Origin of the sequence: Hydrogenophaga pseudoflava NBRC 102511, assembly GCF_001592285.1 — a bacterium.
Classification (GTDB): domain Bacteria; phylum Pseudomonadota; class Gammaproteobacteria; order Burkholderiales; family Burkholderiaceae_C; genus Hydrogenophaga; species Hydrogenophaga pseudoflava.
In genome coordinates this window covers 109549-163910 of the sequence record NZ_BCWQ01000011.1, presented here as the reverse complement: position 1 = coordinate 163910, position 54362 = coordinate 109549, and the positions used below count along the sequence as shown (strand labels likewise).

The 54362-nt window shown below is 68.5% G+C and carries 56 protein-coding genes and 1 tRNA gene (2 of these 57 only partly in view); 22 read left to right on the top strand and 35 right to left on the bottom strand.

What is annotated here, in order from left to right:
- The 3 genes from atpD to HPS01S_RS14760 all read left to right on the top strand — a co-directional run.
- Positions 1 to 290: the 3' portion of a F0F1 ATP synthase subunit beta gene (gene atpD, locus HPS01S_RS14770; RefSeq protein WP_066157619.1), read on the top strand. Its footprint begins 1117 nt before the window's first position; only the last 290 of its 1407 coding nucleotides appear in the window; its start codon lies off the left edge, out of view; its stop codon occupies positions 288 to 290.
- 67 nt (positions 291 to 357) lie between these two features.
- The gene (locus HPS01S_RS14765; protein WP_066157615.1) at positions 358 to 774 is read left to right on the top strand and encodes a F0F1 ATP synthase subunit epsilon; all 417 of its coding nucleotides are present in this window, start codon (positions 358 to 360) and stop codon (positions 772 to 774) included.
- Positions 775 to 894: 120 nt separating this feature from the next.
- On the top strand, positions 895 to 1473 hold the full coding sequence (locus tag HPS01S_RS14760) for a Crp/Fnr family transcriptional regulator (RefSeq protein WP_066157769.1): 579 nt from the start codon (positions 895 to 897) through the stop codon (positions 1471 to 1473).
- A 3-nt stretch (positions 1474 to 1476) separates the two neighbouring features.
- Here HPS01S_RS14760 and HPS01S_RS14755 read toward each other — a convergent pair whose 3' ends face one another.
- Genes HPS01S_RS14755 through HPS01S_RS14745 form a run of 3 tightly spaced genes read right to left on the bottom strand, consistent with a single transcriptional unit; the run spans position 1477 to position 3511 of the window.
- A complete protein-coding gene (locus HPS01S_RS14755) occupies positions 1477 to 2004 on the bottom strand; it encodes a TPM domain-containing protein (protein ID WP_066157610.1) in 528 nt (175 codons plus the stop codon).
- Between the two features lie 5 nt (positions 2005 to 2009).
- A complete protein-coding gene (locus HPS01S_RS14750; RefSeq protein ID WP_066157606.1) occupies positions 2010 to 2915 on the bottom strand; it encodes a TPM domain-containing protein in 906 nt (301 codons plus the stop codon).
- Entirely contained in the window at positions 2912 to 3511 is a 600-nt protein-coding gene (locus HPS01S_RS14745; RefSeq protein ID WP_066157602.1) for a LemA family protein, read from the bottom strand. Before HPS01S_RS14745 ends, HPS01S_RS14750 begins: the two co-directional genes overlap by 4 nt.
- A gap of 72 nt (positions 3512 to 3583) precedes the next feature.
- Here HPS01S_RS14745 and HPS01S_RS14740 point away from each other — a divergent pair, with 72 nt between their 5' ends.
- The 3 genes from HPS01S_RS14740 to HPS01S_RS14730 are packed head-to-tail and all read left to right on the top strand — an operon-like array spanning position 3584 to position 5598.
- Positions 3584 to 4021: a YybH family protein gene (locus HPS01S_RS14740; RefSeq protein ID WP_066157599.1), complete on the top strand. Its 438-nt coding sequence runs from the start codon at positions 3584 to 3586 to the stop codon at positions 4019 to 4021.
- 2 nt (positions 4022 to 4023) lie between these two features.
- Positions 4024 to 5022, top strand: a complete 999-nt coding sequence (locus tag HPS01S_RS14735; RefSeq protein WP_066157597.1) for a YheT family hydrolase — start codon at positions 4024 to 4026, stop codon at positions 5020 to 5022.
- Between the two features lie 9 nt (positions 5023 to 5031).
- A complete protein-coding gene (locus HPS01S_RS14730) occupies positions 5032 to 5598 on the top strand; it encodes a DUF2946 family protein (protein ID WP_066157593.1) in 567 nt (188 codons plus the stop codon).
- Positions 5599 to 5659: 61 nt separating this feature from the next.
- Here the strand turns inward: HPS01S_RS14730 and HPS01S_RS14725 are convergent, their stop codons facing one another.
- The 10 genes from HPS01S_RS14725 to HPS01S_RS14680 all read right to left on the bottom strand — a co-directional run bounded on the left by HPS01S_RS14725 (position 5660) and on the right by HPS01S_RS14680 (position 18401).
- Complete coding sequence (locus HPS01S_RS14725) at positions 5660 to 6496, bottom strand: c-type cytochrome (RefSeq protein ID WP_066157590.1); 837 nt, start codon at positions 6494 to 6496, stop codon at positions 5660 to 5662.
- Between the two features lie 122 nt (positions 6497 to 6618).
- On the bottom strand, positions 6619 to 8340 hold the full coding sequence (locus HPS01S_RS14720; protein ID WP_066157587.1) for an alpha-D-glucose phosphate-specific phosphoglucomutase: 1722 nt from the start codon (positions 8338 to 8340) through the stop codon (positions 6619 to 6621).
- Between the two features lie 92 nt (positions 8341 to 8432).
- A complete protein-coding gene (locus HPS01S_RS14715) occupies positions 8433 to 10079 on the bottom strand; it encodes an alpha-glucosidase family protein (RefSeq protein WP_066157584.1) in 1647 nt (548 codons plus the stop codon).
- Positions 10076 to 11425 (bottom strand): GH1 family beta-glucosidase, encoded by a 1350-nt coding sequence (locus tag HPS01S_RS14710; protein ID WP_066157581.1) that lies wholly within the window; start codon positions 11423 to 11425, stop codon positions 10076 to 10078. The genes HPS01S_RS14715 and HPS01S_RS14710 overlap by 4 nt, the downstream gene beginning before the upstream one ends.
- A gap of 3 nt (positions 11426 to 11428) precedes the next feature.
- Positions 11429 to 12601: a carbohydrate ABC transporter permease gene (locus HPS01S_RS14705; protein WP_066157578.1), complete on the bottom strand. Its 1173-nt coding sequence runs from the start codon at positions 12599 to 12601 to the stop codon at positions 11429 to 11431.
- A complete protein-coding gene (locus HPS01S_RS14700; RefSeq protein WP_066157576.1) occupies positions 12598 to 13602 on the bottom strand; it encodes a carbohydrate ABC transporter permease in 1005 nt (334 codons plus the stop codon). Before HPS01S_RS14700 ends, HPS01S_RS14705 begins: the two co-directional genes overlap by 4 nt.
- A 33-nt stretch (positions 13603 to 13635) precedes the next feature.
- On the bottom strand, positions 13636 to 14937 hold the full coding sequence (locus HPS01S_RS14695; protein WP_066157574.1) for an ABC transporter substrate-binding protein: 1302 nt from the start codon (positions 14935 to 14937) through the stop codon (positions 13636 to 13638).
- A 65-nt stretch (positions 14938 to 15002) separates the two neighbouring features.
- Positions 15003 to 16004 (bottom strand): ABC transporter ATP-binding protein, encoded by a 1002-nt coding sequence (locus HPS01S_RS14690; RefSeq protein ID WP_066157570.1) that lies wholly within the window; start codon positions 16002 to 16004, stop codon positions 15003 to 15005.
- A gap of 269 nt (positions 16005 to 16273) precedes the next feature.
- Positions 16274 to 17341 carry a LacI family DNA-binding transcriptional regulator gene (locus HPS01S_RS14685; RefSeq protein WP_243721664.1) on the bottom strand — a complete coding sequence of 356 codons (1068 nt, stop codon included), beginning with the start codon at positions 17339 to 17341 and terminating at the stop codon, positions 16274 to 16276.
- 154 nt (positions 17342 to 17495) lie between these two features.
- A complete protein-coding gene (locus tag HPS01S_RS14680) occupies positions 17496 to 18401 on the bottom strand; it encodes a carbohydrate porin (RefSeq protein WP_066157567.1) in 906 nt (301 codons plus the stop codon).
- A gap of 351 nt (positions 18402 to 18752) precedes the next feature.
- Between HPS01S_RS14680 and HPS01S_RS14675 the strand changes: the two genes are divergently transcribed.
- Both HPS01S_RS14675 and HPS01S_RS14670 read left to right on the top strand, forming a co-directional pair.
- Positions 18753 to 18828, top strand: a tRNA-Arg gene (locus tag HPS01S_RS14675).
- 57 nt (positions 18829 to 18885) lie between these two features.
- Positions 18886 to 19887, top strand: coding sequence for a 3'-5' exonuclease (locus tag HPS01S_RS14670; protein ID WP_084397396.1), 1002 nt, complete (start codon positions 18886 to 18888; stop codon positions 19885 to 19887).
- A 48-nt stretch (positions 19888 to 19935) separates the two neighbouring features.
- Here HPS01S_RS14670 and ytfE read toward each other — a convergent pair whose 3' ends face one another.
- Together ytfE and ccoG are read right to left on the bottom strand one after the other, a co-directional pair.
- Positions 19936 to 20604 (bottom strand): iron-sulfur cluster repair protein YtfE, encoded by a 669-nt coding sequence (gene ytfE, locus HPS01S_RS14665; RefSeq protein ID WP_066157564.1) that lies wholly within the window; start codon positions 20602 to 20604, stop codon positions 19936 to 19938.
- 115 nt (positions 20605 to 20719) lie between these two features.
- On the bottom strand, positions 20720 to 22147 hold the full coding sequence (ccoG, locus tag HPS01S_RS14660; protein ID WP_066157561.1) for a cytochrome c oxidase accessory protein CcoG: 1428 nt from the start codon (positions 22145 to 22147) through the stop codon (positions 20720 to 20722).
- A 105-nt stretch (positions 22148 to 22252) separates the two neighbouring features.
- On the opposite strand from ccoG, the gene HPS01S_RS14655 reads away from it, so the two are divergent.
- Positions 22253 to 24178 carry a type IV pili methyl-accepting chemotaxis transducer N-terminal domain-containing protein gene (locus HPS01S_RS14655; RefSeq protein ID WP_066157558.1) on the top strand — a complete coding sequence of 642 codons (1926 nt, stop codon included), beginning with the start codon at positions 22253 to 22255 and terminating at the stop codon, positions 24176 to 24178.
- Complete coding sequence (locus HPS01S_RS14650) at positions 24175 to 24885, top strand: response regulator (protein ID WP_066157555.1); 711 nt, start codon at positions 24175 to 24177, stop codon at positions 24883 to 24885. Before HPS01S_RS14655 ends, HPS01S_RS14650 begins: the two co-directional genes overlap by 4 nt.
- 3 nt (positions 24886 to 24888) lie before the next feature.
- Here HPS01S_RS14650 and HPS01S_RS14645 read toward each other — a convergent pair whose 3' ends face one another.
- The 5 genes from HPS01S_RS14645 to HPS01S_RS14625 are packed head-to-tail and all read right to left on the bottom strand — an operon-like array spanning position 24889 to position 29062.
- Complete coding sequence (locus tag HPS01S_RS14645; RefSeq protein WP_066157548.1) at positions 24889 to 25275, bottom strand: hypothetical protein; 387 nt, start codon at positions 25273 to 25275, stop codon at positions 24889 to 24891.
- Between the two features lie 14 nt (positions 25276 to 25289).
- A complete protein-coding gene (locus tag HPS01S_RS14640) occupies positions 25290 to 26033 on the bottom strand; it encodes an ABC transporter ATP-binding protein (protein ID WP_066157545.1) in 744 nt (247 codons plus the stop codon).
- 4 nt (positions 26034 to 26037) lie between these two features.
- Positions 26038 to 27228 (bottom strand): ABC transporter permease, encoded by a 1191-nt coding sequence (locus HPS01S_RS14635; protein ID WP_066157542.1) that lies wholly within the window; start codon positions 27226 to 27228, stop codon positions 26038 to 26040.
- Entirely contained in the window at positions 27225 to 28421 is a 1197-nt protein-coding gene (locus tag HPS01S_RS14630; RefSeq protein ID WP_066157538.1) for an efflux RND transporter periplasmic adaptor subunit, read from the bottom strand. Before HPS01S_RS14630 ends, HPS01S_RS14635 begins: the two co-directional genes overlap by 4 nt.
- Complete coding sequence (locus tag HPS01S_RS14625) at positions 28418 to 29062, bottom strand: TetR/AcrR family transcriptional regulator (RefSeq protein WP_066157760.1); 645 nt, start codon at positions 29060 to 29062, stop codon at positions 28418 to 28420. Before HPS01S_RS14625 ends, HPS01S_RS14630 begins: the two co-directional genes overlap by 4 nt.
- Positions 29063 to 29305: 243 nt before the next feature.
- On the opposite strand from HPS01S_RS14625, the gene HPS01S_RS14620 reads away from it, so the two are divergent.
- From HPS01S_RS14620 to HPS01S_RS14580, 9 genes are read left to right on the top strand one after another with little or no spacing between them, the layout of a single operon-like run.
- The gene (locus tag HPS01S_RS14620; RefSeq protein ID WP_066157534.1) at positions 29306 to 30574 is read left to right on the top strand and encodes an MFS transporter; all 1269 of its coding nucleotides are present in this window, start codon (positions 29306 to 29308) and stop codon (positions 30572 to 30574) included.
- 18 nt (positions 30575 to 30592) lie between these two features.
- Entirely contained in the window at positions 30593 to 32245 is a 1653-nt protein-coding gene (locus tag HPS01S_RS14615) for an MFS transporter (protein ID WP_066157531.1), read from the top strand.
- A gap of 37 nt (positions 32246 to 32282) precedes the next feature.
- A complete protein-coding gene (locus HPS01S_RS14610) occupies positions 32283 to 36077 on the top strand; it encodes a nitrate reductase subunit alpha (RefSeq protein WP_066157528.1) in 3795 nt (1264 codons plus the stop codon).
- 20 nt (positions 36078 to 36097) lie between these two features.
- On the top strand, positions 36098 to 37630 hold the full coding sequence (narH, locus tag HPS01S_RS14605) for a nitrate reductase subunit beta (RefSeq protein WP_066157525.1): 1533 nt from the start codon (positions 36098 to 36100) through the stop codon (positions 37628 to 37630).
- An 11-nt stretch (positions 37631 to 37641) separates the two neighbouring features.
- Positions 37642 to 38322 (top strand): nitrate reductase molybdenum cofactor assembly chaperone, encoded by a 681-nt coding sequence (gene narJ / locus HPS01S_RS14600; RefSeq protein ID WP_066157522.1) that lies wholly within the window; start codon positions 37642 to 37644, stop codon positions 38320 to 38322.
- Positions 38319 to 39044: a respiratory nitrate reductase subunit gamma gene (gene narI / locus HPS01S_RS14595; protein WP_066157520.1), complete on the top strand. Its 726-nt coding sequence runs from the start codon at positions 38319 to 38321 to the stop codon at positions 39042 to 39044. The genes narJ and narI overlap by 4 nt, the downstream gene beginning before the upstream one ends.
- Before the next feature lie 20 nt (positions 39045 to 39064).
- Positions 39065 to 39898, top strand: a complete 834-nt coding sequence (locus HPS01S_RS14590; protein ID WP_243721665.1) for a peptidylprolyl isomerase — start codon at positions 39065 to 39067, stop codon at positions 39896 to 39898.
- Between the two features lie 21 nt (positions 39899 to 39919).
- Entirely contained in the window at positions 39920 to 40591 is a 672-nt protein-coding gene (locus HPS01S_RS14585; RefSeq protein WP_066157514.1) for a carbonic anhydrase, read from the top strand.
- Entirely contained in the window at positions 40588 to 41184 is a 597-nt protein-coding gene (locus HPS01S_RS14580) for a nitroreductase family protein (protein WP_066157511.1), read from the top strand. The genes HPS01S_RS14585 and HPS01S_RS14580 overlap by 4 nt, the downstream gene beginning before the upstream one ends.
- Before the next feature lie 76 nt (positions 41185 to 41260).
- Here the strand turns inward: HPS01S_RS14580 and HPS01S_RS14575 are convergent, their stop codons facing one another.
- From HPS01S_RS14575 to HPS01S_RS14565, 3 genes are all read right to left on the bottom strand, one after another.
- Positions 41261 to 41494, bottom strand: coding sequence for a hypothetical protein (locus HPS01S_RS14575; protein WP_066157509.1), 234 nt, complete (start codon positions 41492 to 41494; stop codon positions 41261 to 41263).
- Positions 41495 to 41505: 11 nt separating this feature from the next.
- Positions 41506 to 41709, bottom strand: a complete 204-nt coding sequence (locus HPS01S_RS14570; protein WP_066157506.1) for a hypothetical protein — start codon at positions 41707 to 41709, stop codon at positions 41506 to 41508.
- Positions 41710 to 41985: 276 nt separating this feature from the next.
- On the bottom strand, positions 41986 to 42381 hold the full coding sequence (locus HPS01S_RS14565) for a RidA family protein (RefSeq protein WP_066157503.1): 396 nt from the start codon (positions 42379 to 42381) through the stop codon (positions 41986 to 41988).
- Positions 42382 to 42511: 130 nt separating this feature from the next.
- Here HPS01S_RS14565 and HPS01S_RS14560 point away from each other — a divergent pair, with 130 nt between their 5' ends.
- Complete coding sequence (locus tag HPS01S_RS14560; protein ID WP_066157500.1) at positions 42512 to 43510, top strand: LysR family transcriptional regulator; 999 nt, start codon at positions 42512 to 42514, stop codon at positions 43508 to 43510.
- Here the strand turns inward: HPS01S_RS14560 and HPS01S_RS14555 are convergent.
- From HPS01S_RS14555 to HPS01S_RS14540, 4 genes are all read right to left on the bottom strand, one after another.
- Positions 43438 to 44253, bottom strand: a complete 816-nt coding sequence (locus HPS01S_RS14555; protein WP_066157497.1) for a DODA-type extradiol aromatic ring-opening family dioxygenase — start codon at positions 44251 to 44253, stop codon at positions 43438 to 43440. The genes HPS01S_RS14560 and HPS01S_RS14555 overlap by 73 nt on opposite strands.
- A 76-nt stretch (positions 44254 to 44329) precedes the next feature.
- The gene (locus tag HPS01S_RS14550) at positions 44330 to 45655 is read right to left on the bottom strand and encodes a sulfatase family protein (RefSeq protein ID WP_066157757.1); all 1326 of its coding nucleotides are present in this window, start codon (positions 45653 to 45655) and stop codon (positions 44330 to 44332) included.
- Positions 45656 to 45746: 91 nt separating this feature from the next.
- Positions 45747 to 46721: a Bug family tripartite tricarboxylate transporter substrate binding protein gene (locus tag HPS01S_RS14545; protein ID WP_066157492.1), complete on the bottom strand. Its 975-nt coding sequence runs from the start codon at positions 46719 to 46721 to the stop codon at positions 45747 to 45749.
- A gap of 27 nt (positions 46722 to 46748) precedes the next feature.
- Positions 46749 to 47714, bottom strand: coding sequence for a Bug family tripartite tricarboxylate transporter substrate binding protein (locus tag HPS01S_RS14540; RefSeq protein WP_066157487.1), 966 nt, complete (start codon positions 47712 to 47714; stop codon positions 46749 to 46751).
- 132 nt (positions 47715 to 47846) lie between these two features.
- On the opposite strand from HPS01S_RS14540, the gene HPS01S_RS14535 reads away from it, so the two are divergent.
- On the top strand, positions 47847 to 48350 hold the full coding sequence (locus HPS01S_RS14535) for a MarR family winged helix-turn-helix transcriptional regulator (protein WP_164868421.1): 504 nt from the start codon (positions 47847 to 47849) through the stop codon (positions 48348 to 48350).
- 11 nt (positions 48351 to 48361) lie between these two features.
- Here HPS01S_RS14535 and HPS01S_RS14530 read toward each other — a convergent pair whose 3' ends face one another.
- The gene (locus HPS01S_RS14530) at positions 48362 to 48940 is read right to left on the bottom strand and encodes a glutathione peroxidase (RefSeq protein WP_066157485.1); all 579 of its coding nucleotides are present in this window, start codon (positions 48938 to 48940) and stop codon (positions 48362 to 48364) included.
- A 53-nt stretch (positions 48941 to 48993) separates the two neighbouring features.
- Positions 48994 to 49953, bottom strand: coding sequence for a bifunctional Delta(1)-pyrroline-2-carboxylate/Delta(1)-piperideine-2-carboxylate reductase (gene lhpI / locus HPS01S_RS14525; protein ID WP_066157482.1), 960 nt, complete (start codon positions 49951 to 49953; stop codon positions 48994 to 48996).
- A gap of 89 nt (positions 49954 to 50042) precedes the next feature.
- On the opposite strand from lhpI, the gene HPS01S_RS14520 reads away from it, so the two are divergent.
- Positions 50043 to 50627, top strand: a complete 585-nt coding sequence (locus HPS01S_RS14520; protein ID WP_066157479.1) for an MORN repeat-containing protein — start codon at positions 50043 to 50045, stop codon at positions 50625 to 50627.
- Here the strand turns inward: HPS01S_RS14520 and HPS01S_RS14515 are convergent.
- The 6 genes from HPS01S_RS14515 to HPS01S_RS14490 all read right to left on the bottom strand — a co-directional run.
- Positions 50585 to 51793 (bottom strand): MFS transporter, encoded by a 1209-nt coding sequence (locus HPS01S_RS14515; RefSeq protein WP_066157477.1) that lies wholly within the window; start codon positions 51791 to 51793, stop codon positions 50585 to 50587. The genes HPS01S_RS14520 and HPS01S_RS14515 overlap by 43 nt on opposite strands.
- Before the next feature lie 19 nt (positions 51794 to 51812).
- Positions 51813 to 52130, bottom strand: a complete 318-nt coding sequence (locus HPS01S_RS14510) for a YnfA family protein (RefSeq protein WP_066157475.1) — start codon at positions 52128 to 52130, stop codon at positions 51813 to 51815.
- 28 nt (positions 52131 to 52158) lie between these two features.
- The gene (locus tag HPS01S_RS14505) at positions 52159 to 52440 is read right to left on the bottom strand and encodes a hypothetical protein (RefSeq protein WP_066157473.1); all 282 of its coding nucleotides are present in this window, start codon (positions 52438 to 52440) and stop codon (positions 52159 to 52161) included.
- Positions 52441 to 52456: 16 nt separating this feature from the next.
- Positions 52457 to 52888 carry a hypothetical protein gene (locus tag HPS01S_RS14500; protein ID WP_133155665.1) on the bottom strand — a complete coding sequence of 144 codons (432 nt, stop codon included), beginning with the start codon at positions 52886 to 52888 and terminating at the stop codon, positions 52457 to 52459.
- Complete coding sequence (locus HPS01S_RS14495) at positions 52885 to 54207, bottom strand: hemolysin family protein (RefSeq protein ID WP_066157465.1); 1323 nt, start codon at positions 54205 to 54207, stop codon at positions 52885 to 52887. The genes HPS01S_RS14500 and HPS01S_RS14495 overlap by 4 nt, the downstream gene beginning before the upstream one ends.
- Before the next feature lie 152 nt (positions 54208 to 54359).
- A protein-coding gene (locus HPS01S_RS14490) for a hypothetical protein (protein WP_066157462.1) crosses the window boundary here: on the bottom strand, positions 54360 to 54362 show its 3' end. Its footprint extends 309 nt past the window's final position; only the last 3 of its 312 coding nucleotides appear in the window; its start codon lies beyond the right edge, outside the window; its stop codon occupies positions 54360 to 54362.

Sequence of the window (54362 nt, the reverse complement as noted above, 5' to 3'; positions counted from 1 at the left end):
AGCGCTACAAGGAACTGCGCGACATCATCGCCATTCTGGGCATGGACGAACTGGCGCCGGAAGACAAGCTGGCCGTGGCCCGCGCCCGCAAGATCCAGCGTTTCCTGTCGCAGCCGTTCCACGTCGCTGAGGTGTTCACCGGCTCGCCCGGCAAGTACGTGCCGCTGTCCGAAACCATCCGCGGCTTCAAGATGATCACCGCCGGTGAGTGCGACCACCTGCCCGAGCAGGCCTTCTACATGGTCGGCACCATCGACGAGGCCTTCGAGAAGGCGAAGAAGGTCGCCTGATGGCGCAGGGCGCCGTCCGCCGGCGCCCGCCCACCGAGCCACCTTTTCCCTTTTCACAGGAGTCAATATGAGCACCATCCACGTCGATGTGGTCAGCGCCGAAGAGTCCATCTTCTCCGGCGAGGCCAAGTTCGTGGCCCTGCCGGGTGAGGCGGGTGAACTGGGCATCCTGCCCGGCCACATTCCGCTGATCACGCGCATCAAGCCCGGTGCCGTGCGCATCGAAAAAGCCGACGGCGGCGAAGAGTTCGTGTTCGTGGCCGGCGGCATTCTGGAAGTGCAGCCCAACTGCGTGACCGTGCTGTCGGACACCGCCATCCGCGGCCACGACCTGGACGAGGCCAAGGCGAGCGAGGCCCGCAAGGCCGCCGAAGAGGCTGTCAAGAACGCCAAGAGCGACATTGATCTGGCCAAAGCCACCTCGGAGCTCGCGGTCATGGCGGCGCAGATCGCGGCGCTGCGCAAGTACCGTCAGAAAAAGTGATCTGCCCCGCGGACGCCTCATGAAGAAAACCGGCATCAGCCGGTTTTTTTTTGTCGCCCTGTGGCCTGTCGGGGATGCTGGTGAAATCATCTCCACTCTGAATTCCGGACGCCCATGCCCATGTCCTCGATTTCCGAACGACCGGACCTGCCGCCTCAAGAGGTGGCCGCCCGCCTGCTCGTCACGCCTTCGGCCCTGGATGACCTGAAGCTGGCCGATGCCAAGCGGGTGGTGGGTTACATGAAACCGCAGCTGATTTCCGCGGGGACGGTCTTCATCCACGAGGGGGAGCTGCGCGGCAACGACTACATGATGCTGATCCTGGAAGGCGACATTTCGGTCGAGAGCGAGATGCCCGGCGCCGATGGCAGCATGGTGGTCAACGTGATCGGTCCGGGGCATCTCATCGGTGAAATGGGGGTGCTGGACGGCTCGCCACGGTCGGCCACCTGCGCAGCCATCACCGATGTGGCGGCCGCCGTGCTGTCCCGGGCTGCATTGCGGCGCCTGCTCAAGGCCGACCCGGCGGTCGGGGCCCGCCTCTTGCTCGCGATCTCCAAACGCATGGCCGACCGCCTGCGCGAGACCACGCGCAAGCTGCGCACCTTCGCTCAGATGAACAAGGCCCTGCAGCAGGAGCTGCAGGTGGTGATGAACAGCCGCACCGGTCGCGGTGGCCGCAGTTCCGGGGAAGGCTGAGTCTCAGGCCCGAACCACCAGATCGGGCAGTTCGTTGGGGTTGGGCCCACCGGCCTGGGCCGGAAAAAACTCCACCAGCAGCGCCGACACTTCCTCCAGGGCCTGGGTCAGGCCGTCTTCGAAGGCCCCCTGGTGCAGCCGACCGGCCAGCCGGTCCACCATGGCCTGCCAGCGCGCCTGGTCGACCCGTGCACTCAGACCGCGGTCGGCCACCAGTTCGATCGACCGTTCGGCCAGCAGCAGGTAGATCAGCACGCCGTTGTTGTCCTGCGTGTCCCAGACGCCCAGCCGGCCGAACCAGCTCACGGCCCGTTCCCGCGCCAGCACGCGAACGGAGGTCTCGTTCCCGAGCCGCCAGAGGTAGGACAGCGGCAGGGCGGCCTCGACGCACAGGCGGATCTCGCCACTGTGGCGCGCCTCGCTGGCGGTGATGCGTCGGGACAGCCGATGCGCCATGTCGTCGGGAATCAGTCGGCGCGAATCGCGGCTGTCCAGCCAGCGGTGCCGGAGGATCCGAAACAGCTTGTTCATGGCCGTCACCAGCTGCCGGAGGCGCCGCCGCCACCGAAGTTGCCACCACCGCCCGAGCTGAAGCCTCCGCCGCCGCTCCATCCTCCACCATGGCTGCCCCCGCCGAAACCGCCGCCGCCCCAGTCGCCACCGCGTCGCCCGCGCCCTGACGATGGCATGGACGGCAGCATCTGGAGGAACAGCGCGGCGAGCATGGCGAGCAGGCCGGCGCCCACGGCGATCCAGACCACCGCAGTGAGCACCCAGGCGATGGCGCCCGCGCCCGCGCCGGTGAGCAGGGTGCCCAGCTTGTTGCCGAACAGGCTGCGCAGCACGGCCGAGAACATCGGCACTGCAAAGACCAGGAAGATCAGCAGGTCCATGGGCGCGAAGCCCGTCTCTTCAGCGCCACCCCCGGCCTCGGGCAGGGGCAGGTTCTCGCCGGACAGGCGGACCATGATCTGGTCGATGCCGGCTTCGATGCCGCCCGCGAAGTCGTTGCGGCGGAAGGCGGGCGTGACCGCCTGGTCGATGATGCGGCGGGCCACCAGGTCGGGAATCGCCCCCTCCAGCGTCTTGCTGGTGGCGATGCGCACCCGCCGGTCGTTCTTGGCCACCACGAACAGTACGCCGTCGCCCACGTCCTGTCGCCCGAGCTTCCAGGCATCGCCCAGCCGCTGGGTGTAGTCGGCGATGTCTTCGGGCTGCGTGGTGGGCACCAGCACCACCACGATCTGGGTGCCGCGCTGGGTCTCGAAAGTGGCCAGCCGGGACTCAAGCGCGGTCTGCTGGGCGGGGTCAAGCGTACCGGTCTGGTCGATCACGCGGCTGCGCAGCTCGGGCACGGGCAGCACGGCCTGTGCCCAGGCCAGCGCCCCCCACATTAGCCAGAGCACGCCCAGGCCGAGCGCGCGGACCCGGCGCAGCGTCATGGCTTGTTGAAGTCGACCTTGGGCGGCGCGCTGATGGCGGCCTCGTTCTCGACCTGGAAGCCCTCCTTGGTCTTGTAGCCAAAGACCATGGCGGTGAGGTTGGTCGGGAAGCTGCGGGTCAGCACGTTGTAGGACTGGACCGCTTCGATGTAGCGGTTGCGCGCCACGGTGATGCGGTTCTCCGTGCCTTCGAGCTGCACGCGCAGATCGGAAAAGCCCTGGTTGGCCTTGAGGTTGGGGTACTGCTCGACCACCACCATCAGGCGGCTGAGCGCGCTGCCCAGTTCACCCTGCGCGGCCTGGAACTTCGCCATGGCCTCGGGGTCGCTGAGCATCTCGGGCGTGACCTGGATCGACGTGGCCTTGGCGCGCGCCTCGACCACCTTGGTCAGCGTCTCCTGCTCGAAGTTCGCCTCGCCCTTGACGGTGGCGACGATGTTGGGAATGAGGTCGGCGCGGCGCTGGTACTGGTTGAGCACCTCGGCCCAGGCCGACTTGCTCTGTTCGTCCAGGCTCTGGAACTCGTTGTATCCGCAGCCGGACAGTGCGAGGGTGGCGGCGAGCACGAGGGAGGCGAGGGACAGACGGCGCTTCATGGTCACTCCTGCGGGGCAAAGACCTATCATAGTGCCCGCATTTGAGTCTCTGACCACGTCCCTGCACCCTCCATGCCCCGCCCCAAGTTCTCCCCCGGCACCGCGGACGACACCGAAGCCGCTTTCTACGAGGCCCTGCACCAGGGCGACCTGGAGCGCCTGATGGCCTGCTGGGCCGATGAAGAGGACATCGTCTGCGTGCACCCGGGCGGACAGCGCCTGGTCGGCCACTCTGCCGTCCGGGCGGCGTTCGAGGCCCTGCTGGCCAATGGCGGCGTGCGCGTGCAACCCGAGCGGGCGCGCCGCATCGACGCCGGTGGCTGCAGCGTGCACAGCGTGATCGAACGCATCGAGGTGATGAGCGACGACGGACCGGCACACGCCTGGGTGCTGGCCACCAACGTGTATGCCAAGACCGTGCACGGCTGGCGCATGGTGGCCCACCACGCCAGCCCGGGCAGTCGCAACGAGCCGGCGGACGCCCTGAGCACGCCGCCGGTGCTGCACTGAGCATGGCGGCCCCAGCTTTCGACTACACGGCTCCCTGGTGGCTGCCGGGTGGCAACGCCCAGACCCTGTGGGCAGCGCTGTTTGCGCGGCGCCATGCGGGTGCCGCCCCGCAATGGCGGCGGGAACGCTGGCAGACCCCCGACGGCGACTTCGTCGACGTGGACACCACCACCCACGCGGCGTCGCCGGATGCGCCTCTGCTGGTGCTGTTCCACGGGCTGGAGGGCTCCTCGGCCAGCCAGTACGCGGTGGCCTTTGCCGACTTCGCAGCCCGCGAAGGCCTGGTGCTGGCCGTGCCGCACTTCCGGGGCTGCTCGGGCGAGCTGAACCTGGCACCGCGCGCCTACCACTCGGGCGATTTCCAGGAAATCGACTGGATGCTCCGCCGCTTCGCCACCACACACCCGGGGCGCCCGCTGCTGGCGGCCGGGGTGTCCCTGGGGGGCAACGCGCTGCTGCGCTGGGCCGGCGAGATGGGCACCGAGGCCGGGCGCACGGTGCGGGCGGTGGCCGCCGTCTGTTCGCCGCTGGATCTGGCCGCGGGCGGTCACGCCATCGGGCGCGGCTTCAACCGGCTGGTCTACACCCGCATGTTCCTCTCCACCATGGTGCCCAAGGCGCTGAAGAAGCTGGAGCAGCACCCGGGCCTGTTCGACCGCGAGGCGCTGCTGGCCGCGAGCGACCTCTACCAGTTCGACAACCTCTTCACCGCACCGCTGCACGGCTTTCGCGACACCGACGACTACTGGGCCCGCGCGTCGGCCAAGCCGGTGCTCAGCGACATCCGCGTGCCGGCGCTGGCGCTCAATGCGCTCAACGACCCTTTCGTGCCCGCCGACTCCCTGCCCACACCGCGCCAGGCCGGTCCCCAGGTCACGCTCTGGCAGCCGGCGCAGGGCGGGCACGTGGGATTTCCCGTGTCCCTGCCGCCCCTGGGCCTGCCCGGCCACGTGATGGCCATGCCGGCGGCGGTCGGTCACTGGCTGCTGGCCCACCGCTGAGGACACCCCGTGGACGACATCGTCAAGGCCGCGCTCGCCAAATGGCCCAACGTGCCCGACTGCCATGGCTGGCTGGGGCTGGACGCGCGTGGCGACTGGTACATGCGCGACGACCGCTGCCAGCGCGCCGGCCCCTTCGCCGCTGAACCAAGCGAAGGCGTGGCGCCGGTCAAGGGCTCGCGCCTGCTGCACGACAAGCTGATCGCCTTCATCGGCCGCAACTACATGCCCGACGAACAGGGCCGGTGGTTTTTCCAGAACGGACCGCAGCGGGTCTATGTGGAACTCGAAGCCACACCCTGGATCTGGCGCCTGCAGCCCGACGGCTCGGTGCTGGCCCACACCGGTGCGCCGGCCGGCGCCGTGGAGCGCGCCCTGCTGGACGAGGCCGGGCGCCTGTACCTCGTGACCGCCCTCGGCCTGGGCCTCGTGCACACCAGCGACATGGCGCAGGCCGCCGACCAGGTGGAGCAGGGTCTCTGGCAGCCCGAGCCGGTGGCGGCGGACAGCATGCCGCAGCGCTGGGCGTTCGTGAGGAGCCCGCAGCGCGCCCTGGGGCCGGGCCCCTGGGCCTGAGCACGGCGCGGGCAACAAAAAAGCCGGTCAAGTGACCGGCTTGTTCGTGGGGCGCTGCGTCTTACTTGACAGCGGCCAGCATGTACTCGACGGCGGCCTTGATGTCGGCGTCGGAGGCGGTGGAACCGCCCTTGGGCGGCATGGCGTTCTTGCCCTTGATGGCGCTGGTGGTCAGACCGTCCAGACCCAGGCCGACGCGGGCCGACCAGGCGGCCTTGTCGCCGAACTTGGGCGCACCGGCCACACCGGCGGCGTGGCAGACCGAGCAAGCCTGCTTGTACAGAGCCTCGCCAGCACCGGCGACAGGCACGGCCGCAGCAGCGGGCGCGGCGGCCACCGGGGCGGCAGCGGGCGCAGCCGTGGGAGCGGCTTCAGCGGCCGGAGCAGCCGCGGCGTCGGCTGCTGCCGGGGCCTGCGGCTCGGCGAACTTGCCGCCGGCGGCATTCGCCAGGTGGACCACGGCGCGACCGATCTCGACGTCGCTGAACGCGCCACCACCCTGGGCACCCATGGCATTCTTGCCCTTGAGGGCCGAGTTCAGCAGGGCCTCATAACCGGTGGCGATGCGGGGGGCCCAGGCGGCGGCGTCGCCGAACTTGGGAGCACCGGCGGCGCCGGTGGCATGGCAGGCCGAGCACTGGGCGGTGTAGACCGCTTCGCCAGTGGCCAGCGGACGGTTGGCGTCGCGCAGCTCGACCGAGCCGATCTTCTGGATGCGCATGGCCGTGGCCAGCTCGGGGTCGACCGCGCCGGCGGCCGGCTTGGTGTCCGAGGTGACGTAGTACACCAGGCCGATGATGACGAAAACGGGTGCCACGAAGAAAAAGAACGACGTCCAGAGCAACTGGGCGGGGGTTTTGATCGGGCCGGTGTGGGAGTCGTGCGCGTGGTCGCTCATGGGTTCCTCGGATGGCGAGTCGGTCTGTTGGGGGTGGGGCCCCTGCACAGGGCAAATAGCCGCGAATTATAGCCAGCCGACCCTGACGGCCCGCTGCCTGGCGGCCCCGCTGGGGCAGGGGATCAGGTCATGACGGTGGGTTGCGCCATGCCGGTGTGGTGTTCGATGCGGGCCAGGGTGCGGGCGAGTGCGACCAGCGGCGCCAGCGCCTCCTGCGCGGGCACGTCGTGGCGCGACGCGTCGGGTTCGTGGCGTTCCAGGTAGACGCGCAGCGTCGCGCCTTCGGTGCCGGTGCCCGAGAGGCGGAACACGACGCGCGAGGAGTCTTCCAGCACCACGCGCACGCCCTGTTTCTGGCTGACCGAGCCGTCCACCGGGTCGGTGTAGGCGAAGTCGTCGGCCCACGAAATGGTCACCCCCACGCTCCCCGCTTCGCGAGGTTCGCTGCCCCCCGAGGGGGCGCCGTCTGTCTTGGGGCGGCCCGGCGACAGACGATGCCCATCGAAGGTCTGGCCGGCCAGCGTCGGCAGCTGCGCGCGCAGTTCGGCCATCAGCGCGTTGGCCTGTTCGGTGGGGATGCCGTCGTAGTCGTGCCGCGAGTAGACGCAGCGGCCGTGTTCGGTCCACAGCCCGCGCACCAGCTGCTCGACCGACTGGCCGGTGGTCGCCACCAGGTTGAGCCAGAACAGCACCGCCCAGAGGCCGTCCTTCTCGCGCACGTGGTTGGAGCCGGTGCCGTAGCTCTCTTCACCGCAGAGCGTGGCCTTGCCGGCGTCCAGCAGGTTGCCGAAGAACTTCCAGCCCGTGGGCGTTTCGTAGCAGGCGATGCCCAGCGCCTTCGCCACCCGGTCGGCGGCGGTGGAGGTAGGCATGGAACGCGCCACGCCGGCAAGGCCGCTGGCGTAGCCCGGCACCTTGGTGGCGTACGCGGTGAGCACGGCCAGGCTGTCCGACGGTGAGACGATGAAGCCGCGGCCGAGGATCATGTTGCGATCGGCGTCGCCGTCGGAGGCCGCCCCCATGTCGGGCGCGTCGGGCGCCATCAGGTGGGCGATCAGGTCGTCGGCGTAGGCCGGGTTGGGGTCGGGGTGCAAACCGCCGAAATCCTCCTTCGGTTCGGCGTTGACCACGGTGCCGGCCGGGGCGCCGAGCTCGCCCTCGATGATGGCCTTGGCATACGGCCCGCCGACCGCCCACATGGCGTCGTAGCGCAGGCGGAAACCGCTGGCAAACAGGCGGCGGATGGCGCCGAAATCGAACAGCTCCCGCTGCACCGCGGCGTAGTCGGCGACGGGGTCGATCACCTCGATCGCCATGCCTTCCATCATGTGCGTGCCCAGGGCGTCGAGCGGGATGTCGGGGGCGTCGCTCAGGCGGTACTGACCGAGCGTCTGCGTGCGTTCGTAGATCGCCTGGGTCAGCTTCTCGGGCGCTGGGCCGCCGTTGGTGGCGTTGTATTTGATGCCGAAGTCGCCGTCGGGGCCGCCGGGGTTGTGGCTGGCCGAGAGGATGATGCCGCCGCTGGCGCCCCGGCGGCGGATGACGGCGCTGGTGGCCGGCGTGGACAGGATGCCGCCCTGGCCGACCAGCACCCGGCCGTAGCCGCGCGCGGCCGCCATCTTCAGGATGGTCTGCACCGCCGCCCGGTTGTGGAAACGCCCGTCGCCGCCGAGCACCAGGGTCTGGCCCGCGGCCGGCGCGTCGCCGTGCAGCACGTCGAACAGGGCCTGGACGAAGTTCTCCAGGTAGTGCGGCTGCTGGAACACGGTGACCTTCTTGCGCAGGCCGGAGGTGCCCGGCAGCTGGCCGGCAAACGGGGTGGTGGCGACAGTCTGGATGCTCATGGGGGCTCCTGAGGGGATGGCAATGGCGTTCCGGCCGGTGATGGCCGGCCACAGCCGCCAGTGTCGCCCAACTCGGGAGCCTGTCCCGCGGGTCAGGTGCGGTGCAGGAACAGGCCCCCGTAGGGTTCGCAGCGCACGCAGTCGCCTTCCAGCCGGGCGCCCGGCAGGCCGCTGCCGTCGAGCACCGTGGCGCTGCGCCAGTCCTCGGGCAGCGCCAGCTTGGCCACCTGATCGCTGAAGTTGAAGACGCACAGCAGCGTCTGGGTGTCGTGTTGCCGGATGAAGGCCAGCACCTGCGGATGCGCGGGCAGCAGGGTGAGGCGGCCTTCGCGCAGGGCGACCTGCTGGCGGCGCCAGTGCAGCAGGTGGGTGAAGAACGAGAGCATCGAGTCCGGCGCGCCGGCCTGGCGGTCCACCGCCAGCGCGCGATGCGCCTCGGCCACGGGCAGCCAGGGCCTGTCGCCGGTGGTGAAGCCGGCATGCGGCGCGTCGCCGGACCACGGCATGGGCGTGCGGCAGCCGTCGCGGCCCTTGAACTCGGGCCACATGGTGATGCCGTAGGGGTCCTGCAGGTCCTCGTAGCGCAGCTCGGCCTCTGGCAGGCCCAACTCTTCACCCTGGTAGAGGCAGACCGTGCCGCGCAGGCTGGCCTGGAAGGCGGCGGCCAGGCGCAGCAGGCGCGGGTCGGGGTTCGGTCCGCCCCAGCGCGTGGCCGAGCGCACCACGTCGTGGTTGGACAGCGCCCAGCAGGGCCAGCCGTCGCCCACGATGGTGTTGAAGCGGGTCAGGAAGCCGTGCAGGAAGGGCGCGTCGTGCGCCTCGCCCAGCAGGTCGAAGCAGTAGGCCATGTGCAGCTTGTCGCCGCCGGCGGTGTACTCGGCCACGCGGGCCAGGCCGTCGTCGTCGCCGATCTCGCCCACCATGGTGGTGTCGGGGTACTGGTCGAGCAGGGCGCGCAGGCGCTGCAGGAAGGGCAGGTTCTCCGGCCGGCTCTTGTCGTAGACGTGGCGCTGCCAGCCGTAGGGGTTGAAGGGGTTGACCGCCGGGTCGGGGTTGCTGCGGTCCGGTGCGCCGCGGCCGGGGTTGTCGCGCAGCTGGGCGTCGTGGAAGAAGAAGTTGACCGTGTCCAGCCGGTAGCCATCCACGCCCAGGTCGAGCCAGAACTTCACTGTGTCCAGCAGCGCGTCCTGCACGGCGGGGTGGTGGAAGTTCAGGTCGGGCTGGCTGGTCAGGAAGTTGTGCAGGTAGTACTGGCAGCGGCGCGTGTCCCACTGCCAGGCGCTGCCGCCGAAGATCGAGAGCCAGTTGTTGGGCGGGTTGCCGTCGTCCCTGGGGTCGGCCCAGACGAACCAGTCGGCCTTGGGGTTGTCGCGGCTGCTGCGGCTTTCCACGAACCAAGGGTGCTGGTCGCTGCAGTGCGAGAGCACCTGGTCGATCATGACCTTCAGGCCGAGCGCGTGGGCGCGCGCCACCAGCGCGCGGAAGTCGTCCAGCGTGCCGAACATCGGGTCGACGTCGTTGTAGTCGCTGACGTCGTAGCCGAAGTCCTTCATCGGGCTCTTGAAGAAGGGCGAGATCCAGATGCCGTCGGCGCCCAGTGCCGCGATGTGGTCCAGCCGCTGCGTGATGCCCGGCAGGTCGCCGATGCCGTCGCCGTTGGAGTCCTGGAAGCTGCGCGGGTAGATCTGGTAGATGACGCCGCCGCGCCACCAGCCGTTGTTGGGTGCCTTGTTGCTCATGTCTGCGAGGAGGAAATCAGTTGCTGGAGCCAGCGCGCGCTGGCCTTGGCCGTGCGCTGCTGGGTGGAGTAGTCGACGTGTACGACGCCGAAACGCTGGGTGTAGCCGTGCGCCCACTCGAAGTTGTCGAGCAGGCTCCAGACGTAGTAACCGCGGATGTCCAGGCCGCTGGCCACCATCTGGGAGAGCTGGGTGAGGTGCGATTGCAGGTAGCCCAGGCGCAGGTGGTCGTCGCAAGCGCCATCGGCCACCGGCGTGTTGTCGGCCGCGCCGTTCTCGGTGATCCACACCGGTGGCAGCGGCCACTGTGCGAGCAGATTGCGCGTCACGCGCTCCAGGCCTTGCGGGTAGATCTCCCAGCCGATGTGGGTGAGGTCGGGGCGCTGCGGGTCGGGCGGCACGAAGCGGTAGCCGCGGCGCTGCTCGTCGGCGCTCTGCGGCGCCTGCGCGATGGAGCGGGTGTAGTAGTTCAGGCCGATGAAGTCCAGCGGCTGGGCGCAGATGGCCAGGTCACCGGGGCGGCGCTGGTCGGCGAGCGCGCCGATCTGCTCGATCATCTCGGCCGGCCACTCGCGGCCGAACAGCGGGTTGAGGAACACATCGTTGCGCTCCAGCTCCGCCAGGCGCGCCGCAGTGATGTCGGCCGGTGCGTCGCTGGCCGGGTCGCACAGCTCGGGGTTGAGCACGATGCCCAGCTGCGTGTCGCTGCGCACGCTGCGCCAGGCCTGCAGGCCCAGGCCGTGCGCCAGCATGAGGTGGTGCGCCACCAGCAGCGACGAGGACCGGTCCTGCACGCCGGGCGCGAACACGCCGAGGTCGTGGCCCAGGAAGGCGCTGCACCAGGGTTCGTTGAGCGTGGCCACGCGCGGCAGCCGGTCGCCCAGCTCGCGGGCCACGATCTGTGCGTACTCGGCGAAGCGCTGGGCGGTGTCGCGGTGCAGCCAGCCGCCGTGCGCGCGCTGCAGCTGCGCCGGCAGGTCCCAGTGGAACAGCGTGGCGTTGGGCGTGATGCCCTTGTCGTGCAGGGCGTCGAGCAGGCGGCGGTAGAAGTCCAGCCCTTCGGGGTTGGGGCTGCCGTCCTCGCGCACCACGCGGGTCCAGGCGATGGAGAAGCGGTAGTGCCGGAACCCGAGATCGGCCATCAGCGCCACGTCCTCGCGGAAACGGTGGAAGTGGTCGCAGGCCACCAGGCCGTCGCTGGCATCCTTGATGCGGCCGGGCTGGGCGCAGAAGTCGTCCCAGATGCTGGGGAGCTTGCCGCCTTCGAGGGCGCCGCCCTCGATCTGGAAGGCAGCGGTGGCACAGCCCCATTCGAACGAAGGGGGAAACTGGAGGGAATCGGTCATGGGTTATTTGACGGAGCCTGAGAGCAGGCCGCGCACGAAGAAGCGTTGCAGCGAGAAGAACACGGCCACGGGCACCGCGATGGAGACGAAAGCACTGGCGGTCAGGATTTCCCAGCTCTCGCCGCGCGAACCCAGCAGGTCGTTGAGCTTGATGGTCAGCACCACCTGGTCGGGCGACTTGCCCAGGAACACCAGGGCCACGAGGAAGTCGTTCCAGACCCAGAGGAACTGGAAGATCGCGAAGCTCGCCAGCGCCGGCACCGACAGCGGCAGCACGATGCTGGTGAAGATCTGGAAGTGCGTGGCGCCGTCCATGCGCGCGCTTTCGATGATGTCGCGCGGCAGCGAGGCGATGTAGTTGCGCAGCAGGTAGATCGCCAGCGGCAGGCCGAAGGCCGAGTGCGCCAGCCACACGCCCAGATAGGACTTGGACGCCACGCCCATGCTCTCGCCCACGTCGTTGTAGAGCCGCAGCAGCGGGATCAGCGACATCTGCAGCGGCACCACCAGCAGGCCCACCACCACCACGAACAGCCAGCGCCGGCCGGGGAACTCCATCCAGCTGAACGCGTAGGCCGCGAAGGCCGCGATCAGGATCGGGATGAAGGTGGCGGGGATGGTGACCTTGAAGGTGTTGAGGAAGGCGTTGCCCACGCCCTCGGAGTCGACCACCTTCTGGTAGTTGGTGGCGGTGAAGCTCGGCGGCGTCTCGGCCACGTAGAAGATGCGCACGCCGCGCTCGCTCTCATACGGCTGGTTGAGCACCAGCCGGTACTGGCCGTCGGCGGCCACGGTGACCGTGCCGTCGGGTTGTCCGTCTTCGTCGTCGAAGATCTGCGCGTCGCCCAGCTCCACCGTGGTGCCCACCGGGTGCTCGCCGGGGTTGGACGATTTCATCGAGAAGCGCTGCAGGCGCGTGGCGTTGCCCTCGGGGAACAGGCGCCCGGCGATGACAAACTTGTCGCCGTCCTTCACCACGCTCTGCTCGCCCGCGGTGCGGCGCATGTCGGGGCGGGTCTGGGTCGACAGCGCGGTCCACCAGCCGCTGCTGACGATCTGTTCGCGGTCGCGGAAGCTGGAGACCAGCAGGCCGAAGGTGGGCAGCACCCAGGCCAGCACGATGACCAGCAGCAGCGCGTGGGCCGCCAGCGCGGTGGGAGAGAGTTTGAGTTTCATCGCTGGGCCTCCTCGGCACGGAAGCGGCGGATGTTGAAGGCCATCACCGGGATCACGGCGAGCATGAGCACCATGGCCAGGGTGGAGCTGCGGCCGTAGTCGCCGCCGCCGCGGAACATCCAGTCGTACATCAGGTTGGCCAGCACCGAGGTGTCCCACTGGCCACCGGTCATGGCCATGACGATGTCGAACACCTTGAGCACGGTGATGGTGATGGTGGTCCAGACCACGAGGATGGTGGACATCACCTGCGGGATCATGATTTCAAAAAAGATCTGCAGCTCGGTGGCGCCGTCGATGCGCGCCGCCTCGATGGTGTCGTTGGGCACGCCACGCAGCGCGGCGGAGAGGATGACCATGGCGAAGCCGGTCTGGATCCAGATCAGGATCGCCATCAGGAAGAAGTTGTTCCAGAACGGCAGCGTCACCCAGGCCTGGGGTTCCAGGCCCATGCCCTGCACGATGGCGTTCAGGATGCCGATCTGGTCGTTCTCGGGGCCGCGGAAGTCGTAGACGAATTTCCAGATCACGCTGGCGCCGACGAAGCTGATCGCCATCGGCATGAAGACCAGGGTCTTGGCGGCGTTGCCCCACCAGACGCGGTCGGCCAGCACGGCGACGATCAGGCCCAGCGCGGTGGCCGCGGCCGGCACCACCAGCAGCCACAGGAAGTTGTTGCGGATGGTGATGAGGAAGTTCTCGTCGGTGAACACCCAGGCGTAGTTGGACAGGCCGACGAAGCCCTCGCCGGTGGCGTCCATGAAGCTCAGGCGCAGGGTCTCGAAGAACGGGTAAACCAGGTACACGCCCAGCAGCAGCAAGGCCGGCGCGATGAACAGCCAGGGCCGCACGCCCGCGCGCAGCCGTTCGCGGCGCTGGCGCGGCATGGACGGCCGCGCCAGCACGTTGTCGAGCAGCCAGTTGCTGCCCGCGAAGTACAGCAGGCAGACACCGACGCTGACCGCCACGGCCAACAAGGTCTGGAAGATGGAGTCGGTCATGGTGGTCCGTCCGTGTCTGTTCTGCTCAGGGGGTCACTTCAACGCGTCCCAGCTCTTCTGGATGTCGTCGGCCACGGCCTGGGCCGACTTGCCGCCCGAGTAGTCGACCATGCCCTTCCAGAAGCTGCCGGCACCGACGGCGCCGGGCATCAGGTCGGAGCCGTCAAAGCGGAAGGTGGTCGCGTTCAGCAGGATCTCGCCCTGCTTGCGCTGCGCCTTGGTCTTGTACTTGGCCAGGTCCGTGCCCTTGTGCGGGGTCAGGAAGCCGTCCTCGGCCATCCAGATCTCGTGGGCCTGCGGGTGCTGCAGGTACTCCATGAAGGCGCGGGCGCCCTTGCTGTCCTTGGTGATCGTCATGATCGTGCCGCCGCCCAGCACCGGGTTGCCCAGGTTCTTGGACTTGTAGGCCGGGAAGTAGAAGAAGTCGGCGTCGGCCGCCTTGCCCTCGGGGAAGAAGGCCGGGATGAACGAGGCCTGGCGGTGCATGTAGCACTTGGGCGGCGAGCCGAACATACCCTTGGGGCTGTCCTTGAAGCTCACCGTGGCCACGGCCTTGGCGCCGCCGTCCACGTAGGCGTCGTTGCGGGCGAACCAGCCGTAGGCCTCGATGGCCTCGACGACGCGCTTGTCGTTGAACTTCATCTTGTTGCTGGTCCAGTCGTCGTAGACCTGCGGGCTCTGGGTGCGCAGCATCATGTCCTCGACCCAGTCGGTCGCGGGCCAGCCGGTGGCGGCGTCCGAACCCAGGCCGATGCACCAGGGCTTGCCACCGTCGGCGGCGATCTTCTTGGTCAGGTCCTGCAGCTCCTCCATGGACTTGGGCACCTTGTAGCCCTTCTCCTTGAAGTTCTCGGGGATGTACCAGACCAGGCTCTTGACGTTGACGTTGAAGAACAGGCCGTAGAAGTTGCTCTTGCCGTCCTTGCCCTTGTAGGTGCCCAGGTCGGCCCAGGAGCTGCCCGCGGCGTAGTTGGTCTTGACCCAGTCGCGCGCCTTGTCGCCCAGCGGCACCAGGCCACCGATGGCGGCCATGTTGGCGGCCAGGCCCGGCTGCGGGAACACCGAGATGTTGGACGGCGAACCGGCCTTGATGTCGATCACGATCTGCTGCTCGGAGCTCTGCGAGCACGAGTGCTTCACCGTCGCACCGGTGGCCTTCTCGAAGTTCGCGACCACCTTCTTGAAGAAGCCTTCCTCCGCGCCCGTCCAGGGGCAGGTGACGGTGATCGTCTCGCCCTTGAGGTCGGGGCCCTTGTAGTCGGCGGCGTGGGCGGTGGCGCCCAGTGTGCCCAGCGCCAGCGCGGCGGCGCCGGCGATCGTGGTGGTTTTGAACATCGTGCTTGTCTCCAGAGTGAAGCTTCGCGGCCCATCCGCAAAGCGGGGTGAAAACGGGGGTGAGGTCAGAGCCGCAGGCCGGCGGCGTCGAAGCGGTAGAGGTGCTCGCTGCGGTGGCCCAGGCGCAGCGTCTCGCCCGGCCGCACCGCCACCGAGCCGTCGACGCGCGCCGTGAGCTCGCCCAGCGCACCGGCGTCGATGTAGGCGAAGGTCTCGTTGCCCAGCTGCTCGGCGTGGCGCAGCGTGCCTTCGATGGGGCCGTCGGCCGCCAGGTGCAGGTGCTCAGGCCGCACGCCCACGCAGTGCGCGCCCAGCGCCTGGGCGTAGGCGCCTTCGATGAAGTTCATCTGCGGCGAGCCGATGAAGCCGGCCACGAAGCGCGTGGCCGGGCGGTGGTAGAGCTCCAGCGGCGCGCCCACCTGTTCGATGCGGCCCTTGTTGAGCACCACGATCTTGTCGGCCAGGGTCATGGCCTCGACCTGGTCGTGCGTCACGTAGACCATGGTCGCGCCCAGACGGCGGTGCAGGGTCGCCAGTTCCACCCGCATCTTGGTGCGCAGGGCGGCGTCCAGGTTGGACAGTGGCTCGTCGAACAGGAACACCTTGGGGTTGCGCACGATGGCGCGGCCGATGGCCACGCGCTGGCGCTGACCGCCCGAGAGCGCCTTGGGCAGGCGCTGCAGGTAGTCGGTGAGCTGCAGGATGCCGGCCGCCTCGCGCACCCGGCGGTCGATCTCGTCCTTGGGCAGCCTGGCGATCTTCAGGCCGAAGGCCATGTTGTCGTAGACCGTCTTGTGCGGGTAGAGCGCGTAACTCTGGAACACCATCGCGACACCGCGTTCGCTGGGCGGCAGATCGTTGACGACCTGCTCGCCGATGGACAGTTCGCCGCCGGAGATGTCCTCCAGGCCGGCGATCATGCGCAGCAGCGTGGTCTTGCCACAGCCCGAAGGGCCGACGAATACCGCGAATTCCCCGGGCTGGATGTCCAGGTCGACACCGTGGATGACGTCCACGCGCCCGTAACTTTTTTTGATGCCTCGCAAACGCAAGCCGGACTGCGCCATGGGTAGAAACCTTTCGTGTCGGCCGTCGTGAAGCGACTGGCCGGAACCGGTCAGCACGCCTGACCGTCACAAAATTACATCACCAATGCAATCGATTGCATTATGGGGTTTGCCCTAGGTACGTGGAACAAGCGGGTTACGAAAACAGCCGCGCAGCGGCGGAGCGTGGGGGCACGAGCGATCCGGCGCCGGGCCGTCCCCAGCCGGATCAGCCCCCTCGGGGGGCAGCGACCCGCGTCAGCGGCGGAGCGTGGGGGCCATACACCTCTTCAGGCGCTGCTCTCGCGCACGATGAGCGAGGCGGGCAGGACGATGGAGCGCCGAGGCTGGCCGGCCAGGGCCTCGAACAGCAGGTCCACCAGCGCGCGGCCGGCCTGTCCGGTGGGCTGGCGGATGGTGGTCAGGGTGGGGTGCACGTGCTCGGCCAGCGCGATGTCGTCGTAACCGACGAGCTTGACGTCGGCCGGCACGGTGATGCCGCGCTCGTTGAGCGAGCCCATGAGCGAGATGGCCGTGACGTCGCTGGAGGCAAAGATGGCGTCGAAGGGGGTGGCCTGGTTGAGCCAGCCGTCGATCACCTCGCGGATGCGCGAGTCGCCGAACAGGAAGGACTGCAGCAGGCGGGGGTCCATGGCGATGCCGGCCTCGTCCAGCGCACGGGTGTAACCCAGGTACCGCTGGCCGGCCTCGGGGTGGGTGATGTCGCCGAAGAAGGCGATCCGGCGGCAACCCTTTTCGATCAGGTGGCGCGTGGCCAGGTAGCCGCCCATGGCGTTGTCGCCGCCGACCACCGGGTACAGCGCATCGGGCAGGGGCGCGCCCCAGACCACCATCGGGAAGCCGTTGCGCGTCAGTTCGTTGAGGTAGTCGTGCAGCGTCAGCTGGCCGATGACGATCAGGCCGCCGACCTGGCCGCTCTCGACCAGGTCCGACAGCACGTGCTGGCGGTCGGCCTTCAGGCGCGTCAGCAGCAGGCTCATGCCCCGCTCGTCCAGGGTGTCGGCCACCGAGCCGAGGATGCTCAGCAGGAACGGGTCCGAGATCATCTGCATGCTGTCGCCCAGGATGACGACGCCGATGGTCTGCACCCCGCGCTTGCGCAGGTTGGCCGCGCCGACGTTGACGCGGTAGCCCAGGGAATTGGCCAGTTCGGTGATGCGCTCGCGGGTGGCTTGCGGAATCAGCGGGCTGCCGCTGAGGGCACGCGAGACGGTGGACGCCGACACACCGGCCAGGCGGGCGATGTCGGCCATCTGCATGCGCTTGCGGCCCCGGGCGGGTGCCTGTGCAGAGGGCGCGGAATCGTCGGGGGCGGGGGCGGCTGGCTTGCGAGGCATCGGCAGATTATTTCACCCGATAACGATCGGGCGGGTGAAGCGGAAAAAAAGCCCGGGAGCCTTGCGACGCCCGGGCCAACTCTGATTGCCGAGAGGAAATGGGATCGGTCACCCTTTCAGGATCTCTCACCCCGGAAAGATCGGGAACCCCCGATCAAAACGCGTAATTGATGCGCACGCGGGCCGCGGTCTGGCCCTTGGTGCCGGAGCCGCCCTTGGCAAAGCTCAGGGCTGGCGTGATGGTCGCGCCCTTGACGCCGAACAGCGGCAGCGAGTAGGCGGCGTAGAAGGTGTTGTTCTTCGCGCCGTTGGCGCCCTTGTCCAGGATCAGGCCGAAACCGGCCGGACCGAAGGTGCCGTTCAGGCCGACGGACTTGTCGTCTTCCATCTTGGCGAAGTTCACGTTCATGCTGCTGTCCGAAGACAGCGCGTAGCCCAGGGACACGCCGGCGCCGTTGGTGCTCTCGGTGCCGCCGACCACCTTGACGGACTCGACACCCACACGCACGGTCACCGGGCCGGAGCCGAAGCTCACGGCCGGGCGGACACCGCGGGCCTCACCGGCTTCCTTGCTGTAGACCAGGCCGACTTCGATGCGTGCCGGGCCGGCGTTGAAGCCGGGGGCGATGTGCACCGTGTCCTTGCCGAAACGGCCGCGCAGGCGGTTGGCGCGGTAGCCGCCGTAGCCGCTGTTCTCGACCAGGGTGTCCTTGCCCAGGGGGAACAGGTCCATGGCTTCGAAGCGGCCCATCTTCACGTCGCCGGCGGCGTTGCCGAACTGGACCCACATGTCATCGGTGGCGGTGTCGCCGTCCTTCTTGATCAGCAGGCTGGCACGGGCTTGCACGAAGGCGTCGCCGTTGGTGGCCTTGCCGCCCACGTTGAACTCCACGCGGCCGCCCATGTTCAGGTCGCTGTCGCGGGCGTTGGAAGCGTCTTCCACCTTGTTCTGGTAGGTGGTGTCCAGTTCCAGGTTGGCGTCCATGGTCATGTCGGCATGGGCGGCGAAAGCGGTGGCGCAAAGGGCGGCGGCGGCCGCAAGTTTGAAGCTCTGTTGCATGAGGTACTCCGGAGTGTGAATGTTGTGAACCACTCTCTCCTGTACCGATGTTTCATGTTTGAACGTACAACACCGGTCGGGAAAGCCACCGAATTCGACCATTGATGCAAACGGTTGCATTCGGTAGAAACCCTGAAGAAATGCCCCGTAACTGTTACGTAACTGCTTAAAAACAACAAATATCCGCCTCGGGAAAACCCGACTGGTGCAATGGTTTGCACAGTAATAAAGATACAAAAAATACAGGCAATCGGGCCTCGCATGCGGGTCTTGTGCCGGTGGCGCGGCGCGGAGGCGGTGAGCCGGTGCCGCCGGGCGCATGTGAGACAATGGCGGGCTTTCCAAGCATGCGCGGCTGTAGCTCAGTGGATAGAGTATTGGCCTCCGAAGCCAAGGGTCGTGGGTTCGATCCCCGCCAGCCGCGCCACCTCAATGACTTGCGTGGGTTTTTCATGGCCCGCGGCCCGATGAGTGGCCTTTCTTCATGAGCCAACTCAGCTTCGAATTCGAGCCGCCGCAGGGGCGCAACGCCCCGCCCGCTGTGGCCGACGCCGCCCAGCCGCTCACACCCGAAGACATGGCCCGGCTGCTGGATCAGCACCCCGACTTCAAGGTGCTGCGCCGTCTGGTGCCGGTGCTGGACTACGGACCGCTGGTTCCAGTGGGCACCGACGGCCAGCCGCAGGCCGCTGTGCGCGTGCTCATCCTCGACACCGAAACCACCGGCCTGTCCCATGCCAGCGACCGCATCATCGAGCTGGCCCTGCTGCTGGTGCAGGTGGACCCGGTCACGGGCCGGCCTTTCGGCCCGGTCGACACCTTCGAAGGTTTTGAAGATCCGGGCATGCCCATTCCGGAGGTGGCGAAACAGGTCACGGGCATCGACGACGATATGGTTCGCGGTCAGCGGCTGGACGATGCGCGCGTGCAGGCCCTGATCGATCGCGCCGATCTGGTGGTGGCGCACAACGCCGGATTCGACCGGCCCTTTGTCGAGGCCCGGTTTCCCGGCTTTGCCCACAAGCGCTGGGCCTGCTCGTTCGCCGACATCGACTGGAAAGCACAGGGCGCCGATTCGGCCAAGCTCAGCGCGCTGGCGCAGGACCAGGGATGGTTCTACGACGCGCACCGGGCGCTGGTCGACTGCCACGCGCTGCTTCAGGTGCTCGCCAGCCCGGCGGCCGATGGCGTCACGACGGGCCTGACCCGCCTGATGGCCGCGGCCGCCCAGCCCAGCTACAAGCTGCGGGCCACCGGCTCGCCCTTCGAGAGCAAGGACCAGCTCAAGGCCCGCGGCTACCGCTGGGATGGCGACGCCAAGGTCTGGTTCTGCAGCCTGGGCAGCGAAGCGGCGCTGGCCGAAGAGCTGGTCTGGCTCAAGGCCGAGGTCTACGGCAGCCGGCGCGCGCAGGTCGACGTAGAAGCCCTGGATGCGCTGACGCGCTATTCACCGCGCCCGGGGCGGATGGAGAGACGGGCGCTCTGAAGCGCGCAGTGGCCCCAACGGCCTTTTTCTTTCCGGCGGTGCCGGACCTCAGGCGCCGAAGCGCGCGAACAGCACGTTGTTCTCCAGGTGGATGTGGCTGATCAGGTCGTTGGTCAGCTGCGCCGTGCCGGCATAGAGCGCGCACCAGGTGTTGCAGGCGCCCTGCGGCGGGGTGTGGTCGTGGGTCAGCGCCGCCAGCCGCTCCAGATGTTCACCGTGGCCGATGTGCTCGTCGCGCATCACGGTGATCGGGCCCGCCAGACCGGAGCTGCCGCCTTCGATGGCCGGGAACAGCACCTGCTCTTCCTTCTCCATGTGCTCCAGCAACTCGACCTCCATGATCTCCAGGTGCTCGGCCAGGCCGTGCGGTGCGTCCGGGTGGTCGCTGTGCACCGCCTCGACACGGCGCGCCATGCGCACCAGCTCGGGCAACTGCTCGCGGTGCACCGCGTGGTAGCGGGTGAGGATGTGGTCGATCAGCGCGTTGGCGTCCGGCGTTTCCGGCGCGGCGTCGTCGCGGCGCAGCGCGGCCAGTTCGGCCACCACGCGGGCGGTGTCCAGCCCCTTGCGTTCGCAGGCCTCGCCCAGGCTGACCTGGCCGCCGCAGCAGAAGTCCAGCTTGAGGCGCCGGAAGATGGCGGTGGCGCCGGGCAGGTCGACGGCGATCTGGCCGATGGCCTGCTGCTCGATGGGGCGTTCGGTGGTGGGGGTGTTCATGGGCGTCCTTTAAATATTCATTTCTGATGCATGTATTGAGCCATAAAACGCATCGAAGATGCATATTTCCTTTGGACGAGTCCGGGCTTCCGGAAGAACGAGCCCGGCGCAGGCCTCAGCGGGGAACGATGAAGGCGGCGTCGATGCGCACCGCCCGTTCGTTCCCGTCCTCCGCCCCCTCGGGGGTCACCGACACCGTGGCGCGCAGGGTCTGGCCGGCGTGTGGCTGGGCCGCCTCGGCCGGCAGCACCAGGCGCAGGGGCACCGAGGCGCTGCCGGCGGCCTCCACCGACAGTGTGGTGGCCGAGTCGATGCGCAGGCCGGGCACGCCGTCCACCGCCAGGCGGAAGCGGCGCGCCGTCTCCTGGCTGTTGGTCACCTGCAGCCGGTAGGTGTTCTCGATCGCACCGCGGTCGACCATGCGCGCCAGCGCCCCGCGGTCCTTGATCAGCACGGCATCGACGTCGCTGCGATGCCCCAGGCTCCAGAGCCAGGCGCCGGTGAGGCCGGCGAGCAGGGTGCCGTAGATCAGCACGCGCGGGCGCCAGACCCGGCGCAGCATCTGGCGCGCGCTCCAGCCCTTCGCCACGGCATTGCCGGTGGTGTAGCGGATCAGGCCCTGGGGGTAGCCCATCTTGTCCATCACGTCGTCGCAGACGTCGATGCAGGCGGCGCAGGCGATGCACTCGTTCTGCAGTCCGTTGCGGATGTCGATGCCGGTGGGGCAGACCTGCACGCACAGCGTGCAGTCCACACAGTCGCCCAGGCCGGCGGGGCGCTCCTCGGCCTTGCGCGAGCGCGGGCCGCGGTTTTCGCCGCGCACACTGTCGTAGGCGATGACCAGCGAATCCATGTCGATCAGCGCGCTCTGGAAGCGGGCGTACGGGCACATGTATTTGCACATCTGCTCGCGCAGGTAGCCGGCGTTGCCGTAGGTCGCCGCGGCGTAGAACAGCACCCAGAACCACAGCCAGGGCGACTGCGCCGGGTTCAGCAGGGCCGGGGCCAGTTCGCGGATGGGGTGGAAGTAGCCGACGAAGGTGAAGCCGGTGAGCAGCGCCAGAGAGATCCAGCCGGCCTGCTTGGCGCCCTTGCGCGAGAGCTTGTTCAGCGACCAGGGCTGGGCGTCCAGGCGCATGCGCGCCGAGCGATCGCCCTCGGTCTTGCGCTCGATCCACAGGAACATCTCGGTGTAGACCGTTTGCGGGCAGCTGTAGCCGCACCACAGGCGCCCGGCGATGGCGGTGAAGAAGAACAGCGCCAGCGCGCTGATCACCAGCAGGGCGGCGAGGTAGATGAAGTCCTGTGGCTGCAGCACCAGGCCCAGCACGTAGAAGCGGCGCTGCTCCAGATCGAACAGCAGGGCCTGGCGGCCGTTCCACTGCAGCCAGGGCATGCCGTAGAAGAACAGCTGCGTCACCCAGACCATGACCCAGCGCCAGCGCGCGAACACGCCGGTGACCGAGCGCGGGTAGATCTTGATGCGGCTCTCGTACAGCGAGCCGCCGGGCTGCGCATTCGCGGCGGGGGAAGGGATGCTCATGGGAATGGCCGGTGCCACCTAAAAGATGCAGAGTACATGAATCTTAATGTCTGCCGTGCAAAGACCCTGTTGCTCCCGCTGATCGAACGGGTACAGTGCCGTTCCATGCGCCCCAGTGCCTCGCTCTCCACCAAACTGATCCGCATCGGGGCGGCGCTGCTGGTGCTGGCGCTCGCGTCCATCGGGCTCACGCTGTGGGTGACCTGGCAGCTGGAGGGCGGTGCGGCCGCGGTCAACGAGGCCGGCCGCATGCGCATGCAGACCTGGCGCCTGACCAGCGCGGTGCAGGCCCAGCGGCCGGCGGCGGAGGTGCAGGCGCTGGTGCAGCAGTTCGACCAGAGCCTGGGCGTGCTGCGCGAGGGCGATCCGTCGCGCCCCCTGTTCGTGCCCTGGGACCCGGACGTGGCGCGCGAGTTCGCCGCGGTGGAACAGCTCTGGCAGGCCCAGCGCGCCCTCTGGACCTCGCCGCTGCAGCCGGGCGATCCGGTGCTGCTGCGCTCGGCCGACGAATTTGTCATGGCCATTGACCGGCTGGTGTTGTCCATCGAACACCAGCTCGCCGGTTTCACCGCGCTGCTCAACCTGTTCCAGTTCGCCATGATGGCGCTGGCCATCGCCGGGGCGGTGGTCATGCTCTACACCGGCTATCTCTATGTGATCAACCCGCTGGCCCATCTGCGGCGGGGTCTGGCGCAGGTCGAGGGCGGGCAGTTCGGTGCCCGCATCGACGTGGACACGCAGGACGAGTTCGGGCAGGTGGCGGCGGGCTTCAACCGCATGGCCGCCACGCTGCAGTCGCTCTACCAGGGACTGGAGGCCAAGGTGCAGGCCAAGACGCAGCGCATCGAGGCGCAGCGCGCGCGGCTGGAAGCGCTCTACGAGGTCAGCGCCTTCCTGGCCAAGGCCAACACCATCGAGGAACTGTCCAGGGGCTTCTCGCAGCGCGTGCGCGCGGTCATGAAGGCCGATGCCGTGGCGGTGCGCTGGTCCGACGAGGCCAACCAGCGCTACCTGATGCTCGCCTCCGACTGCTTTCCGCAGGAAATGCAGGCCGAGGAGCGCAGCCTGATCGCGGGCGCGTGCGCCTGCGGCAACCTGCAGCCCGATGCGCGCATCCGCGTCATCCCCATCCACAGCCACGAGGCCGCGCCCATGCGCCACTGCGCGCGCGTGGGCTACCAGAACCTGGTGAGCGTGCCGGTGCGCCTGCAGCAGCGGGTGATCGGCGAGATCGACCTGTTCTTCCGCAGCGAAGTGGCACTCAATGCCGACGAGACCGAGCTGCTCGACGCGCTCGCCAGCCACCTGGCCAGCGCGCTCGAAGGCCTGCGCGCGGCGGCGCTGGAGCGCGAGGCCGCGGTGGGCGAGGAGCGTGCGCTGCTGGCGCGCGAGCTGCACGACTCCATTGCCCAGTCGCTGGCCTTCCTCAAGATCCAGGCGCAGCTGCTGCGCAGCGCGGTGCAGAAGCAGCAGCCCGAGAAGGTGCAGTCCACGCTGGACGAGCTCGACACCGGTCTCAAGGAAAGCATCAGCGACGTGCGCGAGCTGCTGGTGCACTTCCGCACCCGCACCAACACCGGGGACATCGAGGCTGCGCTGCAGGAGACGCTGCAGAAGTTCCAGCACCAGACCGGCCTGCCCACGCGGCTGCATCTCGACGGCGAGGGCCTGCCGCTGCCGGCCGACGTGCAGGTGCAGGTGCTGCACGTGGTGCAGGAAGCGCTGTCCAACGTGCGCAAGCACGCCGGCGCCAGCCACGTGAGCCTGGACGTGCACAAGGGCGAACAGTGGCGCTTCGTGGTGCGCGACAACGGCAGCGGTTTCGACACCGCGCAGCAGCGCGGCGAGACCCATGTCGGCACGAAAATCATGCGCGAGCGGGCCGACCGCATCGGCGCCACCGTGCAGATCGAATCCCGCCGCGGCCAGGGCACCTCCGTCACGCTCACGCTGCCCAGGAACCCGGTGACCGCCGTCGGGACGGGCACGGCGGGCCTGGACCTCTCCGAATCCGTACTGACCACCCCATGACCTCTTCCATCGAGCTGCTGCTCGTCGACGACCACACCCTGTTCCGCCGCGGCCTCAAGGCGCTGCTGGAGCAGGACGAGCGCTTCACCGTCACCGCCGAGGCTGGCGACGTGGGCGAGGCCCTGCGCTGCCTGCAGCGCAGGCCTCCGCAGGTGATCCTGCTGGACAACCACCTGCCCGGCGTGCGCGGGGTGGACGCCATCCCCGCGCTCAAGGAGGCCGCGCCCGAAGCGCGGGTGCTCATGCTCACCGTGAGCGAGAACGAGAACGACCTGGCCGCCGCGCTGCAGGCCGGGGCCGACGGCTACCTGCTCAAGACGGTGGAGTCCGACCAGCTCTGCGAGACCATCATCAAGGTCATGGACGGCGAGTCGGTCATCAGCCCCGAGATGATGACCAAGCTGGTGGCGGTGTTCCGCTCGCGGCCGTCGGTCGCAAACGCCGCCCCGCCCGCGGCGGCCCCGGTCAGTGCGCCGGTGCCGCTGGAGGCGCCGCGCGAGGCCGCCTCCGGCGCCGACCTGCTGTCGCCGCGTGAGCGCGAGATCCTGCTGCTGATCGCGCGTGGCGATTCCAACAAGCTGATCGCGCGCGAACTGGACATCGCCGAGACCACGGTGAAGATCCACGTGCAGCACATCCTGCGCAAGCTCGGCCTGAGCTCGCGCGTGCAGGCGGCGGTGTTCGCGACCAGCCAGGGCCTGGCCTGAGCCTCAGGCCCCGGCGGCCCGGCGCCAGCCCACGGCGGCCACCAGGACCCAGAAGCCCAGGCGCAGCGCCAGCGCACCCAGCGTGCGCATCTCGAAGGCGCCGCCCGCCAGCACGTGCGCGCCAAAGGCGATGGCCACCAGCGCGGTGCCCAGCGCCAGCGCGGTGGCCATCCAAAGGCCCCAGCGCCGGCCGAACCACAGACCCAGTCCGGCCACCACATAGACGAAGCCGGCCAGGAAGTTGAACCACAGCACGAAGCCCACCGTGTGGCCCAGGGCCGCGCGGGTGTCGGCCGGGCCGAACAGGCCCTGCCCGCCGCTGAACACCGTGAGCGCGCCGAACACCATGGCCACGGCGGCGAGGACTTTCAGGGGGCGGTGGGAAGTCATGGCGGTTCTCCCGTTCAAGAGGGGGTGTCGTTCCCGTGGTCATCCAGGGCGAGGCCTTCGCCGGCTTCTTCCACTGTCTGGCCGTCGCGGATGTGGTAGATCCGTTTGAAAGTCGGGATGATCTTTTCGTCGTGTGTGACGACGATGATCGCGGTGTGGGCCCGCCGCGCCATCTGGTTGAGGATGCGCATCACACCCAGCGCGCGCTCGCTGTCCAGGGGCGCGGTGGGTTCGTCGGCCAATATGACCGGAGGCTTGTTGGCCAGCGCGCGGGCGATGGACACTCGCTGCTGCTCACCACCGGAGAGCTGCGATGTCTCGGCGCTGGCGCGGTGCTGCACGTCCAGCGCGGTCAGCAGTTCCAGCGCGCGTTTGCGCGCATTCGCATTGGACAGGCCTGCCAGCATCGGCAGCAGCGCCACGTTGTCGGTCACGTCCAGGAACGGAATCAGATACGGCGCCTGGAACACGAAGCCGATGCGGTCGCGCCGCAGCGCGCGCAGGTCTTTGACTTTCCAGCCGTTGTCGTAGATGACTTCGTTGCCCAGCGTCATCCTGCCGCTGGTGGGTTCGATGATGGCGCCCAGGCATTTGAGCAGTGTGCTCTTGCCCGAACCCGAGGGGCCGACCAGGCCCACTACCTCGCCGGGCGCCACCTGCATGTTCACGTGCCTCAGCGCTTCCACGGCCGTGTCGCCGTGACCATAGACCTTGCGCAGGCCTTCGATACGGATGCCGCCCAGGGGGGTGTCGTTCATGGCTTCATCCGATCGCTGCGCCGGGGTCGACCTTGAGCGCCACGCGAATCGCCAGCGTGCTGGCCAGCGCGCACATCAGCAGCGTGGCCACCAGGCCGGCCACCGCGTCGCCCGGCAGCAGCAGCACGTATTTCGGGAACGCCGGTCCCCACACCGTGGCCGCCACCTTGCCCACGGCGAAGCCGATCAGGCCAAGGCCCAGGGCCTGCTGCAGGATCATGCCGGCGATGGTGCGGTCGCGTGTACCGATGAGCTTGAGGACCGCGATCTCGCGCAGCTTGCCCATGGTCATGGTGTAGATGATGAAGGCCACGATGGCGGCGCTCACGATGGCCAGGATCACCAGGAACATGCCGATCTGTTTGGCCGAATTGGCGATCAGCTTGACGATCAGGATGTCTTCCATCTGGTCGCGGGTGTGCACGCTCAGGTGCTTCCAGCGCCGGATCGGCCCGGCCACTTGCTCGGGTGTGAAGCCCGGTGCGATCTGTACGAGCACCGCGTTCACGCTGCGGCTGCTGGTCTGCAGGCTTTGCACCGCCTCCAGCAGGCCGGGGCTGCCCGGGCGGTTGAAGGCCGGATTGGCGGCGGTGCGCGCGCGGTCGTTGACGATGGCGTCGTTGTCTTTCAGGAACTGCGTTTCCTGCGCGTCCTTCATCGGCACGAACAGCATCGGGTCGCCGCCCGAGGACACCATGCGCCGCGTCAGTCCCACCACGGTGTAGTCGTGGCGGCGGATGCGCACCACATCGCCCAGCGCGAACCCTGTCTTCACATCGGCCACCGCCTCGTAGTGGTTGCGCGTGATGTGCCGTCCCGCCACCAGGTAGCCCGGCGCGCCGGGCATGCCCGGCTCCATGCCCACCACCATCACGCGCTGGTCTCGGCCATTCCTCTGCACCTGCATCGTCAGATAGGCCACATTGGCCGCCGCGGCCACCCCCGGCATGCCGCGCATGCTGCGCACCACGTCGTCCTTGATGCTCGACGATTCCGCGTACGGGCCCTGCGTGTCCTTCTGCACCACCCAGAGGTCGGCGCGGCTGTTGGCCAGCAGCGCGTGTGCGTCGTCCACCATGCCTCGGTAAACGCCCGCCATCGTCAGCGTCACGCCGATCAGCAGCCCCAGGCCCAGCCCGGTCAGCACGTACTTGCTCCAGCCGTGCAGGATGTCGCGGCCCGCCAGGCTGATCACCTTGCTGCTCCCGACGGAACCAGCCTGTCCACCACTGCGATGCGTGCCCCCGGCTTCAGGGCGCTCTGGCTGTACAGCACCACCGTGTCGCCTTCGTTCAGGCCTTCGAGCACCTGCACCTGGCCATCCAGACCCTGCGCCCCCAGCACCACCGGCGAGAAGGCGGGAACGCCATCCGTGAGCCGCCACACCCCGGTTTTTCCCTCGTGCTGCACCACGGCCGCATTGGGCAGCAGCAGGCGCTCGGGGGCAGCGGGCAACTGCACCGTCACTTCCGCCATCTCGCCCACCGACACGCCGGCGGGCAGGCTGTCAAATGCCACCATCGCCAGCCGTTCCTCCGTCACGGCATCGGCCAGCGACTCCACCCGGGCCACTTTGCCGATCAGCGTCTCGCCCGGGCGCGAGCGCAGGGCGATGCTCGCCACCAGTCCTGGCGCCAGTCCGGCGCTTCGGCCCTGATCCACCCGCAGCTTCACCCACAGGCTGGCCGGGTCCATCAGCCGCAGCACGGCCTGGCCCGCCACGACTGTGGTGCCGGCTTCGGCCTCGCGCGCCGTGACCACCGCCGCGCCGGGGGCCAGCAGCCTCAGGTTGCTGCGCTGCTGTTCCAGGGCTGCGCGCTCGGCGCGCAGCCGCGCGATGTCCTGTGTGCTGCCACCGAGGTTGGCCTGTGCGGCGGCCACGCCCGCATGGGCCGACGCCACCTCTTGTGTGCGTGCCTCCAGCGCCCCGGGGCTGATGAAGGCTTGCCGCGCCAGTTCCTCGTTGCGCTTCAGGTTCGCCATCGCCAACGTGCGCCGCGCCTGCGCATCGCCAAGCTGCGCATCGGCGGCTCGCTGCACGCTCTGCGCACGGGCCAGCGAGGCGTCCAGTGCCGCCAGCCGCTGGTCCAGGTCCACCGGGTCCATTTCTGCCAGCACCTGACCCGGTTGCACCGTCTGACCCGCGTCCACCCGCACGCCGAGCACACGGCCGGCCGTGGTGGGCCCCACCATCCAGCTGCGCTGCGCCTCGACCAGGCCGATGCCAAAGATCTCGGGTGTCACGCGGCCCTTGGTCACTGGCGTCACCTGCACCTTCACCGGCGCCAGCGGCCCGGTGCGCAGCGCCACAAACGCCAGCGCACCCACCAGGGCCAGCGCCAGGCCGCCCAGCAGCAGCCGGCGCGAGGTTTGTGGATTTGTCTTCATTCGGTGGTCTCCGGGGGGCGCCGTGTGGGGTTGGTGGGTGCGGCAACAGCGTGCTGGAACAGGTCGAACACCGCGGGTGCCAGCGTGCGGATGGCCCCGACCTGTCCGCTCAGCAGCGACTGCATCACCAGCCCCTGCACCGAGCCGATGAACAGCACCGCACTGGCCTGAAGGTCGGTGCCTGGTGCCAGCTGCCCCGCCGCCTGCGCCTGCTGCAGCAGTCGGGTGACCAGCGAGCGGTAGTCCTGCATCAGCACGCGCACGCGCGCCTTCAGTGCTGTGTCCTCCGGGTGCTGCAGCTCCTGAAAGATCACCCGCGGCACACCCGGCTGTTCCACCACGAAGTCCACGTGCGCCATGAACACCGCACGCAGCGCGGTCAGCGGCTGCACATGCGACTGGGCCGCGGTCTGCAGCCGTGCCAGCAGGACCTGGTGCGCGAAGTCGATCACCGCCAGCCAGATCGCTTCCTTGCTCTCGAAGTGGCGGAACACCGCGCCCTGCGTGAGCCCCACCGCTCGGGCCAGGTCGGCGGTGGTCACTCTGGCCGGGCTGTGCTGTGCGGCCAACGCGAGCGCAGCCGACACCAGGCTGGCCTGGCGCTGTTCGGTGGCTTGTTTGGGGGTGTTCGGGAGCGGCATGGTCACCAATGTAATTTATTAATTACTTATATTCAAGGTGATTCCTGCCTGGTTCCGGCAGGACGCTGTCCGACATCGACTTGATGTAAATCAAGTCACACCGCAAAACACGGAACATAGTTCTTCAGGACGATGCCGATGGGGTGACCCCTCGTCCTTCTGCCGCGGCCACGTGTGCCTCCGGCGGATGTTCAGCCCTCCCCTGAAAAGGGACATTCATGCCACGTCTTTCGGAGAGAAAACATGGCTTCAGAGCTGAGAAATGAAAGAAAGGCCTGGTCCGTCCTGATCGTCAGCACGCTGGCGTTCACGGTCTGCTTCATGGTCTGGATGATGTTCGGCGTGATCGGCATCCCGATCAAGAAGATGCTGAACCTGAACGCGACCGAGTTCGGTCTGCTCACCGCGATGCCGGTGCTCACCGGCTCGCTGATCCGGGTGCCCCTGGGCATCTGGACCGACCGCTACGGCGGCCGCATCGTCATGGCCACCCTGATGGCGATCACCGTGCCGGCCATCTACCTGATGAGCTACGCCACCGAGTACTGGCACTTCCTGGTCATCGGCCTGTTCGTGGGTCTGGCCGGCGGCTCCTTCTCGGTCGGCACGCCCTACGTGGCGCGCTGGTTCCCCAAGAGCCGCCAGGGCATGGCCATGGGCGTCTACGGCGCTGGCAACTCGGGCTCGGCAGTCAACAAGTTCGTGGCGCCGGTGCTGCTGGTGGCCTTCGGCTGGACCATGGTGCCGCAGGTGTACGCGGCCATCATGCTCGGCACCCTGGTGCTGTTCTGGCTGTTCAGCCACAGCGACCCCGCCCACCTGGTGCCCAGCAACGTGAAGTTCAGCGACCAGCTGCAGGCGCTCAAGGACCCCAAGGTGCTCAAGTACTGCCAGTACTACAGCATCGTGTTCGGCGGCTACGTGGCGCTGGCGCTCTGGATGGTGCAGTACTACGTCGGCGAATACGGCCTGGACATCCGCGTGGCCGCGCTGCTGGCCGCCTGCTTCTCGCTGCCCGGCGGCGTGCTGCGCGCCATCGGCGGCGTGCTCTCCGACAAGTACGGCGCGCACAAGGTCACCTGGTGGGTGCTGTGGGTGAGCTGGATCTGCCTGTTCCTGCTGAGCTACCCGCAGACCGACTTCACGGTGCAGACCGTCAACGGCCCGACCACCTTCCACATCGGCCTGAACGTCTACACCTTCACCGGCCTGATGGCGATCCTGGGCGTGGCCTGGGCCTTCGGCAAGGCCAGCGTCTTCAAGTACATCAGCGACGACTACCCCAAGAACATCGGCGCCATCAGCGGCATCGTCGGCCTGGCCGGCGGCCTGGGCGGCTTCGTGCTGCCGATCCTGTTCGGCGTTCTGATGGACCTCACCGGCATTCGTTCCAGCGCCTTCATGCTGATGTACGGCGTGGTCTGGGTCTCGCTGATCTGGATGTACTGGACCGAGGTCCGCCAGACCGAGGTCATGGGCACCAACGCCAAGTCCTTCTCCCTGCAGAACTGATCACCTCGGGTCATCCCCATGAACACCCATACCAAACCCATCGCCTCCCCCGGCGCGCCCACGGGCGCGGATGTGCAGGACTGGCGTCCCGAAGACGAAGGCTTCTGGGCCACCACCGGCAGCAAGATCGCCTACCGCAACCTCTGGATCTCGATCCCCGCCCTGCTGTGCGGCTTCGCGGTCTGGGGCATGTGGGGGATCATCACCGTGCAGATGCTCAACCTGGGCTTCCCCTTCACCCAGGCCGAGCTGTTCACGCTGACCGCCATCGCGGGCATCTCCGGCGCCACCATGCGCATCCCGGCGTCCTTCCTGATCCGCCTGGCCGGTGGCCGCAACACCATCTTCCTGACCACCTCGATGCTGCTGGCCCCGGCGATCGGCACCGGCATCGTGCTGCAGCACCCCGAGTGGCCGCTGTGGTCCTTCCAGCTGATGGCCCTGTGGTCGGGCGTGGGCGGCGGCAACTTCGCCAGCTCGATGTCCAACATCAGCACCTTCTTCCCCAAGCGCCTGCAGGGCACGGCGCTGGGCCTGAACGCCGGCCTGGGCAACTTCGGCGTGACCACGATGCAGATCGTGATCCCTGTGGTCATGACGCTGCCGCTGCTGGGCGCTTTCGGCGGTGAGCCCATGACGCTGGTGAAGGACAGCGGCTGGCTGTTCGGCAAGATCGCCGCCGGCACACCGACCTGGGTACAGAACGCCGGCTTCGCCTGGGTGTTCTCGCTGGTGCCGCTGGGCGCGCTGTGCTGGTTCGGCATGAGCAACCTCAAGACCGTCTCGCCCAACACCGGCAGCCCGATCGTCGCGTTCGCCAAGATCACCTACCTCTACACCCTGGCCTTCGTGCCCACGGTGTTCATGCTCTGGCTCTACCTGCCCAAGCCCACCGGCCTGGGCGTGCTGAGCATGTGGGTCGCGATCCCGCTGGACATCGTGATGGCCCTGGCCGTGATGCGCCTGGCCGCCTTCGGCGAGATGAAGGAAGGCGTGAAGAAGCAGTTCGCCATCTTCAGCAACAAGCACACCTGGTCGCTGACCGCGCTCTACATCGTCACCTTCGGTTCCTTCATCGGCTTCTCGATGGCGCTGCCCCTGGCCATCACCGTGATCTTCGGCTTCCAGCACATCCCCGACGCCGCCGGCGTCATGCAGCACACGCTGAAGAACCCCAACGCCCCCTCGGCCCTGACCTACGCCTGGATCGGCCCCTTCGTCGGCGCCGCGGTGCGGCCCATCGGCGGCTGGATCAGCGACAAGATCGGGGGCTCCATCGTGACCCAGGTGATCACCGCGGTCATGGCCGCCGCCGCCGTGGCCGTGGGCTACGTGATGATGCAGGCCTACAGCTCGGCCACGCCCGAGCAGTACTTCCCGATGTTCCTGGGCCTGTTCATGGTGCTGTTCTTCGCCAGCGGCATCGGCAACGGCTCCACCTTCCGCACCATCGGCGTGATCTTCGACCGCGCCCAGGCCGGCCCCGTGCTGGGATGGACCTCGGCGGTCGCCGCCTACGGCGCCTTCATCGCGCCGGTGCTGATCGGCCAGTACATCAAGGCCGGCACCCCGCAGCTCGCCTTCTACGGCTTCGCCGTCTTCTACGCCCTGTGCCTGGTGCTGAACTGGTGGTTCTACCTGCGCAAGGGTGCCGAGATCAAGAACCCCTGAGCGCCCCCAAGACACGCTTTTTTCGGAGACCCCCACGATGAGTCACTTCCTCGACCGCCTGAGCCATTTCACGGCTCCCACTGAAAGCTTCTCCGGTTCGCACGGCATCACCACCGGCGAGGACCGCACCTGGGAAGACGCCTACCGCGACCGCTGGGCGCACGACAAGATCGTGCGCTCCACCCACGGCGTGAACTGCACGGGCTCCTGCTCGTGGAAGATCTATGTCAAGGGTGGCATCGTCACCTGGGAAACCCAGCAGACCGACTACCCGCGCACCCGCGCCGACCTGCCCAACCACGAGCCGCGCGGCTGCGCCCGTGGCGCGTCCTACAGCTGGTACCTGTACTCCGCCAACCGCGTGAAGTACCCGATGGTGCGCGGCAAGCTGCTGCAGCACTGGCGCGCCGCGCTGGCCGTGGCCAGGAGCCCGGTGGACGCCTGGGCCGCCATTGTCGAGAACCAGGATGCCCGACGCGAATGGCAGCAGCAGCGCGGCCTGGGCGGCATGGTGCGCAGCACCTGGGACGAAGTGAACCAGCTGGTGGCCGCCGCCAACGTCTACACCGCCAAGAAGTACGGCCCGGACCGTGTGATCGGCTTCTCGCCCATCCCGGCCATGTCCATGATCAGCTACGCCGCCGGCTCGCGCTATCTCTCGCTCATCGGCGGCGTGTGCATGAGCTTCTACGACTGGTACTGCGACCTGCCGCCGGCCAGCCCGCAGGTCTGGGGCGAACAGACCGACGTGCCCGAATCGGCCGACTGGTACAACTCCACCTACATCATCGCCTGGGGCTCCAACGTGCCCCAGACCCGCACGCCCGACGCCCACTTCTTCACCGAAGTCCGCTACAAGGGTGCGAAGACCGTGGCGATCACGCCCGACTACGCCGAGATCAGCAAGCTCTGCGACCTCTGGATGCACCCCAAGCAGGGCACGGACGCGGCGATTGCCATGGCCATGGGCCACGTGATCCTCAAGGAGTTCTATTTCGACAAGCGCTCGTCGTACTTCGACGACTACGTGCGCCGCTACACCGACATGCCCAACCTGGTGCAGCTGGAAGAGCGTACCCTGCCCGACGGCCGCAAGGTCGTGGTGCCCGGCCGCTACCTGCGCGCCAGCGACTTCAACGGCAAGCTGGGCCAGGCCAACAACCCCGACTGGAAGACGGTCGCCATCGACCAGGACGACAAGGTCGTGCTGCCCAACGGCTCCATCGGTTTCCGCTGGGGCGCCGAAGGCCGCACCGACGCCGGCAAGTGGAACCTGGAAGACAAGGAAGCGCGCGGCGACGAGCAGGTCAAGCTCAAGCTCAGCCTGATGGAAGGCGAGGGCAGCGAATACGAAGTGGGCGAGGTCGCCTTCCCGTATTTCGGCGGTATCGACACCCCCAACTTCACCGCCAACAAGCAGGCCAGCGCCACCGACGACGTGCTGGTGCGCCAGGTGCCGGTGCGCCGCATCAAGCTGGGCAAGGCCGGTGAAGAGCGCTACGCGCTGGTCGCCACCGTGTTCGACCTGACGGTCGCCAACTACGGCGTGAACCGTGGCCTGCCGGGCGACACCGGCGCCACCAGCTACGACCAGGACACGCCCTACACGCCCGCCTGGCAGGAGAAGATCACCGGCGTCAAGCGCGACCAGGTGATCGCCGTGGCGCGCCAGTTCGCCGACAACGCCGACAAGACCAAGGGCAAGTCCATGGTCATCATCGGCGCGGCCATGAACCACTGGTACCACAGCGACATGAACTACCGCGGCATCATCAACATGCTGATGATGTGCGGCTGCATCGGCCAGAGCGGCGGTGGCTGGGCGCACTACGTGGGCCAGGAAAAGCTGCGCCCGCAGACCGGCTGGACCGCTCTCGCGTTTGCGCTGGACTGGGTGCGTCCGCCGCGCCAGATGAACTCCACCAGCTTCTTCTACGCCCACACCGACCAGTGGCGCTACGAGAAGCTGGGCGTGGACGAGATCCTTTCGCCGCTGGCCGACAAATCGAAGTTCGGCGGCAGCCTGATCGACTACAACGTGCGCGCCGAGCGCATGGGCTGGCTGCCCAGCGCACCGCAGCTGCAGACCAACCCGATGCAGGTGGTGAAAGACGCCACCGCCGTCGGCATGGACCCCAAGGACTACGCGGTCAAGGCGCTCAAGGACGGCTCGCTGAAGATGAGCTGCGAGGACCCGGACCACCCGGCCAACTGGCCGCGCAACATGTTCGTCTGGCGCTCCAACATCCTGGGCTCCAGCGGCAAGGGCCACGAGTACTTCCTCAAGCACCTGCTGGGCACCACCCACGGCGTGCAGGGCAAGGACCTGGGCCCCAACGATGCGAAACCGACGGAAGTCGAGTGGCACGCCCAGGCGCCCGAAGGCAAGCTGGACCTGGTGGTCACGCTGGACTTCCGCATGAGCACGACCTGCCTGTATTCGGACATCGTGCTGCCCACCGCCACCTGGTACGAGAAGAACGACCTCAACACCAGCGACATGCACCCCTTCATCCACCCGCTGTCCACCGCGGTGGACCCGGCCTGGCAGAGCAAGAGCGACTGGGAGATCTACAAAGGTTTCGCCAAGGCCTACAGCGAGGTCTGCGTCGGCCACCTGGGGGTCGAGAAAGAGCTCATGCTCACGCCGCTGATGCACGACACCGCGTCCGAGCTGGCCCAGCCGTTTGACGTCAAGGAATGGAAGAAGGGCGAGTGCGATCTGGTCCCGGGCGTCACTGCTCCGAGCATCTCGGTGGTCGAGCGCGACTACCCCAACACCTACGCCCGTTTCACCGCCCTGGGCCCGCTGATGGACAAGGTGGGCAACGGCGGCAAGGGCATCGGCTGGAACACCCAGACCGAGGTCGGCCAGCTAAAGGAACTCAACGGCACCGTGCACACCGAGGGCGCGGCCAAGGGCCTGGCCCGCATCGACAGCGACATCGACGCCTGCGAGGTGGTGCTGCAGCTGGCGCCCGAGACCAACGGCCACGTGGCCGTGAAGGCCTGGGAGGCGCTGTCCAAGATCACCGGCCGCGACCACACCCACCTGGCCCTGCACCGCGAGGACGAGAAGATCCGCTTCCGCGACATCCAGGCCCAGCCGCGCAAGATCATTTCTTCGCCCACCTGGTCCGGCCTCGAATCGGAAAAGGTCTCGTACAACGCCGGCTACACCAACGTGCACGAGCTGATCCCATGGCGCACCCTCACCGGCCGCCAGCAGTTCTACCTGGACCACCCCTGGATGCTCGCCTTCGGTGAGGGCCTCTCCAGCTACCGCCCGCCGGTCGACCTCAAGACCGTGGGCGACATGATCGACCGCCGTCCCAACGGCAACAAGGAGATCAGCCTCAACTTCATCACGCCGCACCAGAAGTGGGGCATCCACAGCACGTACAGCGACAACCTGCACATGCTCACGCTCAACCGCGGCGGCCCGGTGATCTGGCTGAGCGAGGACGACGCGAAGAACGCCGGCATCGAAGACAACGACTGGGTCGAGCTGTTCAACACCAACGGCGCCATCGCGGCGCGCGCGGTGGTGAGCCAGCGCGTGAACCCGGGCATGGTGCTCATGTACCACGCGCAGGAAAAGATCATCAACACCCCCGGTGCCGAGATCACCAACACCCGCGGCGGCATCCACAACTCGGTCACCCGCATCGTGACCAAACCGACCCACATGATCGGCGGCTACGCGCAGTTCAGCTACGGCTTCAACTACTACGGAACCATCGGCACCAACCGCGACGAGTTCGTCATCGTGCGCAAGATGCGCAAGATCGACTGGCTCGACGGCGAAGGCAACGACACGGTCCAGGCTTGATCAGCACAGGAGAAAACAAGATGAAAGTACGTGCCCAAATCGCGATGGTGCTGAACCTGGACAAGTGCATCGGTTGCCACACCTGTTCGGTCACCTGCAAGAACGTCTGGACCAGCCGCCCCGGCGTGGAATACGCCTGGTTCAACAACGTGGAAACCAAGCCCGGCATCGGTTACCCCAAGGAATGGGAGAACCAGGACAAGTGGAACGGCGGCTGGGTCCGCAAGGCCGACGGGTCCATCGTGCCCAAGCAGGGTGGCAAGTGGTCGCTGCTGATGAAGATCTTCAGCAACCCCAACCTGCCGCAGATCGACGACTACTACGAACCCTTCACCTTCGACTACGACCATCTGCAGTCGGCGCCCGAAGTGAAGGCCGCGCCCACCGCACGGCCGCGCAGCCTGATCACCGGCCAGCGCATGGAGAAGATCGAGTGGGGCCCGAACTGGGAAGAAATCCTGGGCGGCGAGTTCAGCAAGCGCAGCGCGGACGCCAACCTCGCGAACTTCGAGCAGGTCCAGAAGGACATGGTCGGCCAGTTCGAGAACACCTTCATGATGTACCTGCCGCGCCTGTGCGAGCACTGCCTGAACCCGGCGTGCGTGGCATCGTGCCCCTCGGGCTCGATCTACAAGCGCGAGGACGACGGCATCGTCCTGATCGACCAGGACAAGTGCCGCGGCTGGCGCATGTGCGTCAGCGGCTGCCCCTACAAGAAGATCTACTACAACTGGCAGACCGGCAAGGCCGAGAAGTGCATCTTCTGCTACCCGCGCATCGAGGCCGGCCAGCCCACCGTGTGCAGCGAGACCTGTGTGGGCCGCATCCGCTACCTGGGCGTGGTGCTGTACGACGCCGACCGCATCGCCGAGGCCGCCAGCGTGCCCGACGAGAAGGACCTCTACCAGGCCCAGCTCGACCTGTTCCTCGACCCCAACGACCCGGCCGTGATCGAGCAGGCCCGTGCCGACGGCATCCCCGAGAGCTGGCTCGAAGGCGCGCGCAAGAGCCCGGTCTACAAGATGGCCATCGACTGGAAGATCGCGCTGCCGCTGCACCCCGAGTACCGCACCCTGCCCATGGTCTGGTACGTGCCGCCGCTCTCGCCGATCAGCGCCGCCGCCAACGCCGGCCAGATCGGTGCCAACGGCGAGCTGCCCGACTTCAGCCAGATGCGCATTCCGCTGCAGTACCTGGCCAACCTGCTGACCGCGGGCGACACCGCGCCGGTGGTGCGCGCGCTCGAACGCATGCTGGCCATGCGCGCCTACCAGCGCGGCAAGCACGTGGACGGCGTGGAGAACCTCAAGGTGCTGGAGCAGACCGGCCTGAGCCGCGCCGAGGTCGAGGAGATGTACCAGATCATGGCCATTGCCAACTACGAAGACCGCTTCGTCATTCCCAGTTCGCACCGCGAGTACGCCGAAAACGCCTTCGACCTGCGCGGCGGCTGCGGCTTCTCGTTCGGCAACGGCTGCTCGGACGGCGCCTCGGAAACCAGCCTGTTCGGTGGCAGCAAGCGCCGCACCATCCCGATCCAGTCGGTGGTCTGAAAGGAAACGCCATGAAGAACACCCGCTATTCCCTGCGCGCGCTGGCGCGCCTGCTGGCCTACCCCGATGCGCAGCTGCGCAGCGATCTGGCGCCGCTGATCGCGGCCATCGACGAAGAGGCCGCGGTGCCCGCCGCGCGCCGCGCCGAGCTGCGCGCGCTGGCCGCCGACCTGGTGCGCCGCGACCCGCTGGAGGTGGAAGCCCGCTACGTCGAGACCTTCGACCGTGGCCGCGCCACCTCGCTGCATTTGTTCGAACATGTGCACGGCGACTCGCGCGACCGCGGCCCGGCCATGATCGACCTGGTGCAGACCTACGAGAAGGCCGGCCTCTACCTCGGCCCTGAGGAGCTGCCCGACCACCTGGGCGTGGTGCTGGAGTTCGCCTCCACCCAGCCGCCCGCGCTGGCCAAGGCCTTCCTCGGTGAGGTGGCGCACATCCTGAACGCCATCTTCAGCGCCCTGCTCAAACGCGAGAGCCCCTACGCCGCCGTCGTCGCCGCCGTGCTGGAGCTGGCCGGCCAGAAGGCCGAGGCCGTGCCCTTCAAGGCCGACGAGGCGCTCGACGAGGCCTGGGCCGAACCCGAGGCCTTCGACGGCTGCGCCACCCGCGGCCAGAACCGGCCCGGCCAGGCACAGCCCATCCACATCGTCCGCCAGAAATCCAACGCTTCTCAAGGAGTCGCAGCATGAACGGCTTCCACAACTTCGTCTTCGGCATCTATCCGTACATCGCGCTCACTGTCTTTTTGCTGGGCAGCCTGATCCGCTTCGACCGCGACCAGTACAGCTGGAAGAGCGATTCCTCGCAGCTGCTGCGCAAGGGACAGCTGCGCTGGGGCAGCAACCTGTTCCACGTCGGCATCCTGTTCCTGTTCTTTGGCCACACGGTGGGCATGCTCACGCCGCACGCGGTGTACGAGCCCTTCATGACCGCGGGCGCCAAGCAGCTCATGGCCATGGTCTCGGGCGGCCTGTTCGGCCTGTTCGGCTTCATCGGCGTGAGCCTGCTGCTGCACCGGCGCCTGTCGGACGCGCGCATCCGCGCCACCAGCAAGACGAGTGACATCGTGCTGCTGTGGCTGCTGTGGGCGCAGTTCGCGCTGGGCCTGGCCACCATCCCGCTGTCTGCCCAGCACCTGGACGGCGGCATGATGATGCTGCTGGCCGAATGGGCGCAGCGCATCGTCACCTTCCGCGGTGGCGCGGCCGAGCTGATCGCTGATGCCAGCTGGGTGTTCAAGGCCCACATGTTCCTGGGCATGAGCATCTTCCTGATCTTCCCGTTCACCCGCCTGGTGCACGTGTGGAGCGGCTTCGGCACGCTGGCCTACATCACGCGTCCCTACCAGGTGGTGCGCAGCCGCCGCGTCGGCATGACGCCCCAGCAACCCCTGAGCCAGCGGGGTCGCTGAACATGCAACAAGGAATGACCATGAGCGACAGCACCTCCCAAGGCTGCGGCAGCGCGCACTGCGCCTGCTCGGGCCAGATGCAGATCGTGCCCGCCAGCATCAACGGCATCGCGCTGCACGAGCCGGGCGAGGCACTGGACGCCGAGACCCTGCGCGAGCGCGCCTACACCGAGCTGCTGCGCCAGCGCGCGGTGCACCAGGGCCTGCTGCCCCGCTTCAGCGGGCTGGTGGCGCCCACGCTCAACGAGGCCGAGCGCCACGTGATTGAGGCCATGACCGACGACGAGGTCGTCTCGCCCGATCCGACCGACGACGAGTGCCAGCGCTACTACGAAGCCAACAAGAACCACTTCATCGTTGGCCAGGCACTGCATGTGCGGCACATCCTGTTCGCCGTCACGCCGGGTGTGAACGTGCACGCGCTGACGCAGCGCGCCGAAGCCGCGCTGCTGGAACTGATCCGCAAGGACGTGCCGCCCGGCCGCTTCGAGCAGCTGGCGGCCGAGCTGTCCAACTGCCCGTCCAGCGCCGAAGGCGGCGACCTGGGCTGGGTCACGCCCGAAGACTGCGCGCCCGAACTGGCCAACGAGCTGTTCTTCCAGAGCGACTCGCGCTGGGGCATGGGCGTGCACCCGCGCCTGGTGCACACGCGCTTCGGCCTGCACATCATCGAGGTGCTGGGCCGCAAGAAGGGCACCCTGCCCGCCTACGAAGAGGTGGCCGACGCGATCCGCCAGCGCCTGCAGCACCAGTCGCGCGCGACCGCGCTGCGGCAGTACATGCGGCTGCTGGTGGGGCAGGCCAAGGTTGAAGGCATCGAACTCGAAGGTGCGGACTCGCCCCTGGTGCAGTGACGCGCTGAGCCGGAGACCGCCATGCCCGACGACCTCCTGCTGCGCCTGCGCGATTTCCACGAGGACTACTTCCCCCGCCACCAGCAGCGCTTTCAGGACCTGGTGGCGCAGGGCCAGCACCCCAAGACCCTGTTCATCGGTTGCAGCGACTCGCGCCTGGTGCCCTACCTGCTGACGGGTGCCGCCCCGGGCGACCTGTTCATCGTGCGCAACGTGGGCGCCTTCGTGCCGCCCTACGACCAGTCGCACGGGCTGCATGGAACGATGGCGGCGATCGAGTTCGCGGTGCTCGGCCTCAAGGTCGAACGCATCATCGTCTGCGGCCACAGCCACTGCGGCGCCATCCGCACCGCCTACGAAGGCGCACCGGAAGAGGCGGTGGCCCTCAAGGCCTGGCTGCGGCTGGCCGACGAGGCCCTGCTGCCGGTGCAGCCCAGCCCCGAGGCGCTGTGCCGCACCGAGCAGCGCGCCGTGGTGCTGCAGCTGATGCGCCTGATGGACTACCCCATGGTGCGCCGCGCCGTCGAGGCCGGCCACCTCACGCTGCACGGATGGCACTACGTGATCGAACAGGGTGAGGTGCATGTGTTCGATGCGGTGCGCGGCGCCTTCGTGCCGGCCTCGGAGTCGGACCACAGCGGCACCGGCCCCTACCTGCCCTATGTGGAGCACGACGGACAGGTGCTTGAATGATCCCTTTGCTGGAGCTGATGCAGACGCGGCGCACCACGCTGCCCAAACGCCTGGTGGCGCCTGGCCCGTCCGAAGACCAGCTGCGCCAGTGCCTGGCCGCCGCCGCCACCGCACCCGACCACAACCAGCTGCTGCCCTGGCGCTTCGTGCGCATCCCGACAGCGCAGCGCGGGCGGCTGGGCGACGCACTGGCGCAGGCCCTGATCGAACGCGACCCCGACGCCACCGCCGAACAGCAGGCGCAGGCGCGCGAGAAGGCCGAGCGCGCGCCCGAGCTGCTGTTGCTGGTGGTGGACGACGACCGCGGCGACCCCGAGGTGGACGTGCTGGAGCGCACCCTCTCGGCCGGCTGCGCGGTGCAGAACCTGCTGCTGATGGCCACCGAGCTGGGCTACGGGTCGGCGCTGACCTCGGGCAAGGGCTTGAAGTCCCGGGCGGTGCGCGAACTGTTCGGCCTGGGCCCGGGGGAGCACGCAATCTGCTTCGTCAGCCTGGGCACCCCGACGCGGGCGCCGCAGGGGCGGGCGCGGCCGGAGGTGGAGGCGTTCACGGGGGTGCTGGGGGCGCCAACCAGTCAGGGCACCAACACGTAGATGGCGCTGAACAGCATGAGCACGACTTCAAGCGCTGCGAAGAAGAGGTTGTCCATGTGGTCCAAGCCGCAAATGGCTAGCTGGAGGCGTGCTGCGTCAAGCGACGGCGCAGGGTCACCAGCAGGCCGATGAGCACCACGTACGTGGCCAGGTAACACCAGGGTGCAGGCCCCGAATGACCCAATGCCTCGACCCCGGTGACAGACTCGAACCAGCCCCAGAATGGCCAGACGAGAACCGTGATGGCGACTGCAACTGGCGCACAAAGCACGGCCCAGGCAAGAAGGCGGATGGCATCGCGAAGTGGCATGCGAGTGCGGCTTACTGATCAGCCGCCGCGGTCGATGCCTCTCTCGCCTTGACGGCGGCTTCAAGGTCCTGTTTGAGTTTGGCCGCCTGCGCCTGGGCGCGCTCTGCGCTGTCGGCCTGCAGCTTGGCGGCCGTGGCTGCCGCCCCCACCGTATCGGGGCCGCAACCGGCGAGGCCCACGCAGAGACCAAGCGCCCACAACCAGTGGGCGGACATGGGGCAAAGAGAGGGCAGACGCTTCATGGGGTGAGGACGATGCTGGGGGACACGGGGGCCATACATGTGAGGGCAGCTGGGCATCTTGCCTGACACTGGCCCGTTGAGCGCCAAGGAGCCGACAGCCTGTGGCGGTTTGCTGTCCGAACGGGTTGGATCGACCATCATGGGTCTATCCCACGGTCCCCAATCGGTCAGTCCCTTGCCGTTGAGGGTGAGTCAATGGGGCAAGCGAACCCTCATCAACTCACTCTAAAACGGGCCTGCTTCGCAGGTTCATGAAGGCAGCTTTGCGATCACCTTGATCTCGAACTGGAAGCCAAAGAGCCAGGTGACGCCGATGCCGGTGAGTGTGGGGTGCGGGGCCTCGCCCCAGTGCTCTTGCACCACGGGCCACGCCGCCTCGAAGTTCTGCTCCGGGTTCACCATGAATACGGTCACGTCGATGACGTCCTTGAAGCTGCAGCCTGCGGCTTCGAGGATGCTGTTGAGGTTCTGGAACGCCAGGCGCACCTGCGCGGGCAGATCGTGCTCGGGCGAGCCGTCTGGCCGGCTGCCCACCTGGCCTGAGACGAACAGAAAACCGTTGGAGCGGATGGCGGGCGAGTAGCGGTTCTGCTCGTACAAGGCCTGGCGGCTGGCGGGGAAAACAACGTCGCGTGGGCTGGTCATGGATCGGCTTTCTGAAACAATGGTTGAGAAGGTCGGGGAGTCTAGGAACGCCACCCGCGCGCATCAACCGGCCACCACCACAAACACTTTTTGCGGAATCCGAACAATCACGGAGGCCCTGGGAAACGCCATGGACCGATTCGATGCCATGCAGGCATTTGCGCGTGTGGTGGAGGCCGGCAGCTTCACCAAGGCGGCCGAAACGCTGCGCCTGAACAAGACCAGCGTGACCCAGCTCATCCAGCAGCTTGAGGCGCACCTGCGCGTGAAGCTGCTCCACCGCACCACGCGCAAGGTGCAGGTGACGGCCGACGGAGCGGCCTACTACGAGCGTGTGGTGCGTCTGCTGGCCGAGCTGGACGATGCCGAGACCAGCCTCTCCAGCGCCAAGACCTCGCCCCGCGGCCGGCTCCGCGTGGACGTGCCCAGCCCGCTCGCGCGCTTCGTGCTGGTGCCCGCGCTGCCGGGCTTCCATGCGATGTACCCCGACATCCAGATCGACATGGGCGTGAGCGACCGCATGGTGGATTTGATCGGTGACAGCGTGGACTGTGTGATCCGCGGGGGCGACATCACCGACCCGTCGCTGGTCGCGCGCCGGGTGGGCGAACTGCAGATCGGCGCCTACGCCGCGCCCGCTTATCTGCAGCGCCACGGCACGCCGGAACACCCCAAAGACATGGAGAACTCGCACCACCGCGTCGTGGGGTTCGTGAACATGCGCAGCGGCCGCGTGCCGCCCTACACCCTGCAGCGCGGGGACGACGAACGCATCACCGTGCAGGGCCGCCATGTGCTGGCGCTGGACGACGGCAACGCCTATCTGGCGGCGGGCCTTGCCGGGCTGGGGGTTCTGCCGCTGCCCACCTACATGGCCGATGAACACGCGGCCCGCGGTGAGCTGGTGCCCGTGTTCAAGGGCTGGCGCTTCGATCCGATGCCGCTGTACCTGGCGTACCCGCCGAACCGGTACGTGAGCGCGAAGCTGCGCGTGTTCGTGGACTGGGTGGTGGACGTGGTGGGCGAGAAGGCGCCGGTGGGCGTGCGCCGCCCGCGTCAGCCGGCCGCCACCGCCCCGAAGCGGAAACTCGAAGCCGCCACCACGCCCATGAACAGGTCCTCGTGGTAAACGCAGGTGCCGGCCTCGTCGTGCGCCGCGCCCACCGCCACCATCAGCGGGATCAGGTGGTCTTCGCGCGCATGCGCGATGCGTGCCGATGGTGCCTGCTCCCATTGCAGCAGCTGCGCTTCGCGCTCGTCGGGTGTGGCCGCGGTCAGTGTCTGCTGCAGCCAGGCGTCGAACTGCTGCGAGGGCACGGTGCCGGCCGCGTTGAGCAGGCGCAGGTTGTGGTAGCTCAGGCCGCTGCCGATGATGAGCACGCCTTCGTCGCGCAGCGGCGCCAGCAGGCGGCCGGCGGCGATGTGGGCGGCGGGGTCGAAGCTCTGCAGCACCGAGAGCTGCACCACCGGAATCTGCGCCTCGGGGTAGGCGGCCTGCAAGGCCGAGAAGGTGCCGTGGTCGAAGCCGCGTTCGGGGTCCAGGTGGGCCGTAGCGCCGCCGGCCTGCAGAAGCTCCAGCGCGTGCTGCGCCAGCTCGGGCGAGCCGGGCGCGCGGTAGTGGACCTGGTAGGTGTGGGGCGGGAAGCCGTAGTAGTCGTAGAGCATGCCCGGCTGGGGCGAGGACGACAGCGTGAAGTCGGGCGTCTCCCAGTGCGCGGTGACCATCAGGATGGCGCGCACCTGGCCCTGGTGGGCCTGGGCCATGGCCTGCAGCGAGGCTTCGAGCCGGTCGTAGCGGCCGCCGGTCTGCTCGCGCATCCAGGGCCAGGGGCCGCCGCCGTGCGAGAGGTAGTAGGTGGGCAGACGGGACATGGTGCAGCTCCTTGCGTCGGGGGCCGATCCAGCCGTCGGCCAGCACCGATGCTACCGGGCGGTGGCGAACCGTGGGTCAGCGCTGGGGCATGTCCTTGGCGCCGTAGCCCAGACTCACCGTGGCGTCGGCCGGAATCGGCGGCAGGCTGGCGTCCCAGTCCAGCCAGCGCTGGCGCATGTCGGCCAGGCGCTGCGGTTCCAGCGGCGCGCGGTTGGCGCGCTCGCGCGCGTCGGCGGCGATGTTGAACAGGTACTCGTGGCCGTCCACCATCAGGTACTTCCAGTCGCCCTCGCGCAGCGCGCGCTGGCCCCGGTGGTTCATGCGCCAGGCCATGGGCCGCTCGAAGCGGTGGGCCGGGTCGTGCAGCAGCGCCGCCAGCGACACGCCGTCCAGCGGGTAGTCGGGGTGGGGCTGGCCGCCGCCGAGTTCGAGCATGGTGGCCGACCAGTCCATGGTCAGGCAGTGTTGTCCGCTGACCGAACCGGCCGGGACCACGGCGGGCCAGTGGGCGATCCAGGGCACGCGGATGCCGCCTTCGGTCAGGTCCATCTTGCCGCCCACCAGCGGCCAGTTGTCGCTGAAGCGCTCGCCGCCGTTGTCGCTGGTGAAGACGATCAGCGTGTCCTCCAGCAGGCCTTCCTCGCGCAGCGCCGCCACCAGCCAGCCGATGCCTTCGTCCATGTGGTGGATCATGCGGCGGTAGGCCTCGACGCTGCCGCCGTGCAGGTGGAACAGGTTCTTGGCCACCTCGGGCGCCACGTGCGCGTCGTCGCGCGTCTCCCAGGGCCAGTGCGGCGCGGTGTAGTGCAGGCTCAGGAAAAACGGCGTGCCGGCGCGGGCCTCGGCAGCGCGCGCCTTCACGTGTTCCACCGCCTTGTTGGAGAACACGTCGGTCAGGTAGCCGACCTCCTTGTGAGTCTCGTCGCCGATGTAGAGGTCGTGGTCGCCGCTGGACGAGCAGTGGGTGAAGTAATCCACCCCGCCAGCCATGATGCCGAAGAACTCCTCGTAACCCGAGCGCAGCGGGCCGAAGTGCGGCGGGTAGCCCAGGTGCCATTTGCCGATCAGCGCGGTGCGGTAGCCGGCGTCCTTCAGCAGCGAGGGCAGGGTGGGGATCTCGGGGGGCAGGCCCAGCGTGTCGCTGCCCTTGCTGCGGCTGTTGATGGGCTCTTCCAGCGCGCCGCGCAGCCGGTACTGCCAGCGCATGGTGGCCATGGCAAAGCGCGTGGGCGAACACACGGGCGAGTTGCTGTAGCCCTCGGTCAGGCGCAGGCCGCCGGCGGCCAGGGCGTCGATGTTCGGCGACACCGCGCCGAAGCCGGCGGGCCGGCCGCCGTAGCAGCCCAGGTCGGCGTAGCCCAGGTCGTCGCTGACGATGTAGATGATGTTGGGACGTTTCATGTCAGTGGCGCCCGGCCGCCCGAAGGCACTGACGCCCCCCTCGGGGGGCAGCGGACCGCGCGCAGCGGGGGAGCGTGGGGGCAGGTTCATCTCAGTCCGCCTTCATGCCGGTGGCGCGCACGATCTGGCCGTAGCGCGTGTTCAGGTCGGCCAGCCGCTGGGCCGCGGCGGCGCCGGTCTGGCCTTCGAAGAACAGGTCCAGGCTCTTCATGCGTTCTTTCACGTCGGGCCGCTGCAGCGCGTCGGTGATGCCCTTGGCCAGGGTCTGCACCACGGTGTCGGGCGTGGCGGCCGGCACCATCACCAGGTACAGCACCTCGGATTCGAGCGCCTTGAAGCCCAGCTCGGCCACCGTGGGCAGCTGCGGCGCCAGCTGCGAGCGGCGCGCGCTGGTGACGGCCAACGCAGTGATCCGGCCGCTCTGCACATGCGGCAGCATGCCGGGCGTGGCCAGGATGCCGCCGTCCACCTCGCCGCTGAGAATGGCGGTCACGGCCGGCGTGTTGCCGCGGTAGGGCACGTGCAGGGCCTTGACCGGCGTGCTGTTGCCGAGCGTGGCCGCCGCCAGGTGGCCCGGGCTGCCGTTGCCGGCCGAACTGAAGCTCAGGCCTTTGCTGCGGCCCTGGCTCAGCAGGTCGCCAAAGCTCTTGATGCCAGTGCCGGGGTTCACCCCCAGCAGCAGGCCCGACGAGGCCATGATCACCACCGGTTTGAGGTCCCCCGGCTTGAACGGCATGGTCGGGTACAGGTGCGGGTTGATGGTGAACGTGGTGTCGATGCCGACCAGCACGGTGTGGCCGTCGGGCGCGGCCTTGGCCACCTGCGCCGCGCCGATGTTGCCGCTGGCACCGGCCTTGTTCTCCACCACGAAGGGCTGCTTGAGGCCCGCCTGCAGCACGGCGGCGACCGAACGCGCCAGCAGGTCCGACGGGCCGCCGGGCGGGAAGTTGTTGACGAAGGTGACGGGTTTGGCGGGCCAGGCCGGGGCCTGGGCGTGCGACGCGGCGAAGGGCAGAAGGGCCGCGCAGGCGAGCGCGGCCACGGTGTGGCGACGGAAGCGGTTCATGGAAATCCTGAGAAAAAAACGGGAAGGTCAGTCCAGCTGCACGCCGGTGGCCTTGATCGGGCCTTCCCAGCGCTTGAGGTCGGCGGCCTGCGCGGCGGCCAGTTCGGCCGATGTGGAGCCCACCGGCTCGTAGCCCTGCTCGACCAGCTTGGCGCGCAGCGTGGGCGTGCGCACCGCCTTGGCCACGGCGGCGCTGATCATGTCGCGCACCTCGGGCTTGAGCCCGGCCGGGCCGTACATGGCGAACCAGGCGGTGGCGACCATGTCCACGCCCTGTTCCTTGAGCGTGGGCACTTCGGGCACCTGCGGGTCGCGCTGCGCGCCGGTCACGGCGAGGATGCGCACCTTGCCCGAGCGGTGCAGCTCGGCGGTCTCGGTGACCACGTCGAACTTGTACTGGATGTGGCCGCCCAGCAGCGCGGTGTTGGCCGGGCCGCCGCCCTGGAAGGGCACGTGGGTCAGTTCGGCGCCGGCCTTCTGGCCGAACATCACGCCCATGAAGTGCGGCAGCGTGCCCGAGCCGGGCGTGCCGTAGGTGGCGCTGCCGGGCGCGGCCTTGGCCTTGGCCAGCATCTCGGCCACGCTCTTGGCGCCTGCGGCCGGGCCGGCCACCACGCTGAACTGGAAGTGCGCGATCTGCGAGATCGGCGTGAAGTCGGCCACCGCGTCGTAGTCCAGCTTCTTGTAGACGTGCGGGAACAGCACCATCGGCCCGCTGGGCAGCAGCACCACGGTCTGGCCGTCGGCGGGTGCGCGCTTGACATGAGAGAGCGCGATGCGGCCGCCCGCGCCGGGCTTGTTCTCCACGATCACCGACGAGAAGTCGTTCTTCAGGCCCTCGGCCAGCAGGCGCGCGAGCAGGTCGGCCGAACCGCCGGGCGGAAAGCCCACGACGATCTTCAGGGGCGGCTTGTCCTGCGCCAGCGCGGGCAGGGGCAGGGCACCGAGGGTGGCGAGCGCGGCGGCGGCGCCCAGCAGGTGGCGTTTGTTCATGGCGTGTCTCCGGTTTGTCGTATGTCAAACGGGTTTGCCCCGCTGCAGGTCCGCATGCTAGGCAGCGACAATCAATTGCAGAAATCAATCGTTCCCGGTGTTTTCCCTGAGCCCTCTGCCGACCCGCCACCCATGAGCGCCGACGACCCGCTCCAGCACCCGCAGCAGCAGAACGACCTGCTGCTCTACCGCCTCTACCGCATCCACGCCACGGCCGGGCCACTGGTGGTGCGCATGTGCGAGCGCGACTACGGCATCACGCGGCGCGAGTGGCGCGTGCTGTCCTGCCTGGCCGACGTGGAGGGTGTGCAGTCGTCCGAACTGGCGGTGCGCGCCATGCTCGACCGCGCCCGCACCTCGCGCGCCATCACCAGCCTGGCGGACAAGGGCCTGCTGCGGCGCGAACCCAAGCCGTCGGACCGGCGCGAGGTGCACGTGTACCTGACCGACGAGGGGCGGCGCGTGTATGGCGAGGTGTTCCCGCGCATCGCGGCGATCCAGCGCGAGCTGCTCTCCCCGTTCAGCGACGCGGAGCGCCGGCGGTTCAGCGAACTGATGGCGCGGCTGCAGGCCAGCGCTTCGCGGTTGAACCCAGGAGGCGACCTGCTGCCGCCCCTCGAAGACGCGCCCGACTGAACCGCCTCAGGTCAGCCGGTTTTGAGCGCCGCCTCGATCGCCTGTATCAGCGGTGCACTGCCGGGCTCCACCTCGCTGGCGAAGCTGCGCACGGTCTGGCCGTCGCGCGCCACCAGGTACTTGTGGAAGTTCCAGCGCGGCGCAGCACCGGTGGCCCTGGCCAGCTGCTCGTAGAACGCATTGCGCCCGGCGCCCTTGACCACGGTCTTGGCGAACATCGGGAACTTCACGCCGTAGGTGTTGAAGCACAGCTCGGCGATCTGCTTCGCGTCGCCCGGCTCCTGCTGGCCGAAGTCGTTGGACGGAAACCCCATCACCACCAGGCCGCGCGCCGCGTACTTCGCGTGCAGCGCTTCCAGCCCTTCGTACTGCCGCGTGAAGCCGCAGTAGCTGGCGGTGTTCACCACCAGCAGCACCTGGCCCGCGTACTGGCACAGCTCCTGCGGTGCTTCGTCCTGCAGGCGCGGGAAACGGTGTGCGAGCAGGGGCGGGCAGGCGGCGGGGCGGGTGGTCTGGGCGTGGGCCACGGACCCGAGCGGGGCGGTGAGGGCGGCACCCAGTGCCAGGACAGTGCGGCGGTTCAGCGTCATGGCGGCATTGTCCGGTCGGGTCCTTGACCCTGCGGCCAGCGCGGGTGACGGTCTCAGCCGCGCGACTCGCTCACCAGAATCGCGGCGGCCAGGTCTTCCAGCGCGTTGCCGACCGACTTGAACACGGTGCGTTCGCCCGCGCTCTTGCGGCCGATGGCGACGCCGCGCGAGAGCGTGGTCAGCGTGCCGCGCACCTCGTTGGCGCTGAACACGCCGTGCTGCATCGGCACCAGCAGGTCGCCGCTCTTGGTGAGTGCCTCGTCGGTGTCGACGAACACCCGTGCGTGCTCGAAGCAGGCGTCGTCGGCCTCGCGCATGGCGGGGGTGAACGAGCCGATCAGGTCCAGGTGGGCGCCCGGCGCGAGCCAGCTGCCGCGCACCACCGGCTCGTTGGCCATGGTGGCGCAGCTGACGATGTCGGCCGAGGCGCAGGCGCCGGGCAGGTCGGTGGTGGCGCTGGCCGAGAAGCCTTCGCGCGTGAGCTGCGCCGCCAGCGCCTGCGCCTCGCTCTCGCGCCGCGCCCACACGGTGACGTGTTCGATCGGGCGCACGGTCTTCCAGGCCGCGGGCAGCAGCCGCGCCACGCGCCCCGCGCCCACCAGCACCAGGTGCTTGGCCTCCTCGCGCGCCAGGTAGGAACCCGCCAGCGCGGAGGCCGCCGCGGTGCGGCGCGCGGTGATGACGTCGCCATCCATCTGCGCCAGCGGCACGCCGGTGCGTGCGTCGAACAGCAGGTAGGTGGCGTGCAGGCCGGGCAGGCCGCGGCGCGCGTTGCCGGGCGCGATGTTGACGATCTTCACGCCGTAGTGCTTGCCCGGAATCCAGGCCGGCATGATCAGCGAGGTCACGCGCCGGCCGGCGGCGTCCTGGCCGGCCTCGCCCAGCGGGTTGACGATCTCGTGCACATGGCGCGGTGGCGCCTCGCAGCCGCCCGCGAAGCGTTCGCGCAGGGCGGGGATGAGGCGGTCGAAGGGCAGGGCGGAGCGGGTGGCGTCGGCGTCGAAGAAGTGCATGCGGCGATGGTAGCGGGGCCGGCTGCCTTGAAGATGAAACGGGATAATCCGGCGCTTCTCTGCGGCCTGCTCGCGCAGGCTGAGTCCCCATGAAACGCCACACCACCCGGGCCGCTCTGGCGGTTTTTCTTTTTTCAGTCCTTGGCAGCGCCCAGGCCGCCGCCCCCAATGGCTACACCCTGCCCACGCGCGACGGCCGCTGCGCGATGTGGATCACCGCCGAGGCCGACCCGCCGCCGGGCGAAAGCACCACCTGGAGCGGCGACTGCCGCAACGGCCTGGCCCAGGGCGTCGGCATCCAGGAGTTCGTGCGCGCCGACGGCAGCCGCCTGCGCTACACCGGCCCCGTGCGCGACGGCCGCTGGCACGGCCGGGGCCGCCTGCAGCAGTTTGCCGCCGACGGCCGGCTGTTGCACGTGGTCGAAGGTGTGTTCGAGCACGGCGTCGAACAGGGTGTGTTCAACGAGCTGTTTCTGGAGCATCCGCAGAACGGTTCGCTCGACGCCATCCGCCAGACCGGGCGCGCGGTCGGGTCCGACGGTGTGGAGGTGCAGCAGTTCTACGTCGACGGTGCCGCCGTGCTGATGTGCGCACCCGACGCCGACTGCCTTCGGGAGGCTGCGGCCGAAGGCTACGAGATCCGGGAGGCCGGCCCGGGCGAAGCACAGCGCTGAAGCAGCAGGCCGCCCAGCGCCAGCGCGCTGAACACCGCGCCGGCGTGGAAGGTGAAGGACGCGCCCAGCCGGTCCCACAGCACACCGGCCACCACGCTCGCCAGCAGCAGCGCCCCGCCGCTGACCAGGTTGAAGAAGCCGAAGGCCGTGCCGCGCAGGTCGGCCGGCGCCGTGTCGGCCACCATGGTGGCCAGCAGGCCCTGCGTCATGCCCATGTGTACGCCCCACAGCGCCACACCGGCCAGCAGCGTCCACCAGTGCGTGCCGCTGGCCAGCACCAGATCGGCCGCGATCAGCACCACCAGGCCCAGCGCCAGCAGCGTGCGGTGGTCCATGCGGTCGGCCAGCCGGCCGAAGGGATAGGCCGAGGCCGCGTACACACCGTTCATCGCCACCATCACCAGCGGCACCAGGGCCAGCGGCACACCGCTCTGCTCGGCCCGCAGCACCAGAAAGGCCTCGCTGAAGCGCGCCAGCGTGAACACCGCGCCCACGCCCACCACCCACCAGTAGCCGCCGCCCAGGCGGCGCAGGTTCTCGCGCCGGATCGGGTTGTCGCGCCGCTGGCCCGCGGGCCGATCGGGTTCACGCACCCCGGTCACCAGCAGCGCCACCGCCAGCAGGCCCGGCACCACGGCGACCCAGAACACGGCGCGGAAGTCGTTGGCCCACAGCAGCATCAGACCAACGGCCAGCAGCGGCCCGAGAAAGGCGCCCACCGTGTCCAGCGACTGGCGCAGGCCGAAGGCGGCGCCGCGCATGTCCGGCGGTGCGATATCGGCCACCAGCGCGTCGCGCGGCGCGCCGCGCACGCCCTTGCCCACGCGGTCCAGCAGGCGCGCGGTGAGCACCAGGCCCATGCCCGGGGCCAGCGCGAACAGCGGCTTGCTCAGCGCGCCCAGCGCGTAGCCGGCCACCGCCAGCCCCTTGCGCCGGCCCCACCAGTCGCTGAGCACGCCCGAGAACACCTTGACCACCAGCGCCGTCGCCTCGGCCAGCCCTTCCACCAGACCCACCACCAGCGCGCTCGCGCCCAGCGTGCCCACCATGAACAGCGGCAGCAGGCTGTGGATCATCTCGGAGGAGATGTCCATGAGCAGGCTCACGAAGCCCAGCACCCAGATGGCGGCGGGCAGCTTGGTTCGGGCTGAGGTGTGGGGCTTCATGGGCGCTGTGCTGTGTCGTTCAGCGCGGCTGGAACGCGACGATGGCCATGCCCGCCAGCGCCACGGCGGCGCCGGCCGCGTCCCAGGCCGTGGGCCGCACGCCGTCCACCGCCCACAGCCAGGCGATGGCCGCGCCGATGTAGACGCCGCCGTAGGCCGCGTACACCCGCCCCGAGGCGGTGTCGTGCAGCGTCAGCAGCCAGGCGAACAGGGCCAGGCTCGCGGCGGCCGGCAGCAGCAGCCACACCGGCGCACCCTGCCGCAGCCACAGCCAGGGCAGGTAGCAGCCGACGATCTCGGCGAGTGCGGTGGCCAGGTAGAGCAGCAGGGTTCTCATGCGCCGGATTGTCGCGCCCGGTGGCGACTCACACGGCCACGAACAGCACCAGCCAGAACACGCTTGCGCCCAGCACGATCTTCGGCCGCTGCGGTGCCGACCAGATCGAGGACACGATCAGCAGGTTGTAGGGCAGCGGCAGCAGGTGCGCGAGCAGCACCCACTGGATGGGCGCGTCCTGCGACAGCAACGCCAGTGCCAGCCCGGTCATGAGCAGGTTCAGGCTGGTGCCGACGACCAGCAGGTCGCGCCAGAACAGGGTGCGCCAGCCGACGAGGCCGTGCCAGCGCTGTGCAATGAAGGTCTTCACGGCAGGCAGTATGGCCTCAGCAGGTGCTGGGCAGGTACTCCAGCAGCCACTTCATCTGCGTGGCGGTGGTCCACGGGACGCCATGCACCACGGTGTGCCCCGGGTCGCCGGACCCGCGTGGGTGCAGCGTGACGCGGTAGCTGTCGCTGTCCGGGGTCCTGGTGGCGACCGCCCGCACGTCCCTGAGCGGCAGTGTCCGCGATTCGCGGCCGTCCAGCGGGCGGCGCGCATGCACCTCCAGCACGCAGTCCTCCAGCATGGCGAAGCGGGCCGGGCTCTTCTGCTGCTTGCCCTTGACGACCTGGTTCATGGCCCTGATCGCCTCGGTCTGCCCCATGCCGTAGTGCAGGGTCACGACCTCGGAGCGCTCGGGGTAGCCCTCGGCGCAGGCGGCCAGCAGCAGGGCCGCCGCCACGGCCACGGACCCAGTGTGGGTGCGTCGGGTCATGGCGCCACCACCTCGTCGGTGCCTTCCGGCGCGTCCGGGTCGTGGCGCGTGGCCAGCACCTTGTCGATGGTGCGGCCGTCCATGTCCACGATCTCGAAGCGCCAGTGTTCCCATTCCACCTGGTCGCCTTCCCGGGGCAGGCGGCCGGTCAGCAGCATCATCAGGCCGCTGAGCGTGTGGTAGCGGCCGCGCTGCTCGTCGGGCACGGTGTCCAGACCCAGCCGGTCCTTCAGCTCGGGCACCGGGATGTGGCCGTCCAGCAGCCAGCTGCCGTCCTCGCGCTGCACCGCCCACGAGGTTTCCGGGTCGCGCGGGCTGAACTCGCCGGTGATGGCCTCGATCAGGTCCTGCAGCGTGACGATGCCCTGCACCTCGCCGTACTCGTCGATGACGAAGGCCATCTGGCCGCCCGACTGCCGGAAATTGTCCAGCAGCTCCATGCCGGTGATGGTCTCGGGCACGTACAGCGCCTCCTGCAGCGGCTGGTTCGCCAGCTCGCGCTCACCGCCGCGCAGCGCCTGCGAGAGCCACTTGCGCGCGTTCACCACCCCCGCCACGTGGTTCATGTCGCCGCGCACCACCGGGAAGCGCGCATGGTCCGAGGCCTCGACCCGCGCCATGTTGACCTCGAAGCTCTGGTCCAGGTCGAGCACCACCACGTCGCTGCGCGGCACCATCAGCGAGCCGATCTGCCGGTCGTCCAGCCGGAACACGTTGCGCACCATGGTGTGCTCGTGCGACTCGATCACGCCCGCGCTGGTGCCTTCTTCGAGCATGGCGTGGATCTCTTCCTCGGTCACCGCCGCGCCGCTGTTGTCCTTGATGCCCAGCAGGCGCAGCAGCGCCTTGGTGGAGACCGACAGCAGCAGCACGAAGGGCTTGGTGGCGATGGCCAGGGCGTTGATGGGGCGGGCCATGAAGCGGGCCAGCATTTCCGGGTTGGACTGGCCGATGCGCTTGGGCACCAGCTCGCCGACCACGATGGAGAAGTAGGTGATCAGCACCACCACCAGGCCGGTGGCGCCGAGCTGGGCGACGTTCCCGGCCACGCCCAGTGAGACGAGCCAGTGCGCCAGCGGCCCGGCCAGTGCCGCCTCGCCGACGATGCCGTTGAGCACGCCGATGGAGGTGATGCCGATCTGGATGGTGGAGAGAAAGCGAGTGGGGTCTTCGCCCAGCTTCACGGCGGCGACCGCCGCGCCGTCACCTTCGTCGATGAGTTTCTGAAGCCGCGCTTTGCGGGCGGTGACGAGCGCGATCTCGGACATGGCGAACAGGCCATTGAGCACGATGAGCGCAAAAAGCAAGGCAATTTCCATGAGGCATGGGTTCCATGAGGCACGCCCGCGGGCGTGCGGGCGTGCGGACGTGCGGACGTGCGGACGTGCGGACGTGCGGGCGTGCGGGCGTGCGGGCGTGCGGGCGGACGGGAGCAGGGAGAGGGGCGGGCGGCCGGACGCCGCGCCCGCGGTCA

Coding starts and splice junctions, on each gene's coding strand:
- HPS01S_RS14715 (WP_066157584.1), bottom strand. CDS start 10,079: ATGAGCAACAAGGCACCCAACAACGGCTGGTGGCGCGGCGGCGTCATC.
- HPS01S_RS14540 (WP_066157487.1), bottom strand. CDS start 47,714: ATGAACAAACGCCACCTGCTGGGCGCCGCCGCCGCGCTCGCCACCCTC.
- HPS01S_RS14690 (WP_066157570.1), bottom strand. CDS start 16,004: ATGGCGCAGTCCGGCTTGCGTTTGCGAGGCATCAAAAAAAGTTACGGG.
- HPS01S_RS14655 (WP_066157558.1), top strand. CDS start 22,253: ATGCGCCCCAGTGCCTCGCTCTCCACCAAACTGATCCGCATCGGGGCG.
- HPS01S_RS14750 (WP_066157606.1), bottom strand. CDS start 2,915: ATGACGCTGCGCCGGGTCCGCGCGCTCGGCCTGGGCGTGCTCTGGCTA.
- HPS01S_RS14520 (WP_066157479.1), top strand. CDS start 50,043: ATGAAACGCCACACCACCCGGGCCGCTCTGGCGGTTTTTCTTTTTTCA.
- HPS01S_RS14615 (WP_066157531.1), top strand. CDS start 30,593: ATGAACACCCATACCAAACCCATCGCCTCCCCCGGCGCGCCCACGGGC.
- HPS01S_RS14515 (WP_066157477.1), bottom strand. CDS start 51,793: ATGAAGCCCCACACCTCAGCCCGAACCAAGCTGCCCGCCGCCATCTGG.
- HPS01S_RS14535 (WP_164868421.1), top strand. CDS start 47,847: ATGAGCGCCGACGACCCGCTCCAGCACCCGCAGCAGCAGAACGACCTG.
- HPS01S_RS14555 (WP_066157497.1), bottom strand. CDS start 44,253: ATGTCCCGTCTGCCCACCTACTACCTCTCGCACGGCGGCGGCCCCTGG.
- HPS01S_RS14545 (WP_066157492.1), bottom strand. CDS start 46,721: ATGAACCGCTTCCGTCGCCACACCGTGGCCGCGCTCGCCTGCGCGGCC.
- HPS01S_RS14740 (WP_066157599.1), top strand. CDS start 3,584: ATGCCCCGCCCCAAGTTCTCCCCCGGCACCGCGGACGACACCGAAGCC.
- HPS01S_RS14685 (WP_243721664.1), bottom strand. CDS start 17,341: ATGCCTCGCAAGCCAGCCGCCCCCGCCCCCGACGATTCCGCGCCCTCT.
- HPS01S_RS14625 (WP_066157760.1), bottom strand. CDS start 29,062: ATGCCGCTCCCGAACACCCCCAAACAAGCCACCGAACAGCGCCAGGCC.
- narH (WP_066157525.1), top strand. CDS start 36,098: ATGAAAGTACGTGCCCAAATCGCGATGGTGCTGAACCTGGACAAGTGC.
- HPS01S_RS14610 (WP_066157528.1), top strand. CDS start 32,283: ATGAGTCACTTCCTCGACCGCCTGAGCCATTTCACGGCTCCCACTGAA.
- HPS01S_RS14495 (WP_066157465.1), bottom strand. CDS start 54,207: ATGGAAATTGCCTTGCTTTTTGCGCTCATCGTGCTCAATGGCCTGTTC.
- HPS01S_RS14680 (WP_066157567.1), bottom strand. CDS start 18,401: ATGCAACAGAGCTTCAAACTTGCGGCCGCCGCCGCCCTTTGCGCCACC.
- HPS01S_RS14500 (WP_133155665.1), bottom strand. CDS start 52,888: ATGACCCGACGCACCCACACTGGGTCCGTGGCCGTGGCGGCGGCCCTG.
- HPS01S_RS14575 (WP_066157509.1), bottom strand. CDS start 41,494: ATGCCACTTCGCGATGCCATCCGCCTTCTTGCCTGGGCCGTGCTTTGT.
- HPS01S_RS14765 (WP_066157615.1), top strand. CDS start 358: ATGAGCACCATCCACGTCGATGTGGTCAGCGCCGAAGAGTCCATCTTC.
- HPS01S_RS14565 (WP_066157503.1), bottom strand. CDS start 42,381: ATGACCAGCCCACGCGACGTTGTTTTCCCCGCCAGCCGCCAGGCCTTG.
- HPS01S_RS14670 (WP_084397396.1), top strand. CDS start 18,886: ATGAGCCAACTCAGCTTCGAATTCGAGCCGCCGCAGGGGCGCAACGCC.
- HPS01S_RS14510 (WP_066157475.1), bottom strand. CDS start 52,130: ATGAGAACCCTGCTGCTCTACCTGGCCACCGCACTCGCCGAGATCGTC.
- HPS01S_RS14640 (WP_066157545.1), bottom strand. CDS start 26,033: ATGAACGACACCCCCCTGGGCGGCATCCGTATCGAAGGCCTGCGCAAG.
- HPS01S_RS14620 (WP_066157534.1), top strand. CDS start 29,306: ATGGCTTCAGAGCTGAGAAATGAAAGAAAGGCCTGGTCCGTCCTGATC.
- HPS01S_RS14550 (WP_066157757.1), bottom strand. CDS start 45,655: ATGAAACGTCCCAACATCATCTACATCGTCAGCGACGACCTGGGCTAC.
- narJ (WP_066157522.1), top strand. CDS start 37,642: ATGAAGAACACCCGCTATTCCCTGCGCGCGCTGGCGCGCCTGCTGGCC.
- HPS01S_RS14585 (WP_066157514.1), top strand. CDS start 39,920: ATGCCCGACGACCTCCTGCTGCGCCTGCGCGATTTCCACGAGGACTAC.
- HPS01S_RS14630 (WP_066157538.1), bottom strand. CDS start 28,421: ATGAAGACAAATCCACAAACCTCGCGCCGGCTGCTGCTGGGCGGCCTG.
- HPS01S_RS14530 (WP_066157485.1), bottom strand. CDS start 48,940: ATGACGCTGAACCGCCGCACTGTCCTGGCACTGGGTGCCGCCCTCACC.
- HPS01S_RS14645 (WP_066157548.1), bottom strand. CDS start 25,275: ATGACTTCCCACCGCCCCCTGAAAGTCCTCGCCGCCGTGGCCATGGTG.
- narI (WP_066157520.1), top strand. CDS start 38,319: ATGAACGGCTTCCACAACTTCGTCTTCGGCATCTATCCGTACATCGCG.
- HPS01S_RS14735 (WP_066157597.1), top strand. CDS start 4,024: ATGGCGGCCCCAGCTTTCGACTACACGGCTCCCTGGTGGCTGCCGGGT.
- HPS01S_RS14710 (WP_066157581.1), bottom strand. CDS start 11,425: ATGACCGATTCCCTCCAGTTTCCCCCTTCGTTCGAATGGGGCTGTGCC.
- HPS01S_RS14755 (WP_066157610.1), bottom strand. CDS start 2,004: ATGAACAAGCTGTTTCGGATCCTCCGGCACCGCTGGCTGGACAGCCGC.
- HPS01S_RS14760 (WP_066157769.1), top strand. CDS start 895: ATGTCCTCGATTTCCGAACGACCGGACCTGCCGCCTCAAGAGGTGGCC.
- HPS01S_RS14580 (WP_066157511.1), top strand. CDS start 40,588: ATGATCCCTTTGCTGGAGCTGATGCAGACGCGGCGCACCACGCTGCCC.
- HPS01S_RS14560 (WP_066157500.1), top strand. CDS start 42,512: ATGGACCGATTCGATGCCATGCAGGCATTTGCGCGTGTGGTGGAGGCC.
- HPS01S_RS14570 (WP_066157506.1), bottom strand. CDS start 41,709: ATGTCCGCCCACTGGTTGTGGGCGCTTGGTCTCTGCGTGGGCCTCGCC.
- HPS01S_RS14705 (WP_066157578.1), bottom strand. CDS start 12,601: ATGAAACTCAAACTCTCTCCCACCGCGCTGGCGGCCCACGCGCTGCTG.
- HPS01S_RS14700 (WP_066157576.1), bottom strand. CDS start 13,602: ATGACCGACTCCATCTTCCAGACCTTGTTGGCCGTGGCGGTCAGCGTC.
- HPS01S_RS14725 (WP_066157590.1), bottom strand. CDS start 6,496: ATGAGCGACCACGCGCACGACTCCCACACCGGCCCGATCAAAACCCCC.
- HPS01S_RS14590 (WP_243721665.1), top strand. CDS start 39,065: ATGAGCGACAGCACCTCCCAAGGCTGCGGCAGCGCGCACTGCGCCTGC.
- lhpI (WP_066157482.1), bottom strand. CDS start 49,953: ATGCACTTCTTCGACGCCGACGCCACCCGCTCCGCCCTGCCCTTCGAC.
- HPS01S_RS14695 (WP_066157574.1), bottom strand. CDS start 14,937: ATGTTCAAAACCACCACGATCGCCGGCGCCGCCGCGCTGGCGCTGGGC.
- ytfE (WP_066157564.1), bottom strand. CDS start 20,604: ATGAACACCCCCACCACCGAACGCCCCATCGAGCAGCAGGCCATCGGC.
- HPS01S_RS14720 (WP_066157587.1), bottom strand. CDS start 8,340: ATGAGCATCCAGACTGTCGCCACCACCCCGTTTGCCGGCCAGCTGCCG.
- HPS01S_RS14650 (WP_066157555.1), top strand. CDS start 24,175: ATGACCTCTTCCATCGAGCTGCTGCTCGTCGACGACCACACCCTGTTC.
- ccoG (WP_066157561.1), bottom strand. CDS start 22,147: ATGAGCATCCCTTCCCCCGCCGCGAATGCGCAGCCCGGCGGCTCGCTG.
- HPS01S_RS14745 (WP_066157602.1), bottom strand. CDS start 3,511: ATGAAGCGCCGTCTGTCCCTCGCCTCCCTCGTGCTCGCCGCCACCCTC.